The organism is Phyllobacterium chamaecytisi (genome assembly GCF_020164455.1).
Lineage (GTDB): Bacteria > Pseudomonadota > Alphaproteobacteria > Rhizobiales > Rhizobiaceae > Phyllobacterium > Phyllobacterium chamaecytisi.
Genome location: NZ_JAIQWW010000001.1, coordinates 286,028 through 342,882 on the forward strand (window position 1 = coordinate 286,028; position 56,855 = coordinate 342,882).

The 56,855-nt window shown below is 57.5% G+C and carries 52 protein-coding genes and 1 pseudogene (2 of these 53 running past the window's edge); 25 read left to right on the forward strand and 28 right to left on the reverse strand.

Annotated features, from left to right (window positions below; all coding sequences use genetic code 11):
* The 3 genes from LB462_RS01340 to LB462_RS01350 all read right to left on the reverse strand — a co-directional run.
* Nucleotides 1-688 carry the 5' portion of an ABC transporter substrate-binding protein gene (locus tag LB462_RS01340; RefSeq protein WP_224505620.1) on the reverse strand. 521 nt of this gene lie to the left of the window's left edge, so 688 of the gene's 1,209 nt are visible here — the first part of the coding sequence; the start codon lies at nt 686-688; the stop codon falls past the left edge of the window.
* A gap of 68 nt (nt 689-756) precedes the next feature.
* The gene (locus LB462_RS01345; protein WP_224505621.1) at nt 757-1,653 is read right to left on the reverse strand and encodes a sugar phosphate isomerase/epimerase family protein; all 897 of its coding nucleotides are present in this window, start codon (nt 1,651-1,653) and stop codon (nt 757-759) included.
* Nucleotides 1,654-1,664: 11 nt separating this feature from the next.
* On the reverse strand, nt 1,665-2,687 hold the full coding sequence (locus LB462_RS01350) for a Gfo/Idh/MocA family protein (RefSeq protein WP_224505622.1): 1,023 nt from the start codon (nt 2,685-2,687) through the stop codon (nt 1,665-1,667).
* Nucleotides 2,688-2,851: 164 nt separating this feature from the next.
* Between LB462_RS01350 and LB462_RS01355 the strand changes: the two genes are divergently transcribed.
* The 3 genes from LB462_RS01355 to LB462_RS01365 all read left to right on the forward strand — a co-directional run bounded on the left by LB462_RS01355 (nt 2,852) and on the right by LB462_RS01365 (nt 6,520).
* Nucleotides 2,852-3,886 (forward strand): LacI family DNA-binding transcriptional regulator, encoded by a 1,035-nt coding sequence (locus LB462_RS01355; RefSeq protein WP_224505623.1) that lies wholly within the window; start codon nt 2,852-2,854, stop codon nt 3,884-3,886.
* A gap of 493 nt (nt 3,887-4,379) precedes the next feature.
* Entirely contained in the window at nt 4,380-5,144 is a 765-nt protein-coding gene (locus tag LB462_RS01360) for an SDR family oxidoreductase (protein ID WP_224505624.1), read from the forward strand.
* A 437-nt stretch (nt 5,145-5,581) separates the two neighbouring features.
* Complete coding sequence (locus LB462_RS01365; RefSeq protein WP_224505625.1) at nt 5,582-6,520, forward strand: adenylate/guanylate cyclase domain-containing protein; 939 nt, start codon at nt 5,582-5,584, stop codon at nt 6,518-6,520.
* Between the two features lie 430 nt (nt 6,521-6,950).
* Here the strand turns inward: LB462_RS01365 and LB462_RS01370 are convergent, their stop codons facing one another.
* From LB462_RS01370 to LB462_RS01380, 3 genes are all read right to left on the reverse strand, one after another.
* The gene (locus tag LB462_RS01370; RefSeq protein WP_224505626.1) at nt 6,951-7,445 is read right to left on the reverse strand and encodes a DUF3237 domain-containing protein; all 495 of its coding nucleotides are present in this window, start codon (nt 7,443-7,445) and stop codon (nt 6,951-6,953) included.
* A 130-nt stretch (nt 7,446-7,575) separates the two neighbouring features.
* A complete protein-coding gene (locus LB462_RS01375; RefSeq protein WP_224505627.1) occupies nt 7,576-8,097 on the reverse strand; it encodes a hypothetical protein in 522 nt (173 codons plus the stop codon).
* A 94-nt stretch (nt 8,098-8,191) separates the two neighbouring features.
* Nucleotides 8,192-9,238, reverse strand: a complete 1,047-nt coding sequence (locus LB462_RS01380; RefSeq protein WP_224505628.1) for a DMT family transporter — start codon at nt 9,236-9,238, stop codon at nt 8,192-8,194.
* A gap of 205 nt (nt 9,239-9,443) precedes the next feature.
* Here LB462_RS01380 and LB462_RS01385 point away from each other — a divergent pair, with 205 nt between their 5' ends.
* Both LB462_RS01385 and chrA read left to right on the forward strand, forming a co-directional pair.
* Complete coding sequence (locus LB462_RS01385; protein ID WP_224505629.1) at nt 9,444-10,262, forward strand: chromate resistance protein ChrB domain-containing protein; 819 nt, start codon at nt 9,444-9,446, stop codon at nt 10,260-10,262.
* On the forward strand, nt 10,262-11,671 hold the full coding sequence (gene chrA, locus LB462_RS01390) for a chromate efflux transporter (RefSeq protein WP_224505630.1): 1,410 nt from the start codon (nt 10,262-10,264) through the stop codon (nt 11,669-11,671). The genes LB462_RS01385 and chrA overlap by 1 nt, the downstream gene beginning before the upstream one ends.
* Before the next feature lie 42 nt (nt 11,672-11,713).
* Here the strand turns inward: chrA and LB462_RS01395 are convergent, their stop codons facing one another.
* Entirely contained in the window at nt 11,714-12,484 is a 771-nt protein-coding gene (locus tag LB462_RS01395) for a pyrroline-5-carboxylate reductase (RefSeq protein WP_224505631.1), read from the reverse strand.
* Between the two features lie 206 nt (nt 12,485-12,690).
* Between LB462_RS01395 and LB462_RS01400 the strand changes: the two genes are divergently transcribed.
* Complete coding sequence (locus tag LB462_RS01400) at nt 12,691-13,065, forward strand: hypothetical protein (protein WP_224505632.1); 375 nt, start codon at nt 12,691-12,693, stop codon at nt 13,063-13,065.
* Nucleotides 13,066-13,077: 12 nt separating this feature from the next.
* On the opposite strand, the gene LB462_RS01405 is transcribed toward LB462_RS01400, so the two are convergent.
* Nucleotides 13,078-15,474 (reverse strand): right-handed parallel beta-helix repeat-containing protein, encoded by a 2,397-nt coding sequence (locus LB462_RS01405; protein WP_224505633.1) that lies wholly within the window; start codon nt 15,472-15,474, stop codon nt 13,078-13,080.
* A 156-nt stretch (nt 15,475-15,630) separates the two neighbouring features.
* Nucleotides 15,631-17,709 (reverse strand): transcriptional regulator, encoded by a 2,079-nt coding sequence (locus LB462_RS01410; RefSeq protein ID WP_370637020.1) that lies wholly within the window; start codon nt 17,707-17,709, stop codon nt 15,631-15,633.
* An 87-nt stretch (nt 17,710-17,796) separates the two neighbouring features.
* Between LB462_RS01410 and LB462_RS01415 the strand changes: the two genes are divergently transcribed.
* Nucleotides 17,797-18,885: a PLP-dependent cysteine synthase family protein gene (locus LB462_RS01415; RefSeq protein ID WP_224505634.1), complete on the forward strand. Its 1,089-nt coding sequence runs from the start codon at nt 17,797-17,799 to the stop codon at nt 18,883-18,885.
* A gap of 13 nt (nt 18,886-18,898) precedes the next feature.
* Complete coding sequence (locus LB462_RS01420; RefSeq protein WP_224505635.1) at nt 18,899-20,377, forward strand: pyridoxal phosphate-dependent decarboxylase family protein; 1,479 nt, start codon at nt 18,899-18,901, stop codon at nt 20,375-20,377.
* A gap of 16 nt (nt 20,378-20,393) precedes the next feature.
* On the opposite strand, the gene LB462_RS01425 is transcribed toward LB462_RS01420, so the two are convergent.
* Genes LB462_RS01425 through LB462_RS01435 form a run of 3 tightly spaced genes read right to left on the reverse strand, consistent with a single transcriptional unit; the run spans nt 20,394 to nt 23,674 of the window.
* Nucleotides 20,394-21,044 carry an Isoquinoline 1-oxidoreductase subunit gene (locus tag LB462_RS01425; RefSeq protein ID WP_112527710.1) on the reverse strand — a complete coding sequence of 217 codons (651 nt, stop codon included), beginning with the start codon at nt 21,042-21,044 and terminating at the stop codon, nt 20,394-20,396.
* A gap of 11 nt (nt 21,045-21,055) precedes the next feature.
* Entirely contained in the window at nt 21,056-23,212 is a 2,157-nt protein-coding gene (locus tag LB462_RS01430; RefSeq protein ID WP_224505636.1) for a xanthine dehydrogenase family protein molybdopterin-binding subunit, read from the reverse strand.
* A gap of 3 nt (nt 23,213-23,215) precedes the next feature.
* Complete coding sequence (locus tag LB462_RS01435) at nt 23,216-23,674, reverse strand: (2Fe-2S)-binding protein (RefSeq protein WP_210001910.1); 459 nt, start codon at nt 23,672-23,674, stop codon at nt 23,216-23,218.
* 242 nt (nt 23,675-23,916) lie between these two features.
* Between LB462_RS01435 and LB462_RS01440 the strand changes: the two genes are divergently transcribed.
* The 4 genes from LB462_RS01440 (at nt 23,917) to LB462_RS01455 (ending at nt 27,159) form a co-directional block, all read left to right on the forward strand.
* Entirely contained in the window at nt 23,917-24,828 is a 912-nt protein-coding gene (locus LB462_RS01440) for an alpha/beta fold hydrolase (protein WP_224505637.1), read from the forward strand.
* Between the two features lie 228 nt (nt 24,829-25,056).
* Nucleotides 25,057-25,446, forward strand: coding sequence for a nuclear transport factor 2 family protein (locus LB462_RS01445; RefSeq protein ID WP_224505638.1), 390 nt, complete (start codon nt 25,057-25,059; stop codon nt 25,444-25,446).
* A gap of 83 nt (nt 25,447-25,529) precedes the next feature.
* Nucleotides 25,530-26,396: a helix-turn-helix domain-containing protein gene (locus LB462_RS01450; RefSeq protein ID WP_224505639.1), complete on the forward strand. Its 867-nt coding sequence runs from the start codon at nt 25,530-25,532 to the stop codon at nt 26,394-26,396.
* Nucleotides 26,347-27,159: a class I SAM-dependent methyltransferase gene (locus LB462_RS01455; protein ID WP_224505640.1), complete on the forward strand. Its 813-nt coding sequence runs from the start codon at nt 26,347-26,349 to the stop codon at nt 27,157-27,159. Before LB462_RS01450 ends, LB462_RS01455 begins: the two co-directional genes overlap by 50 nt.
* A 78-nt stretch (nt 27,160-27,237) precedes the next feature.
* Here LB462_RS01455 and LB462_RS01460 read toward each other — a convergent pair whose 3' ends face one another.
* The gene (locus LB462_RS01460) at nt 27,238-27,390 is read right to left on the reverse strand and encodes a hypothetical protein (RefSeq protein WP_224505641.1); all 153 of its coding nucleotides are present in this window, start codon (nt 27,388-27,390) and stop codon (nt 27,238-27,240) included.
* Nucleotides 27,391-27,641: 251 nt separating this feature from the next.
* Between LB462_RS01460 and LB462_RS01465 the strand changes: the two genes are divergently transcribed.
* Nucleotides 27,642-28,874 (forward strand): flavin-containing monooxygenase, encoded by a 1,233-nt coding sequence (locus tag LB462_RS01465; RefSeq protein ID WP_224505642.1) that lies wholly within the window; start codon nt 27,642-27,644, stop codon nt 28,872-28,874.
* 301 nt (nt 28,875-29,175) lie between these two features.
* On the opposite strand, the gene LB462_RS01470 is transcribed toward LB462_RS01465, so the two are convergent.
* Nucleotides 29,176-31,572, reverse strand: coding sequence for an arylsulfatase (locus LB462_RS01470; protein ID WP_224505643.1), 2,397 nt, complete (start codon nt 31,570-31,572; stop codon nt 29,176-29,178).
* Nucleotides 31,573-32,354: 782 nt separating this feature from the next.
* On the opposite strand from LB462_RS01470, the gene LB462_RS01475 reads away from it, so the two are divergent.
* On the forward strand, nt 32,355-34,295 hold the full coding sequence (locus LB462_RS01475) for an adenylate/guanylate cyclase domain-containing protein (protein WP_224506024.1): 1,941 nt from the start codon (nt 32,355-32,357) through the stop codon (nt 34,293-34,295).
* A 147-nt stretch (nt 34,296-34,442) separates the two neighbouring features.
* Nucleotides 34,443-35,033 carry a sulfocyanin-like copper-binding protein gene (locus LB462_RS01480; RefSeq protein WP_224505644.1) on the forward strand — a complete coding sequence of 197 codons (591 nt, stop codon included), beginning with the start codon at nt 34,443-34,445 and terminating at the stop codon, nt 35,031-35,033.
* 195 nt (nt 35,034-35,228) lie between these two features.
* Here the strand turns inward: LB462_RS01480 and LB462_RS01485 are convergent, their stop codons facing one another.
* Together LB462_RS01485 and LB462_RS01490 are read right to left on the reverse strand one after the other, a co-directional pair.
* Complete coding sequence (locus LB462_RS01485; RefSeq protein ID WP_224505645.1) at nt 35,229-36,260, reverse strand: hypothetical protein; 1,032 nt, start codon at nt 36,258-36,260, stop codon at nt 35,229-35,231.
* Nucleotides 36,250-37,374: an HlyD family secretion protein gene (locus LB462_RS01490; protein WP_370637022.1), complete on the reverse strand. Its 1,125-nt coding sequence runs from the start codon at nt 37,372-37,374 to the stop codon at nt 36,250-36,252. Before LB462_RS01490 ends, LB462_RS01485 begins: the two co-directional genes overlap by 11 nt.
* Nucleotides 37,375-37,604: 230 nt before the next feature.
* On the opposite strand from LB462_RS01490, the gene LB462_RS01495 reads away from it, so the two are divergent.
* The 3 genes from LB462_RS01495 (at nt 37,605) to LB462_RS01505 (ending at nt 41,340) form a co-directional block, all read left to right on the forward strand.
* Nucleotides 37,605-38,711: an AI-2E family transporter gene (locus tag LB462_RS01495; RefSeq protein WP_224505646.1), complete on the forward strand. Its 1,107-nt coding sequence runs from the start codon at nt 37,605-37,607 to the stop codon at nt 38,709-38,711.
* Nucleotides 38,708-39,151, forward strand: a complete 444-nt coding sequence (locus tag LB462_RS01500; RefSeq protein ID WP_224505647.1) for a potassium channel family protein — start codon at nt 38,708-38,710, stop codon at nt 39,149-39,151. Before LB462_RS01495 ends, LB462_RS01500 begins: the two co-directional genes overlap by 4 nt.
* Nucleotides 39,152-39,576: 425 nt before the next feature.
* Nucleotides 39,577-41,340, forward strand: a complete 1,764-nt coding sequence (locus LB462_RS01505) for an adenylate/guanylate cyclase domain-containing protein (RefSeq protein ID WP_224505648.1) — start codon at nt 39,577-39,579, stop codon at nt 41,338-41,340.
* 351 nt (nt 41,341-41,691) lie between these two features.
* On the opposite strand, the gene LB462_RS01510 is transcribed toward LB462_RS01505, so the two are convergent.
* The gene (locus tag LB462_RS01510; RefSeq protein ID WP_224505649.1) at nt 41,692-42,015 is read right to left on the reverse strand and encodes a YnfA family protein; all 324 of its coding nucleotides are present in this window, start codon (nt 42,013-42,015) and stop codon (nt 41,692-41,694) included.
* A gap of 78 nt (nt 42,016-42,093) precedes the next feature.
* Nucleotides 42,094-42,519, reverse strand: a complete 426-nt coding sequence (locus tag LB462_RS01515; RefSeq protein ID WP_224505650.1) for a MerR family transcriptional regulator — start codon at nt 42,517-42,519, stop codon at nt 42,094-42,096.
* Nucleotides 42,520-42,585: 66 nt separating this feature from the next.
* Here LB462_RS01515 and LB462_RS01520 point away from each other — a divergent pair, with 66 nt between their 5' ends.
* Both LB462_RS01520 and LB462_RS01525 read left to right on the forward strand, forming a co-directional pair.
* A complete protein-coding gene (locus LB462_RS01520; protein ID WP_224505651.1) occupies nt 42,586-43,326 on the forward strand; it encodes a cation efflux transmembrane domain-containing protein in 741 nt (246 codons plus the stop codon).
* Nucleotides 43,327-44,030: 704 nt separating this feature from the next.
* Nucleotides 44,031-44,537, forward strand: coding sequence for a DUF2380 domain-containing protein (locus tag LB462_RS01525; RefSeq protein WP_224505652.1), 507 nt, complete (start codon nt 44,031-44,033; stop codon nt 44,535-44,537).
* 13 nt (nt 44,538-44,550) lie between these two features.
* On the opposite strand, the gene LB462_RS01530 is transcribed toward LB462_RS01525, so the two are convergent.
* The gene (locus LB462_RS01530) at nt 44,551-44,880 is read right to left on the reverse strand and encodes a hypothetical protein (protein WP_224505653.1); all 330 of its coding nucleotides are present in this window, start codon (nt 44,878-44,880) and stop codon (nt 44,551-44,553) included.
* Between the two features lie 600 nt (nt 44,881-45,480).
* Between LB462_RS01530 and LB462_RS01535 the strand changes: the two genes are divergently transcribed.
* Nucleotides 45,481-46,659, forward strand: coding sequence for a GAF domain-containing sensor histidine kinase (locus LB462_RS01535; RefSeq protein WP_224505654.1), 1,179 nt, complete (start codon nt 45,481-45,483; stop codon nt 46,657-46,659).
* A gap of 139 nt (nt 46,660-46,798) precedes the next feature.
* Here the strand turns inward: LB462_RS01535 and LB462_RS01540 are convergent.
* From LB462_RS01540 to LB462_RS01565, 6 genes and pseudogenes are all read right to left on the reverse strand, one after another.
* Nucleotides 46,799-47,602: pseudogene (locus LB462_RS01540) on the reverse strand (tyrosine-type recombinase/integrase); the annotation flags it as partial.
* 125 nt (nt 47,603-47,727) lie between these two features.
* Nucleotides 47,728-47,907, reverse strand: a complete 180-nt coding sequence (locus LB462_RS01545; protein WP_224505656.1) for a hypothetical protein — start codon at nt 47,905-47,907, stop codon at nt 47,728-47,730.
* Between the two features lie 156 nt (nt 47,908-48,063).
* Nucleotides 48,064-49,101 carry a porin gene (locus LB462_RS01550; protein WP_224505657.1) on the reverse strand — a complete coding sequence of 346 codons (1,038 nt, stop codon included), beginning with the start codon at nt 49,099-49,101 and terminating at the stop codon, nt 48,064-48,066.
* 171 nt (nt 49,102-49,272) lie between these two features.
* Nucleotides 49,273-50,295, reverse strand: a complete 1,023-nt coding sequence (locus LB462_RS01555; protein WP_224505658.1) for a porin — start codon at nt 50,293-50,295, stop codon at nt 49,273-49,275.
* An 81-nt stretch (nt 50,296-50,376) separates the two neighbouring features.
* A complete protein-coding gene (locus LB462_RS01560; RefSeq protein ID WP_112527730.1) occupies nt 50,377-50,706 on the reverse strand; it encodes a DMT family transporter in 330 nt (109 codons plus the stop codon).
* The gene (locus LB462_RS01565) at nt 50,703-51,116 is read right to left on the reverse strand and encodes a hypothetical protein (RefSeq protein WP_224505659.1); all 414 of its coding nucleotides are present in this window, start codon (nt 51,114-51,116) and stop codon (nt 50,703-50,705) included. Before LB462_RS01565 ends, LB462_RS01560 begins: the two co-directional genes overlap by 4 nt.
* Here LB462_RS01565 and LB462_RS01570 point away from each other — a divergent pair.
* Together LB462_RS01570 and LB462_RS01575 are read left to right on the forward strand one after the other, a co-directional pair.
* Nucleotides 51,109-52,239 (forward strand): porin, encoded by a 1,131-nt coding sequence (locus LB462_RS01570; protein WP_224505660.1) that lies wholly within the window; start codon nt 51,109-51,111, stop codon nt 52,237-52,239. The genes LB462_RS01565 and LB462_RS01570 overlap by 8 nt on opposite strands.
* A 314-nt stretch (nt 52,240-52,553) precedes the next feature.
* Nucleotides 52,554-53,219 (forward strand): BON domain-containing protein, encoded by a 666-nt coding sequence (locus tag LB462_RS01575; protein ID WP_224505661.1) that lies wholly within the window; start codon nt 52,554-52,556, stop codon nt 53,217-53,219.
* Here the strand turns inward: LB462_RS01575 and LB462_RS01580 are convergent.
* Complete coding sequence (locus tag LB462_RS01580; protein ID WP_224505662.1) at nt 53,216-53,416, reverse strand: hypothetical protein; 201 nt, start codon at nt 53,414-53,416, stop codon at nt 53,216-53,218. The two genes, LB462_RS01575 and LB462_RS01580, sit on opposite strands and share 4 nt — an antisense overlap.
* 231 nt (nt 53,417-53,647) lie before the next feature.
* On the opposite strand from LB462_RS01580, the gene LB462_RS31100 reads away from it, so the two are divergent.
* Together LB462_RS31100 and LB462_RS01585 are read left to right on the forward strand one after the other, a co-directional pair.
* Entirely contained in the window at nt 53,648-53,779 is a 132-nt protein-coding gene (locus LB462_RS31100; RefSeq protein WP_255626267.1) for a hypothetical protein, read from the forward strand.
* Nucleotides 53,780-53,808: 29 nt separating this feature from the next.
* Nucleotides 53,809-54,468, forward strand: coding sequence for a helix-hairpin-helix domain-containing protein (locus tag LB462_RS01585; RefSeq protein ID WP_224505663.1), 660 nt, complete (start codon nt 53,809-53,811; stop codon nt 54,466-54,468).
* Nucleotides 54,469-54,664: 196 nt separating this feature from the next.
* On the opposite strand, the gene LB462_RS01590 is transcribed toward LB462_RS01585, so the two are convergent.
* Together LB462_RS01590 and LB462_RS01595 are read right to left on the reverse strand one after the other, a co-directional pair.
* Nucleotides 54,665-55,549, reverse strand: coding sequence for an alpha/beta fold hydrolase (locus tag LB462_RS01590; protein ID WP_224505664.1), 885 nt, complete (start codon nt 55,547-55,549; stop codon nt 54,665-54,667).
* 4 nt (nt 55,550-55,553) lie between these two features.
* A protein-coding gene (locus LB462_RS01595) for a lytic transglycosylase domain-containing protein (RefSeq protein WP_224505665.1) crosses the window boundary here: on the reverse strand, nt 55,554-56,855 show its 3' portion. 819 nt of this gene lie beyond the right edge of the window; the window shows 1,302 of its 2,121 coding nt (coding positions 820-2,121); its start codon lies off the right edge, out of view — the gene reads right to left on this strand; its stop codon occupies nt 55,554-55,556.

Genomic DNA, 56,855 nt, shown 5'->3' on the forward strand with positions numbered 1-56,855 from the left:
GCTTCTCGTCCAGCAGCTTGCCCCAGAAATCCAGAACCTTGATGCCACCCTCGGTGTCGACCTTGTTGTAGTCGCCGCCGGCCATCTGCAGCCAGGGCAAAAACTGGAATGTACCTTCTTCCGTGGCTACCGCCGAAAACGCCAAGCCATAGATATTCTTGGCCGGATCGTTGAGTTTTTTCGCGGCGGCGTATAGCTCGTCCCAGGTTTTGGGCGGATTGTCCGGGTCAAGGCCCTTCGCCTTGAACATGTCCGCATTGTAGTAGAGCGCAATGGTATTCGCGCCGCGTGGAATGCCGTAAATCTTCCCGTCCCAAGTGACCGAGGAAAGCGGGCCGGGGAAAATGTCCTCCTTCTTGATGACCTTCGAGTCAGCCAGCATGGGGCTGAGATCCAGCAGCAAGCCACGCGAGGCGAAGAGTGCGACTTCGGGATTGTCGATATAGGTCACGTCAGGCGATTCACCGGTTGCGGTGGCGCGTGCCAGATCGTTGACCATGTCGCGAAATTGAACGGTCTTGATGTTCAGCTTGATGTCCGGATGTGACTGCTCGAACTCGTCCTTCAGCAGGTACATGTACTGATCCGGGCGATCGATCGTCCAGATATCCAGCGTTACCGGCTCGGCTTGAGCGGCACCGGATATCAGCAGCGATGCAGCCGCGATCCATTTCATAACTCGTTTCATGCTTTCCTCCTCTTGTTGCTGGTCCGGCCCGCTTGCTTCTTTGCGGCAAGATTGGCCGGTGTCGAGTTTCAGGGGTTAGGGACGTATGAGCCGCCGCGGCTCTGCTTGAGATAGTTGAGCGAATGCACTTGCCCGGTCATTTCCAGTTCATTGCGATAAACCGGATCGTGCCAACCTTCGATGTCGATCGAGCCCGACCACCCGGCAAGCCGCAGTTCGGAAATCACATCGACCCAGTTGGTGTCGCCGAAACCCGGCGAGCGCATGAATACGAATTTCTCCTTGCCGAAGATGCCGTGCTCGCGGATGACCTCCCAGCGGATCGTCGCGTCCTTGCCGTGAACATGGAAAATCTTCGGTGCCCACTTGCGAATTTGCGGCAGCGGGTCGATCAGATAGACCATCTGATGGCAGGGTTCCCATTCAAGTCCAATATTGTCGGCTGGAACCTCGTTGAAGATCATTTCCCAGGCGTCGGGATTATGCGCGATGTTCCAGTCGCCGCTCGCCCAATTGCCGTCCATGGCGCAGTTTTCGAATGCGAGTTTTACACCTTTGTCGGCAGCACGCTTGGCCAGTTCTGTCCAGACTTTCCGGTATTGGGGCAAGCTTTCCTCGATTGGCTTACCGCGAACACGTCCCGTAAATCCGGCAATTGTCGTCGCGCCGAAATGGTGCGCATTGTCGATGAGCGCCTCCCAACCTTTCAACGTTTCACGGTCGATTTCTGTATCCTCGAGCGGATTGCCGAACATGCCCAGTGTCGACATGGTGACATCCTCGTCGCCGATCGCTTCCTTCAGTTCCTCCGCAAGTCTTGGCAGGTCCTTGTTCATCACTTGCCAGAAGAACGGTTCGAAGCTTTCAAAACCGTGCGCCAATATGCTCTTGACATAGGCAGCAGGGTCGGGCGCATTACCCTTGATCATGGTACCGATACGGATGGCTTTTGCCGGGTTGCTCACTTCGAACTCCTTCAGATCGTAATTTCGATGCGTCGTCCGGATTCGGCGCTGTCGATCGCACCGAACACCATGGCGAGGCTCTTGATATTTTCCGTGCCGACGGTCTCCGGAGGCGGACCGCCGCGCGCAGCTGCAATGAAATCCTGCATGACTCCGAGGTGACCGCCGATACGATCAGACGCGTCGAGGGGAGGGATATCGACGGCGGTCACCTCGGAAAACAGGCCTTCTCTGCCGGAGGTGACGGCTTCGGCCCGTATGTCATCGTATCCGTCCCAGACAATCGATCCCTTGCTGCCGATGACACGCCATGCACTCTCCCAGCTTGTGCGCAAACCGTCGGCGCACCAACTGCCGCGATAAGTGAAAACCGCACCATTGGAGAATTCAAAGATGGCAGCCGCTGAAGATCCCTGGCTGTACCACGAGTTGCCGGGCTCCCACTCGCGGGCGTAGACGGCGTTGGCGTCGTCTCCTGCAAGAAAGCGGGCAGCATCGAATGTATGGATCGCCATGTCGAGAAACAGAACGTGGCGCATCTCTTCGCGGAACCCGCCGAAATGCGGAGCGAGAAAAAAATCGCAGTGGAGGCTCGTCACGTCGCCAATGGTGCCCGACTGGATAAGCCTGCGGATACGCCGGATTTGTGCCAGATATCGCCGGTTTTGAACGACGGCATGAATTCGGCCTGTCTCACTCGCACGGCGAACGAGATCGCGCGCTTCCTCCAGAGTTTCCGCCATTGGTTTTTCGGAAAGAACATGGCAGCCAGCCTCGAGAGCAGTGGCAACTGTTGCATGCCTGGCGGCTGGTATCACGATATCGAAAACGATGTCGGGAGAGGTTTGACCAAGAACATCAGATAGATTGCTACCGACGGCGGCCGTCTCCCAACCGAACTCCTTGGCGCGGTGTTCAGCGCGCCCAGTGTCGAGGTCGACGATGCCGACAATCTCGACATCGCCGATGGTGCGGGCGGCCTCGAACCATGCTTTGCTCATGGCTCCGCAGCCGACTAAAACGGCACGTTGCATTTTTTCTCCTCCCAACGAAAACCATCGAAAATCAACGAAATCGATTGCAAATGGCTTCCGTAAACGTTTACGATTTCATATCGGAGTTTTATTTTTGTCAATCCCTCATTTCGGTGTTTTATGAGGGGCGGCCCTCAGAACGAGCGCGCCAAGGAGAAAAAAGTGTGAGTATTCGGGACCTTGCCCGCCATCTAAATATTTCGATCGGAACTGTTTCGCGGGCGCTGAATGGCAAGTCCGATGTCAATCCCGAAACCCGCGAGCGTGTACTCCTCGCGGCGAAAGAGTTCGGCTATGTCCCGAACCAGTCCGGCCGCAGCCTGCGACAGGGTACCACCAACACGATCGGTTTCATGATCGAGTCGTCTATCGAAACGGCCGACAATGGCGGCAGCTTCTTCATGCCGGTGTTCGAAGGCGTGCAATCCGTATTCAGGCGGCATCAACTCGATCTCGTGGCTCTACTGTGTGGAACCGATGAGGATCCCGGTGCCTATCTCAATCGCATAGTCGGACGCCGGTTCGTCGACGGATTGATTATTTCAGCGACAATGCGCAATGACCCGCGAATAACATTCCTGCTCGAGCGGAAAATCCCCTTTGTCACGCTTGGGCGCAGCGCCACGGGCGGCCAATATCCCTGGATCGATCTTGACTTTGAAGGCGTGGCGGCAACCGCGGTGGCCCGGCTGCTCAAATTCGGTCATCAGCGAATTGCAATCGGCGTACCGGCCAGTGATATCAATCTTGGCTACGTTTTCGTAGAAGGTTACAGACGAGCGTTGAGCGCCAATGGCATCAGCTTCGATCCTGATCTTGTCTTTCCGGCGAACAGCAATGAAGAGGGCGGTTACCGGGTTGCTACCGCAATGCTGGCGCAGAAGCAGATGCCGACCGCGGTCATTCTGGTGAATGAAAACATGGCGATCGGTCTTTACCGGCGCTTCTACGAAGCGGGTATCCATCCCGGCCGGGACATTGCCGTCGTTGGTTTTCGCGAAAGCACGCAAAGTCGCTTCCTGTCGCCCACTCTCACATGTTTTCGGATTTCGCTCCGCGATCTCGGCATTAAGTTAGCCGAAGCATTGCTTTCAACCATGCCCGCTTTCACGAGCAATTATCCGCAGGACAGCATTGACTTGGTCTGGCCGATGGAATTGGTACCCGGCGAAAGCGATGGTCCTTGGCATGGAACCTGATTGGTTAGAGGTCGCTGGTTATCTCGATGGTGTCATCGGATGCCTACGCGGCCACCATCGCCTACCGCCGGCGAACTTGCTGCTGTCGATTCATAGCAATTAGACCCGTTCAGGTTATGAAGCTGTTTGTGACAGATCCAGGCCCCCGCCCGGGGAATTGCACGGCGATCATCCCGCGACCTGGAGATCTCTTCGATCCAGAGACACAGCTAAGGCTACAGTGTTGATTTTCATCAGTTTTCTATGGCGTTGGCGGTAGGTCTGGGGCTCGATCCATCAAAAGCTTGGAATTCGCCGCCCCCTAGCGGGCTCCGCCGCATAGCACGATCACGGACCAGGCATTCCGCTACTTGAGAATTGACCCAACCAAGGCAATCATCGTGGCTCCTGATAAGAGATTTGATGGACTGGTTCAAATGCCGTTGAGCTGCAAAGTTTTGCGTCCGGACTGGCAGAGACAATATTCGGCCAGCAACTATCGAGGGAGCGAAAAATGAAACTATTCGATCTGCATGGTGAAGTGGCCATCGTCACTGGCGCGGGCAGTGGCATTGGGCAAGCCATAGCAATTGGGATAGCTGAGGCTGGAGCTGATGTCGCCTGTTTTGGCCATCGCTCAAACGGTGGTTTGGACCAGACCGCAGAAAAGATTCGTGCTCTGGGCCGCAAGACCCTGACGTTCGAAGGTACTGTAGTCTCAGCGAAGGACCTTTCTGGGGCGATCGAACGAATTGAGAAACAGCTTGGCCCGTTGACCATTGCTGTTAACAACGCAGGCATCGGCGCTGGCGGCGAAGCCGAGACACTGGAGCTGAAGAACTGGCAGCGGGTCTATGACGTTAACGTTACGGGCGTTTTCCTGTCTTGCCAGGCTCAAGCACGCGTAATGCTGCCCCGTAGGAAGGGGTCAATTATCAACGTCGCTTCCATATCTGGCTCGATCGTCAACCGCGACCTGAAGCAGGCAGATTATAATTCGTCCAAGGCCGCTGTCATTCATCTCTCCAAGAGTCTGGCGATGGAGTGGATTGGCCGTGGTGTTAGGGTCAACTCGATTAGTCCTGGATACACACTAACACCCATGAATCGTCGGCCTGAAGTTGCCGACCAGGTGGAGATATTCGCACGGGACACGCCGATGGGTCGCTTGGCGACGCCTGAGGAAATGATCGGTCCCGCCGTATTCCTTTCGAGCCGCGCTTCGTCGTTCGTCACGGGCATCGACCTTGTCGTCGATGGTGGATTCACTTGCTGGTAGCGGTTGGTAGGATGAGGGATTTGCCAATCCCTCGGCCTGACACCACAGTCTACCGCAATATAGACTTGATCCGCGATCTGCGCACCGTAGTCGGCGACCATGGTCGGTTTCTCCATCACGCTGGATGTGCATTGTTCTGAGAAACTCGCCCAGGACAGGACCCGACTGATCAAGGCGGTGGTGAGACTCTGATCCAGCGCCTACTGTTGCATCCAGAGAATAATGTGGCTTAAAATTGTGGGTGTGTCCCATCGCCTCAGAGGCTCGACACGACGGCGAGTCCTGCGCACGGGCCATCGATGGCCTCATACCATTTCCATCAGATTTATGGGTTCACGACCTAACTCTTCCCACATCCGGCTCGAGCCGTTAATGTCCGTAAGACTACGGGTGTCTTTGCGGCCCCTGCAGGTATCGAGCTGGGAGAGTACAACGCCATGACCGGAACGCGCCGCAAGCTGACGACGATCTTCTCGGCAGATGTTCAGGACTATACACGCTTGATGCGCGCCGATGAGGAAGGAACCCTCGACACCCTGAAAAAATACCGCGATACAATGTCCCGGTTGATCGAAATCCATGGCGGCAGGGTCGTCAACACCTGGGGCGATGGACTGATCGCTGAATTCGCCAGCGTGGTCGAGGCGGTGCGCGCAGCGCTCGATGTGCAGAACGAGCTTGCAGGCTACAACGCCGACCGCCCCGACGACACGCGCATGTTGTTTCGTATCGGTATCAACCTTGGCGATGTGATCGCCGAAGGTGACGACATTTACGGCGATGGTGTGAATGTGGCTGCACGCCTGCAAGCATCTGCATCGGCTGGCGGCATCGTCATATCCAACACGGTGTACGACCACGTGCGCAACAAGGTTGCGGTGGGTTTCGAATGCTTGGGACAGCTACCCGTCAAGAACATTGAAGGTGGCGTGCTCAGCTATGCCGTCAGGATCGGGGAAGATAGTCCCCGTTCTGCACAACAGGAGCCCTTACCGGCCAAGGGCGCGTCCGATGAAAAGACCGTTGAACTCACCAACACCCGCAACACTGGTTCCGGCGTGGCACCAAAGTGGCGCAACTACGGAGTATTGGGCGCAGTCTCAGCCGGTATCCTCGCCATCAACCTGCTGTCGTGGGACGGTGAGTTCTGGGCGCCGTGGCCAATCCTCGCTTTAGCAATCGTGGCCGCACTTTCATGGATGCGCACCGCCCGACAGGTTGATCACGTTCTGGCCGCCCTCGCGATAATTGGCTTTGCCCTCATCTGCATCAATCTGCTTTCCTGGCAGGGCACTTTCTGGGCCGCCTGGCCATTGCTTGCGATGGCTGTCCTCGGCAGCATCCGATGGTTTACGCGCCGCCGCGCGGAACCTTAAGGCCAGTGTGCGGAGGCTCGGAACCTCCGATGATTTGCAGCAGGGTTTACTATTTCTCCGCCCATGGTGGATGATACGGTTCAAATGGCTTGCCATCATTGTGCAGGCAACCAGCGAGCAATAACCCAAAGATAGCCAAGGCAAGTAGGGATTTGAGAGACATCGCATTGCTCCTTCCTGCAGTGTGCTTAAGATAAGCATTGTAGTCCGGGCAAAAAAGAGCCGGACTACATAAGCCCGGCTGAGTTCTTCTTCTAGGGGAAAAGCCGAAACGGAGGGGGGGAGAACCGCCTCGGCAACACCCAAGTTAGGCAAGTCTCGTTACAGCAGCATTGCCATCGGGCCTAGATTTGTTTCTAAAATCACAAAGTTGAACCCGGCCCACTGGAACGGTTCGCGTGTGTCGCCATCCTTTACAGGCTAAGTCGAACTACAACACTTCAAAGACGTTGTAGATTGGTCCATTGGCCTGTCTGTGGCCAGTCCCGATAGCAAGGGTTCGATTGATCCAATCGTATTTTGCCGACGCGGTCTCAAACACCGGATTGATGCGGAAATAGTAACTTGCCGGGTCGACGACTTCACCTTTCTCGATCCGGTCCATGACATCAGTCGGACCGTGACGTACGCCTTGATACGTCATGCCAATCAGTGCGTCGTCCGTCGTTCTGAGAACGAGACGGACATTCAACGTTGTGCTGCCATCGCTTCGCACCGTTTGCCAGTCGCTGCCGCCTTCCAGCACTTCTCCGGATAGTCGGTCTCCTTCGAACGATCCTCCAAGAATCACACCAATACGGCGAAACGCACCTGGTGTGTCCCCAATAACCTGAAGCTTCTGCACTTGCAGACGCATGGCGAACAAAGATCGCGTTCGAATGGCCCTAAGCGGCTCAGGCAGACTATCGGTCAGGAAAGTGGTCACAAAATGCACCTTTCACATCGCTCTTACCAAGTCACTGACGAATACCTGACAATCAAGCCTATTAGCCGGGCACTGTGAGCGAACGGCAGAAGGCGATGTCTGTCCATCTGATGCATGGTGATGCACGCTGTTAGCGTGCGTCGCGCTTGGCCTGTGCTACCTGTGCGGCCGCGCGCTGCCGACCGCGTTCCATTGGCCGGATAAGACTGTCTACCTTGGTGTTAGGATTCGCACGCATGCCTTGATGTGCATACCGCGTGTTGAATTCATTGCCTCTTGTCGGCGCCTGCTGTTTTAACGCCAGCACATTGCGTGCGTTTTCGATCAGTGTGATGCTGGCTGCCAGGCGGCGACGTCGCTCCACTTCAGTGTTCAGCCGGCGCATTGTCATCGCGAGAACGGCGACTTTCAGCTGAGATCCATCATCCCGGGCCGAAACTGCGCTGCCCTTCGGGGCGGCCTTGCCGCGCATTTCGCGTCGGCGTCGGTTAGCCTCCGTTTGCGCCTTGTCACGCTGTTGACGTGCAAGCTTTACGAGGTTGGACAGGTCAGCATCATTCATCTCCTGCAACGCTGGATGGTGAGACTTCTCCACCAGAATACGCTCTTCTGCGTTCAGTGCGCGCAGCTCTTCCTTGCGTGAGATGGCCATGCTGTGTCCTCTCCGTAGAAGTTGTCGCCCGACTTTCTTATGAATCACGCATGCGGTCAAGGTTGGCGCCGACACCTGCCCAAATCCAACTGCCTCACGACTTGTGCCGATGTTGATGGTGCGCATCCGGGAAATGCGAGTGCGTGTGTCGCAAGGCAGGATGTCTGTGGAGATGGCTATGGCTGACACCTGCGGCGACTGGGTACGGGTGATCATGCTGATGGTGCAGATCGTGAACGTGCTCATGCTCGTGCTCGAGTTCGGCATGGACGTGATCATGATGGTGTTGTTCCGTGAGATGAAGCCAGATGCCTATTGCCATCAGGGTACCAGCAAAAATGAGCGAAGGTGTCAGTGGCTCGCCCATCGCCAGTGCAAGCACTGCACCAATAAAAGGAGCAACTGAGAAATACGCACCTGTTCGAGCAGTCCCCAAGTGCCGTAGCGCCACCACAAACAGGGCCAGACTGATTCCGTAGGCGACGAACCCAAGTATGAGCGCACCGATCAGATTGGGCAGAGGCGGCAGATGAGAACCCAACAACAAGGCTAGTCCGAGGTTGACCGAACCCGCGACAAGGCCCTTCACCGATGCGATCCACGACGCGTCAGACAAGGACACTTTACGGGTCAAGTTGTTGTCGATGCCCCAAGCAAGACACGCTGCCAAGATCGCACAGGCCGACCAGAACCCCTCGAAATGGGCTTCGCTTGGCCAGCTCAAGATCAGCGCTCCGGCCATAATTGCGATCATACCAAGCGCAATACGCCGGTCGAAATTCTCTTTGAAGACGAACCAGGCGAGGAGGGCTGTGAAGACAGCTTCGGCATTCAACAGCAGTGAAGCACCCGATGCGGGTATCCCGACCAATCCAACCATGAGCAGAACTGGTCCAACAACGCCACCGGCAGTGATTGCGCCAATGAACCATACCAACTCGTGACGAGGTAGATGGACAACTGGAGACTTCGTGAGCCGACGATATAGCGTCAGACCCAAGCCAGAGCCGAGATACAAGAGTCCGGCAAGCATCCAGGGACTGACTGATGACAGCAGCAGTTTCGCCAAAGGTGTCCCAATGCCGAACAAGGTTGCGGCCATCAGTGCCGCTGGTACTCCTTGAACAAGTCCTATGCGCATTATGTCTCCATTTAGTCGACCGTCCCGGCAGCCGCGCCGTCCGGTTTGGGAACAACTTTAAGCGCCGCAGTCGACCACTGCTAGAGCCTCGTCGTACTTGACACGTGCCGGCAAGGTGACATTATATTGTGATGGGGTTGCGATCACCCCACAAGGCGTCAGCTGAAGTATCGCGTCCAGGTAACCGAACAACGGAGGACGCGTGATGACTTCGCTTCTCGAAATTTCTTCTGAAAAACTCTATCGCTTGGTTGGCACGCCAAGCTGCCCTATCCTTGTCGACGTCCGCACCAATGAGGACTTTGACGCTGATCCACGCCTGATCCCCGCCTCGATAAGGCGCTTCCATGGCAACGTTCAAGAATGGCTCAGCCATGTGGCAGGTCATGCGGTTATCGTGATTTGCCAACGGGGACGAAAGCTAAGTCACGGAGTGGCGGCATGGCTTCGCCAGGCGGGGGTCGACGCCAACGTTCTTGAGGGCGGGATCGAAGCATGGCTGGCATCTGGCTTCCCGGTTATCCCGGTTTCGAAATTACCCGCTCGCGATAGCGCGGGCCGTACGGTCTGGGTGACACGAGCGCGACCGAAGATCGATCGCATCGCTTGTCCATGGCTGATCAAGCGCTTCGTTGATCGGGATGCTGTTTTTCTGTTCGTCCCGCCGGCAGATGTCGTGGAGGTTGCCGACCGCTTCAATGCAGCCCCATACGACATCGAAGGCGTTTTCTGGAGCCACCGCGATGAACGGTGCACCTTCGATGTGATGGTCGAAGAATTAGGCTTGTCGTCAGAGCCCTTGCTGCGATTGGCGACCATCGTCAGAGGGGCCGATACAGCGCGACTTGATCTCGCCCCTGAAGCTCCTGGGCTACTGGCAGCATCCCTTGGACTGTCGCGGATGTTCGCGGATGACCACGAGCAGCTGAATGCTGGTCTCGGGCTCTACGACGCCTTCTATCGCTGGAGCCGAGATGCGACCGACGAGAAACACAATTGGCCGTCCACGAAGCGGACAGTGTGATGACAGACATTATCGGCAAGTCCAGCGCAATCTCAGATGAGCAAGAACATGAGCACGGCATCTCCTTCTCGGATGCCGTGAAGGTCTGGGCAAGGGTCGCCGCTCTGAGTTTTGGCGGTCCTGCCGGTCAGATCGCGGTTATGCATCGGATCATCGTCGACGAGAAGCGGTGGATCGGAGAGCATCGGTTTCTACATGCGTTGAATTACTGCATGCTTTTGCCAGGGCCGGAAGCACAACAGCTTGCCATCTACATCGGATGGCTTTTGCACAGGACGGCCGGAGGCCTTGTCGCCGGTATCCTGTTCGTCTTACCCGGCTTCCTCGCAATCCTTGGCCTCAGCTACATCTATGTCGCCTTCGGCAGCGTCGATGTTATTGAAGGATTGTTCTTCGGGCTAAAGGCTGCAGTGCTAGCAGTGGTTTTTCAAGCAGTGTTTCGGATCGGCGGGAGGGCTCTGAAGAACAAAGCTATGGTCGCAATTGCGGCATGCGCCTTTGTGGGGATCTTCTTCCTTCATGTCCCGTTTCCAATGATTATCTTGATGGCGGGTGCGATCGGCTACATGGGCGGCCGGATCGGATCACCGCTGTTTCAGATCGGTGGGGGCCATAAGTCCGGAGCAAGTGCAGTGCTGGAAGACAGACATTCGGCGCTTGGCGAAATCACCCCTCGTCACGCGCGGCCCAACCTTGTTTGGTCGCTGAAGGTCTCAGGTATCTTGCTTGCACTTTGGCTAATACCTGTCGCACTTATTGTCGCCTTTCTCGGCTTCGACAGCGTCTTTTCCAAGATTGCGATCTTCTTCAGTCAGATGGCATTGGTAACGTTCGGCGGAGCCTATGCCGTGCTTGCATACGTCGCGCAAGAAGCGGTCCAGCACTATGGTTGGCTCAAGCCAGGCGAGATGCTCGATGGCTTGGGGATGGCCGAGACGACACCGGGACCGCTGATCATGGTTGTCCAGTTCGTTGGCTTCATGGGTGCCTTTCGCGCTCCGGGTTCCCTAAATCCAATGGTTGCAGCAACCTTCGGAGCGGTGCTGACGACATGGGTGACGTTCATCCCATGCTTTCTGTGGATATTCCTTGGCGCACCGTTCGTCGAGAGCTTGCGCGGCAACCAAGCGCTGACAGGTGCGATGTCCGCAATCACTGCTGCAGTTGTCGGCGTCATTTTAAACCTGGCAATCTGGTTCGGTCTGCACGTGCTGTTTGCAAACGTTGAAACCTTCAGTGTTGGATGGTTCTCGCTCGATATTCCAATCTTTCGGTCGATAAATGTTGCGTCGCTGCTTTTGACTGCCGCCGCTGTACTCGCATTGTTTCGATTTCGAGTATCCGTCATCTTTACGCTCATCGGCTGCGCTGTGGCCGGGGTGGCTTGGACGCTCATGACACGTTTCTGATGACAACACGGCAAGCGAAAATCGCATTGCCGTGCCGCGAGATCACTTCTGTTCGATACGCTTGAGCACGGAGTCGAGGGCAAGCGTCAAAGCCCTTGTTCCGCCATTTTCCTTGAACTCTGCGAAGACCTGCTCATTCAGACCACCCTTTGTCGAAAACTCGGAAGCCATTGCCTCGAATGATTGTTCATTTGATGCGTCCGTTACGTGGGACAGACCTCCGAACAGCCCTTTTAAATAGATACTCGCCTGATCATAGGGCATGCCCTCGGCTTCGAGCCAACGGGCGCTTGTTTCCAGCAGGCCGAAATATGTGGCCATCAGCGCGCTCGCGGCGCCAAAAAGGTCGTATTGCTTGAGGTCTTTTGCCTGCACTGCAGTCCCGAGCGATGAGAACAAGTCAGCAATCTCGTCGTTGGGCGGATAGATTGCCGTTGCTCCGCGTAATTCAGCGACAAATGGCAGGGGAATCGTCCTGGTAATGGTTACGGGCACGCCAATCCAACTGGTAAGCGACTCGATCGGGACAGCGGCAATAAAGCTCACCACCTGTTGGTCTTCGTGGAATTTGAGCTCTTTTACCACGTCCTCGGCGATTTGCGGCCTCACCGCAAGAAACACGATGGCGGCGCTGTCTACGACATCCTGATTGTCACGACCCACGCGCACCCTCGGAAACATTTCTGCCAATCGCGCCGCAACCTCCTGACTGCGAGGCGAGACGACGATAGCCTCGATATCGGACCTTGATTTCGTCAAGCCCGTGACGACGGCCTCGGTTATGGCACCCGTTCCTACAAAACCTAGTTTCATTGTTCCCCGCAAAGTTTGACGTGTCCGTGTATCATATCTCAATCAAGTCGCCGAGCCATGCAAAGTGGATCGGGACTGTGCATCTCCCTCAACAATATGATCAGCTTGCAAGCGGTCGAATATGGGCGCTTCCTGTTGTGCGCTGCGGCCTTGATCGTTTGACGTTGTCAGGCACAGCTAAAATTCGAGCTAACGAGGGGGACCCGATGAAGCTTTCAGGATTTCGAGGACACGCGCCGATGACGCTTGCGGTGCTGATGATGGTGACCGGCCCGATGATGGTATCGTCTGCCGACGCCGCCCGGCGAACGGTTGCTGGCTGCGGTCCACGTGGCTGTGCCGCCGTGTCGACAGTTCGCAGAGGCGCCGTCGTCCGTCCGCCGGTACGGCGCGGGGTCGTCGTCGTCAATCCGCGTCGTTACTGGCGGCCGGGCGGAGCGATTGCGGCAGGCGCCGCGATCGGCTTCGTTGCAGGTGCCTCAGCTGTGGCCATCGCAGGCTCGCCGCTCCGTTCCGGCTATTGCTGGTATTATACCAACGCCGCCAGGACGACTGGTTTCTGGGACGTCTGCCCGAGCTGATCCTCGCCTGATTTACTTGCTGGCCGGGCCCTTGTTGCCCGACTCGAAGCCCGTCCATGTCGAACCGATGTTCAACCATGTGTTCTTCGGTTGCAGTGTTTTGAATCCAACGCTGCCCGGGCCCAATGCCGATCCTCGCTCGAAGACGTTCTTGTAGAGGATCGTGTTGTATTTGCGTGAACTGTAGAGCGGCGGCGCTTTGAAGCTTCCGGTGTAGGTCCACATGAGTTGAAAAGCGTCAATGAAGCCGAATTTCAGATTGGTGAACCGGTTTCCTTCAAAAACCGTTCCGTTGTAATCTGCCCCGTTATACCCCCAGGATTCAAATTCGACGCCGATATGCGCGAGCCTGTTGAAGGTGTTCTTGCGGTAGACGTTGCCAAGACCGCCCCAGACACCCGCAACGCCTGAATCGGTAAAGGTCGTGCCGACATAAAGCCCGCTATTGCTGTCGCTGACCGTGTTATTGGAGTATTGCAGGAAATACGGGCTCAAGCCGTTGTCCGAGCTCAAGGCGACAGTCATCATGCCATGGCGCATTTGCGAGATGTTGTTCCGGTCGACAACGGCATCATAGACATTGCCGTAGAGCAGGACGGCGGTGGAGTCGGAATCGTGCTTGAAATAGCTTGGGCGGCCCTGGAAAGTGTTGTTGTAGATGGCCACCTGCGAAGCCGCTGCTGCAAGGGCGAACCGGCTCGTGTCATCTGGTACGACATTCCAGGCTTTGTCCAGGGTCGCCGTGTTGTCGTTTACCGAAACGATACGCCGATGCTGGCCCGCACCTCTGCCGCCGACGATAACCAGATCCTGGCCCCCGGCCTTGTCGGAGGCCAGGAGTGACGAGAAGCTGACCGTGTTCGCGGTGGCTGCCTTGAATCCGTCCTTCAGGTCGCTGCCGACCATCTCGAAACATATCTGTTCACCCTTGTTGCAGTCGACCTTGTTGCAATTATGCGGGGCGGCCTGGTGCGAGACATTGTCGCCCCAATACATGTTTTCCATGCTGCCGGCGTGGCCTTGGGCAACAAAGAACCGGCCGATGCCGTGTCCGTCGTCGCGGTTCTCGTCAGCATTGGCGAGATCGTTACCCACCATCGAAAACTCGCGTCCGCCCCAAAGCGCAACCACAGACTCGCCATATCCCGTCATGCGAAAGCGATTGTTGGTCATGAATATCTGGCGGCTGTTGCCGTAGAACGATCCATTCTCGATCAACTCTGAGCTGTCGATATAAAGGCCCGATGCGTCGTGCGCTTCAAGAGCCGGTGCGCCCCAGGCTTTCAGCCGCATGGCTTGCAGGCGCAGGTTCTCGACACCAGGGATCCATAGCAGCGGGGTAGTGCCGGTATTGCCATTGGCGTTGAGCGTCAGTTTTTCGAACTGCGCATTGCGGTTCGCATCGACAACCATGCTGCCGGAAACCTTTTTGCCGAGTCTGATCTCGGTCGCATCCATACCGTCGCCAAGCCAGTGCACGTTATCCGGCGCTCTGAGCACCGAATCGATAAGATAGGTTCCGGCCGGAAAGTGTATTGTGGCGGGGGCAACGCTTGCCGCCGCTGTCAATGCCGCCTCGATAGCGGCGGTATCGTCGGTCACACCATCGCCCTTTGCGCCAAAACTCCTTACGTCGATCATCTTCTGGTCTTGCCGGGCCCATGGCGATTGATCGGCGATGGCCAGGTTCAACGGACCGCTCCAGCCGAAACGACCGCCATGGCCGTTGTGGACCCAAACTTCGTAACTTCCCGCCGCAAGGTTCGGTACCTTGAAATCCACCTTGAAGGGATTGATGAGAACCGGCGTCACATACTTCCCGGCACCGTTGGCGGGCTTGATGTAAATAAACGATGCTGATGTGCCATTGGACCTCGCCAGATTGCGCCCATAGACTGAAATCGTTGCTCCTAGAACAGCATTGTCGGGCCCGAGCCACCAGCTTTCCGTTCGGTTGATCGCGAAAGCCTTGCCGCCCGCGGCATCGCGCTTCGGCCGGATCAAATACATTGACCAGGCGGGGAGGGAGTCGGGCAACAGGACAGTCGCAGCGGTGTCATCGGCACGCAGCGGCGAGGTCGAAATGACTGATCCTTCCGGGCTGGACGGCGGTTGTGAAAAGACGTCGAAGCTGGTCGCTCCATCCAGGTCGACGCCGGTCATCGAGACGATTTCGTCGTGGTCTGCAGTTCTGGACATTTCGGCGATAGCGGGCGCGGACGGACTTACAGCGAAGGCAGGTGGATCGAAGGCGTCCACTTCTTGTGGCAACTCTGGCTCGGGGCTAGGTACGGGAAAGCCGAAATCACTTGGCCGGGCTTTCTCATCTGCTCTCGATGCCTCCGGCAGAAGCGCCGTGCCGACCCACGCTACTACAATCAGGGCGAGACATTTCGTAAATCGGCTCATGTCCTACCCTGAAGGAGGGCATATTGAGATTCAAGTCATGGCGAGGCGAAAATGGTGGGTTTCGAGAACCGGAGCGCAGCGTACTTAAGGTACGTGAGCACCGGAAGCGCAGAAAACCATCATTTGCAGCTCGTCAGGACTTGAATAACGATGTGTCTAGCCTAAGCCGATACGTTTTGCGCCTTGCCTGAACACAGCCTCGGTGTCGGGTGTGAACTGGAACGTCGCAAGAAAATCATCGACGCAATACTGGGGTAGTGTCTTGCGTATGGAAGCGGCAAAGGCCTTCGCTTCGTCGATCCGCCCTGCCAGTGCCAGGCAATGCGCGGCTATTGAGAGAATGATGGCATGGGCATTGGGCCGCGCTGCTGCTCTCAGTGCCCATTCCGCCGCTTCTTCGAACTGGCCGAGGCGAACATGGGCCATGGCGCGCGCACCCAGCATACCGAACAACAGCGGATCGACTGGGCTCAAATGACGTGAATGGTCGGACGATCCAATCGCCGCTGTCGGATCGCCTGACTGGGACTGGACGAACGACAGCGCGTAATGGCCGAGTGCGAAATTCGGGCTGAGCTCCACAGCTCTTTCAAGCTCGACAAGCGATTCATCCTGCCGATGCCGTAGCCAAAGCGCCCGGCCCATGGCCCAGTGCGCTGCCGGATTGTTATCGTCGACGATAAGGCTTTGGCCAGCCGCAGCGTATGCCTGGTCACTTTCTTTCGCGTAGTCGCCCCACCGTTGAAAGGCATTCTGCCAGTGGGTGAACGACAGGCCCGCATGCGCTCTGGCAAAGGTTGGATCGAGTTTTACCGCCACACCGAAAAAGTGTTGCGCAAGCTCGTTCTCCTGCCGCGTAAACCTGTACATGTGCCAGAGGCCGCGATGATAGGCCTCCCAGGCATTCAATGAGCTTGGCGACTTGAGGATCGCGCGGTTGCGCTCGACCAGCTCAATTTCGCTGGAGATTGACGAAACGATCCTGTTGCCGATTTCGTCAAGAACAAGAAATGTGTCGTCAACCTTATGATCGAAGACCTCCGCCCAGACAATGCGTGCGGTTCGCACTTCGACAAGCTCGGCCCGCACCAGAATGCGATTTTGCAGATACCGCACGCTGCCGCTGGCGACGTAATCCACGTTCAGGTGACGGCCCGCGTCCTCCGGGCCAATATTTCGCTCCGCCAGGGCAAAAACCGAACCGCGTGCGATCACAAAAAAGCTTTTCAGCCGGGCAAGGCGGGTGATGATGTCGTGGGTCAGGCCGTCTGCAAGCCCGCCCCGTATCAGCTCGCTGCTTGTCTCCAGCACGAAGGGCATGACGGCAAGCGACGCGTGATGGTCCGCACCGGCAATCGGGGTCGTTGGTGAAATCAAATCGATGCGCGGCGCGGCGGGAATGTAGATGTGTCCTGCAGTTGTGGCCTGTCGCCCGTTTTTGATCGCGGGCCATGCTTCCCGTACCGGCGTGAAGTCCAGTCCCTCCGCTTCGAACAGCCTCGCCGCGGTTGCAAGGTGTTCTTCGCATTCCACGATCTGCCCGCGCTCCGCAAGCGTTGCCAGCAACGCCAGATGCGCGCGCTTGTCGAATGGCGCGAGCCCGACCCATGCGTTCAGGATGGATGAAATCTCGTCCGAATCTGCCGGCAGTTTCTTGGCCAGATGTTCAAGAACGGCAGCGTGGCAGGAGCGGAACCGGCGCCGTTGGGCGATCAACCAATGATTGAAATGCGGGCTGCGATCGATCTCCAGCCCTTCAAGAAAATCACCGGCGAAGTGCCGTGAAAGCTCGCGCAACCGTGGTAGACCGAGCGTTTCGATACGTTCCTCCGCAGCCGAGGCGATATGAAGTACGTCGACGAAACAGCCACCGAGATCGAGCCGGATCGTGTCGTCGGTGGTTTCAATTCTTTGGTGGCCCGGTTCGTTGAGGACACCGCGTAGCTTGCTGAGACACCAGCGCAGTTCGCCCCGCGGATCGTTGGGCACGTCCCACAACAGATCGCAGAGGCGGCTGCGTCCGACCGCGTGCGGCGTCAGCGCCAGATAGGCGAAAAGAGCGCGCACCTTGCGTGACGCGGGAAGTTCCAGCGGGACACCGTTCTGGGCGATTGTCAGGGGACCAAGCATCCGCACGCAAACGCCGGCAGCATGGCCGGTCAACGCTACCAATGCAGATTCCACGTGCGTTTCCACGCTTGTTCCCACGATGCCCCCACGTTTTTCTTCTATCATGGAAATCGAAAAGTTGCATCCGCGCCGGACGTGCAGGGTTCGGCTGGCGCAATTTGCGCAAAAAAACAACCATAGGGGAAAAGGATCATGACAACGCAAGCGACAATCAGAACGACGAATGGGCGAGGGCGCCTTTTCGACAGCATTCTCGACACGGTCGGCGATACGCCGGTGATCAGGATCAATAATCTCGCTCCAGATCATGCCAAAATCTATGTGAAGGCCGAGTTCTTCAATCCGGCTTCGTCGGTCAAGGACAGGCTGGCGCTCAACATCATCGAAGAGGCTGAGCGCAACGGCACGCTGAAGCCGGGTCAGACCGTCGTCGAGGCCACAAGCGGCAATACCGGGATCGGGCTTGCCATGGTCTGCGCGCAGAAAGGCTACCCGCTGGTCGTGACCATGGCCGACAGTTTTTCCATCGAGCGGCGCAAGCTCATGCGTATGCTGGGAGCCAAGGTCGTGCTGACGCCCCGCGCACAAAAGGGGTTTGGCATGTACCAGAAGGCGGTGGAACTTGCCGAGATGAACGGCTGGTTCCTCGCCCGTCAATTCGAAACCGAAGCCAATGCCGATATCCATGAAGCGACGACTGCCCGCGAGATCATCAATGATTTTGCCGGATCGCGGCTCGATTATTTCGTGACCGGCTACGGAACCGGCGGCACTGTCGCTGGCGTTGGCCGTGTCTTGCGCCGGGAACGGCCAGAAACGCGGATCGTTCTCAGCGAACCGGCCAATGCTCAGCTGCTCGGTAGCGGCAAGGCACAGGAGCGCGGCCCTGGTGGCGCGCCGGCTGCCAGTCATCCGGCCTTCGAACCACATCCTATCCAGGGCTGGACGCCGGATTTCATTCCATACGTGCTGCAAGAAGCCATCGACGACAGCTTCTATGATCAGGTCGTGCCGATTCCCGGGCCGGAAGGCATCAAATGGGCACGGGCGCTTGCGCAAAAAGAGGGCATTTTCACCGGCATTTCCGGCGGCGCGACCTTTGCCGTCGCCCATAGCATCGCCGAAACGGCGCCTGCTGGTTCGGTGATCCTGTGCATGCTTCCCGATACGGGCGAACGATACATGACGACGCCGCTCTTCGAAGGGATCGAAGCCGAAATGGATGAAGAGGAAACGGCGCTCTCGCGCTCGACCCCCGGCTACCAGTTCGCTGCCGAATGACCGGAGGTCTGAAATGGACACATCGCTCAAGCCGGTAGCAAGGAACGCCGAAGAAACGCTCGATCCGGAGGACTGGGCGGGCGTCCAGACGCTGTCGCATCAGGTCATCGACGATGCTGTCGGTTACCTGCGCAATATTCGCGAGCGCCCGGTCTGGCAGGACATGCCAGATCAGGTCAGGGCTTCCTTCGACGCCCCGTTGCCGCAATCACCAGCGCCGCTTGCCGACGTCTACCGCGAGGTGGCCGATACGGTCATGTCCTATCCCATGGGCAACATTCATCCACGTTTCTGGTCGTGGTACATGGGCACGAGCAACTTTACCGGCGCTTTGGGCGATTTTCTGGCGGCCATTCAGGGCTCTAACCTTGGCGGCGGCAATCACGCCGCCGCTTTGATGGATCAACAGGTCGTCAACTGGTGCAAAGAGATGCTGGGCTTGCCGGCCTCGGCCAGTGGCACGCTGGTCAGTGGCGGCTCGATGGCCAATATCATCGGCCTGACCGTAGCGCGGAACGCCAAGGCTGGTATCGACGTGCGCGAGCAGGGCGTCGCTGCGATCGAAAAGCCCTTGCATTTCTATGGTTCCGATCAGCTCCACAGCTGCCACCGCAAGGCAATGGAGGCGCTGGGCCTCGGGAACCGCGCGCTCCAGCGTATCGGCACCGACGATGAGTTGCGCATTGACCTTTCCGCGTTGCGCGCGGCAATCGCGGAGGATCGTGCGGCGGGACTTCAGCCCGCCTGCGTGATCGGAACGGCAGGCACCGTCAACACCGGCGCCTTCGACGATCTGCAAGGCCTCGCGACTTTGGCAGCGGAGGAGGGCCTCTGGTTCCACGTCGATGGTTGCATTGGAGCGCTCATCGCCATCGCGCCCGAAAACAGGTGGCGCGTTGCCGGCATAGAGCGCGCGGACTCCGTTGCGCTCGATCCCCATAAGTGGCTGCATGCACCGTTCGAAGTCGGCTGTGCGCTGGTCCGCGATGCGGCTGCGCATCGTGAGACATTTGCCGTGACGCCGGAATATCTGGAGATGACCTCGCGCGGCCTCGCATCCGCAAATTGGCTTCACGAATACGGGCTGCAAACCTCGCGCGGGTTCCGCGCGTTGAAAGTCTGGATGTCGCTGAAGGAACATGGTGTTCAAAAATTCGGGCGACTTATCGACCAGAACATCCGCCAGGGCCACTACCTCAATAGTCTGGTCGAAGCCGAACCGCTTCTCGAACTGGTCGCAACGACCAACATCAACATCGTCTGCTATCGCTATCGTCCTGAAGGGTTTTCCGGCGAACGGCTCAAGGCACTCAATACCGAGATCATGCTGAGATTGCAGGAAGAAGGGACGGCTTCCATTTCAGACACGACCGTTCATGGCGAGCATTGCCTGCGTGTCGCAATCAACAATCACCGCACCCGCCAGGGTGATCTCGACCTGTTGATACGCGAAACATTGCGCCTGGGAGCCGAGATCGCCAGTAAATACTGACGATCCCGTTATTTCCTTATGAAGGGCAGGCGGCGCCGGTCGCGACCCAGGCCTTGATCAGCTCTCCAAATGCTTCCTGCGTTCCGGGTACAGGCTCCCTGCCGTCGCCCGGGTGCCAGCCCCAGCCCACGAGATCGTCATGCGCCATGTGCTCGACGATCTCGTCCAGGTTCTTGCCGCCATTGCGCTGCGGATCCTTGATCTGGTTGCAGATGGCGCCGAGGGACTTGCCCTCCCAGGCCATTTCGATAGGCGCCAGATGCCAGTTCGGATTGCCCGGAATGCTCTTGATCGTCTCGGCTTGCCCGATGACTTTTACATTCTCCGGCCCGTGGCAGGTGTTGCACTGCATTCCGGGCATGCCCATGCCGCCTTCACCGCGCGACACCGGGGGCTGGTGCGGATGCATGGAAATATCCTGCAGCGGCCTGTCACTTGCCGGATGGCAGTTGACACAGCGCGGATGCTCGATGACCTTGCCGGCCTCCTCGAAAAGCGCAACGGAACGCTGCTTTTCATCGGTGATCGATTGGAACGACGATGCGGGCTTGAGTTCCTCTTTTGCGACGACCGGCTTGTCCTGGGCGCGCGAAATACTCGACACGGCAAGCCCGCCATTGACCGCAAGACACACTGCGAGCGAGATGTAAGCGATATTGCGTTTCATCCTGCGTCCCCTCAAGCCGAAAGCACATTAACGATCGGCAGCTGCCGGACGGGATTATTGGTCAGTCGCCGCCATGCGTTGGCGACCGCGGGGCCGACCGGGGGTACACCCGGTTCGCCGACACCGGTCGGTTTTTCGGTAGAAGGGATGATCGCGACTTCGATTGCCGGCATCTCGTTAATGCGCAATGACCGGTAGTCGTGGAAGTTGGATTGGACGATCTTGCCGCCATCTCCAAGCGTGATCGCATCGAACAGCACCGCGCCGAGACCGTAGCCAATGCCGCCTTCCATCTGCGCCGCGATGACATTGGGATTGACCGCGACGCCGCAATCGACGGCACACCATACCTTGTGCACGCGGGGTGCGCCGTCCTCGCCGAGCGAAATCTCAACGATCTGCGCGACATAAGTGTCGAAGCTCTTGACGATCGCAACGCCGCGCTGGCGTCCATCAGGCACCGGCGAACCCCAATTGGCCATTTCGGCGACCTTCTTGAGCGTTCCCATATGCCGGGGCTCTTTGCTCAAGAGCGCCAGTCGGCCCTCGACCGGATCCTTGCCGACCTTCTGCAGCAATTCATCGACGAAGGTTTCGACCGCGAAGCCCGTATGCGTGTGCCCGACCGAGCGCCACCAGAGTGGCGGCACCTCCAGCTTGGTATTGTGCGCAATGACGCGCAGGTTCGGGATCGTGTACGGCAGGTCTGAAGCGCCTTCGACCGACGTGGAGTCGAGGTCGGCCTTGCCCATGATCGACTGGCCGACGATTGTCTGGTCCCAGCCGACGATCTGGCCATCGGCATCCATGGCGCCGCGCATCTTGTGCACATACATCGGACGATAATAGCCGCCGCGAATGTCGTCCTCGCGCGTCCACATGTGCTTCAGCGGGCGTCTACCATCGGTCGCTGCAAAAACACCCGCGGCTTCCTGAATATAGGGCGAGCCGAACTGCGCCTTGCGGCCGAAGCTGCCGCCGGTGATCTGGGTGTTGACGCGAACCTGCGCAGGATCGAGGTTCAAGATCTTTGCTGTCGTATTCTTGTCCATCCCGGGGAACTGTGCGCCGTTATAGACATCGACCGATCCATCGGCTCGCTTGATGAACACCGCATCGAGCGGCTCCATGGGGGCATGCGCGAGGAACGGAAAAACGATCGTTGCTTCGAGCGATTGCACGCCCTGTCCGCCGAATGCCTTGTCGACATCGCCATTATGCGTTGCCTGAATGCCCGTTTCTGCGAACATCTTGGTGTAATCCGCCGTCAACTGGTCACTCGACCGGGTTTCGGCCTTCGAGAGATCCCATTCGACCTTCAAGGCGGCGCGGCCCTTCAATGCGGCAAAGGTGTTGTCGGCGTAAACCGCGACACCTTGCGGTACCTGTTTGACATCGACGACGCCGGGCACCTTGCGTGCCTCGCTGTCGTCAAAGGATTTGACCGTCGCACCGAAATGCGCGGGATGCTCGACGACCGCATAGAGCATGTTGTCGGCGGTCACATCCAGCGTATAAACCGCCGTGCCATTGGTCTTGCTGAGCGTATCGAGCTTTGGAAGCTCCTGCCCGATGAGCACGAAATCTTTCGGGTCCTTCAGCGTGGGTTCGGCAGGCGGGGTCTGCGTCGCGGCCTTGGCAGCCAGCGCGCCGAAGCCGCTTTCTTTGCCGGAGGCCGCATGCTTGATACGGCCTTTGGAAACCGTGATCTCGCTTGCCGGAACATTCCATTCCGCTGCCGCAGCGGAGACCAGCATGGCCCGAGCTGTCGCGCCCGCCTTGCGAAGCTGCTCGTAGGAATTGGCAATGGAGGTGGAGCCGCCTGTCCCCTGCAAGCCATAGATCAGGTTGGCGTATATCTTGTCATCGGCTGGCGAATGCACGGCGCGCATCTGGCTCCAGTCCGCATCGAGCTCTTCGGCGACAAGGGTTGCCAGTCCGGTGAACGGCCCCTGGCCAAATTCGATATGCTTCGACAGGACGGTGACTGTGTCGTCAGCGCCGATCTTGACGAAGGCGTTCATCGGCGAAAGCGTCTCGCCGCCGCCGGCCGGGACACCTTCGAGTGCCTGTGCGGAAAACACTTTTGGCGCCAGCGTGAAGCCGATGACGAGCCCGGCGCCTGCGAGGAACGACCGGCGCGTAGCCGTGATGTTGTGAATGGTCATGGCTCAACCCTCCATCGTGTCGGCGGCGTTATGGATCGCCTGCCGGATACGGTGATAGGTGGCGCATCGACAGATATTGCCCGCCATCGCGCCGTCGATATCATCGTCGGTGGGCTTCGGCGTCGTTTGCAGAAGCGCCACCGCGGACATGATCTGTCCGGATTGACAGTACCCGCATTGCGGTACATCGATCGCAACCCAGGCTTTGTGGATGGCGTCGGCTTCCTTGCCTTCGATGCCTTCGATCGTGATGATGTCCGATCCTTCGACTGTTGATATCGGCGTGATGCAACTGCGGCGCGTCGTGCCGTCCATGTGGACGGTGCAGGCGCCACACTGGGCAATGCCGCAGCCGTATTTCGTGCCCGTGAGTTTCTCGAAATCGCGAATGACCCAAAGCAACGGGGTCTCGGGATCCCCGTCGAAAGTCCGTTCTTGTCCATTGAGTTTGAAGGTGATCATGTTCGTGTCCCGCATCTGGCTGCGCACGTGGGGCGTGCTGGCTTGAGTTGGTCTGTCCTGAGCGTCCAGGCTGCATCGAACATGGAAGGCGTCCGGCGAGGGGTCAAGACACGTTTCTGCTACCAGAACCAGAAACCACCGCGCCAGCTTGAAATAATTTTCGGAAGGCTGTCGGGTGCTCTGGTTGCTGTTCGTCTTAACTGCATTGGCCCACATAAGTTCCCATTGTCGAGGAGACGAACATGAAAATTCTTTCAAGCCTTATTGCTGTTGCGGCGGTTGCATTGACCGTCACGTCGGCTCACGCCGCAGCCGCGGTAAAAAGCGGGCACGTCGAAGCTGACGGCATCAACTACTATTATGAAATACAGGGAGAAGGTGCCGGTACACCGCTGCTCCTGCTGCATGGTGGGCTTGGCTCCACTGGGATGTTCCAGCCGATCATGCCGCGCCTCATCGAAGGTAGGCAGGTTATCGCCGTCGACCTGCAGGGCCATGGCCGCACCGAGCTCGGCAATCGCCCGATGAGCCTTGAAGCAATGGGTGACGACATGGCGACGATCCTGAAGTCGCTCGGCTACGACAAGGCCGACGTTCTCGGTTATTCGTTCGGCGGCGGCGTGGCGTTCCGGCTGGCCGTACAGCACCCCGAAATGGTCGACCGCGTGGCGCTGGTGTCCGCAGGCTATGCGCAGGACGGGTTCTATCCCGAAATGATCAAGATGCAGGCGGCGGTGAGTCCGGGCATGGCCGACATGATGAAGGAAACGCCCATGTACAAATCCTATGTCGCCGTCGCTCCGAAGTCCGAAGACTTTCCTCGGCTCCTTGGCGCGATGGGTGATTTCATGCGCAAGCCCTACGATTATTCCGCCGACGTCGCGAAACTGAAGATGCCGGTGATGTTAGTCTTCGCCGACAGCGACATGTACCGCCCCGAACATGAAATCAAGTTCTACCAGCTGCTTGGCGGCGGCCTCAGAGATGCGGGCTGGATGCGCGAGACCATGTCGCAGAACCGCCTCGCCATAATCCCCAACCGCACGCACTACGACATTTTCTTTGCGCCGGAGCTGGCAGAGGCCGTCATGCCGTTTCTGGACGGGCAGGACAAGGTGAAGAGCTGGGACGATCTGGTGAATGCGGCCAATTGAGGCAAGGTTAGTGGCACTTGGCCGGATAGGGATCGTCGTCTCTGTCCGGCCAATTTTTTTGCCGTCAGTTCATCCAAACCGGCGCGTTTTCGTTAAAACTATTACATCCGATGTAATTGATGACCCCATGCATCCCGCGTTATCAATAACATGCTTCTTGCAAGAAGAGTTTTCCCAACCTGCGCCGGCGTAATCGCTGGCCGCGATTTTCACCGCATGGAGAAACTCATGGATACGATGAGCTTTACGAAAAAAGACCCTCCAAAATGGCTTCTGCACTTTTGGAAGGAAATTGATGACAAGACCTTTGGCGACGGCTTTGATTGCTTCGTTGAAGATGCGACGTGCAACCTGGGCATTGCCGACTGGAAGGGCCGCGAGACCATCCGAGAGAACCTGCGTGCCTTTATCGATACAGGATTTACCGCGCTTCATGACGTGACCGAATATTGGGATGGTGGGTCTCTCAAAGTGTTTCGCGGCACTGTAACGATGACGCCGGATGACCGCGCCCATCCAGTTGTCAAACCGGTCATGACCCATTTTTTCTACATGGATGAAGCCGAGCCTAAGAAGGTCCGTCATTGGTATGGATCCGTGGGTCCCGTCGCCTTCTAGTGCTGGCTAGTGAGCATGTCGCTGGCGGGATATCGGTTATTGTCCCGTCAGCACGTTGATGATCACATGGAAAGGTCCTGAAGATGAGCCTCACTTCCAGTTCGAACACGGCGAATGTTCTTGGACCGCAATTACGCGCATGGCGGGGTAGCCGCGGCAAAAGTCAGCTCGCTCTTTCGCTCGATACCGGCATCTCCCAGCGTCAGATAAGTTTCATCGAAAGCGGAAGAAGCACCCCGGGCCGTCACAATCTATTGCATATAGCAGATGCTCTGGACGTTCCCTTCCGGGAGCGAAATGCGCTTTTACTCGCCGCGGGTTACGCGCCAATCTATTTCGAGGCAAGCCTTGATGACAGCGAGATGAAAGGCGTAACCGAGGCGCTCACGCGGATGCTCCGTCAACATGAACCCTTTCCGGCGATTGTGATGGATCGTTACTGGAATGTCGTGATGACAAACGAGGCAACCCGGCGATTTTTCAACTGCTTCATCGACTTGTCAAAGCGCCCGGAACCAAGAAATCTTTTGCACCTGATGTTCGATCCGGCAGGCATGCGACCGTTTATTACGGATTGGGTGGAAACGGCAAAGAGCCTGTTGGCCAGAGTCGTTCGGGAATCCGTTGGCAGGGTTATGGATCCCCAGACCAAGGAACTTATAGGAAGCCTGCTTGCCTATCCCGATGTGGACACCGACTGGCATGTTTCTTCGACGGGAGCCCACCTCCCGGTTATTCCTTTGTCATTTGCCAAGGACGCACATTGTTTGAGATTTTTTTCGCTGGTTACCACCGTCGGCACCGCGCAAACAATTGCGACGCAAGAACTGCGCGTTGAGTGTATGTTTCCCTTGGATGATGTTTCGGAGAAGCACTACGCTGACCTGATGGAGACAGCCTATGGTAGCGACGGACAAAGTCTTCGCGGGGGCAATTCCGGAAATATATGACCGGCTTATTGTGCCGATGATCTTTGAGCCCTATGCGCAGGATCTTGCCGACCGTGTGGCCAGGTTCAAACCGGAAAACGTGCTGGAGATCGCAGCCGGCACCGGTGTCCTGACGCGGGCCATGGCTTCCCGGCTCAACGCGGAAACGCGGATCGTTGCATCGGACCTCAACCAACCGATGCTTGATCGTGCAAGCGCGCGGCAGCCCGAAGACAGTCGCATCGTCTGGCAGCAAGCGGACGCTCTCGCGCTTCCCTTCGAGCCGCAAATGTTCGACGTCGTAGCGTGTCAATTCGGGGTCATGTTCTACCCGGACAAGGTCCAGGGGCATAAGGAGGCCTACCGCGTCCTGAAGCCGGGTGGACATTATTTTTTCAATGTCTGGGACAGGCTGGCCACCAGTGATTTCACCCAAGTGGTGACAAGCGCGCTGGAAGAGATGTTTCCGGACGACCCGCCCCGGTTCATGGCAAGAACACCACATGGGTATTGGGATCAGAAGGCGATCCGCGATGAATTGTCGGCCGCGGGTTTCAGGTCGATCGCCATAGAAACGCTTGAGAAGTCCAGCCGTGCAAATTCCGCGCGCGATGCCGCGATCGCGTTCTGCCAGGGAACGCCGCTGCGAAACGAGATCGAAGCACGGTCGCCAACCGGCCTTGAGGCCACTACAGAACATGTAGCACAGGCCTTGATGCAACGGTTTGGAAGCGGCGTCATCGAGGGTAGGATAAACGCCCACATTGTCGCCGCTGTGCGCTAGCCGGAAAGGGCGTGTCGAGATTCAGTCAGGGCGAACGCAGTGAACAAATGCCATTTGCAGGCCGTCATGGCGTGAATATCAGCGCGCAACGACCGGCTGAACCTCGAAATTGTGCCGGGTATTGCCGATCGTCAGAACTGTTCCCCACAACACAAACAAGACGGCTGCCAATAACACAGCCATGATCAGGAAGTCTCGAAGTTCCAAAGGTTCAATGTCGCGATTCCGCATATCACTGGTCCCCGATTCGTTTCTCTGTATTGTGCGGAAACCACTATTTCTCCTCAATAAACCGTCGCCTCACTAAAATTAATTAGGGCGTGTACTCATAAATCCAGACGCCACGAACTTGGCGACGTCCGTTTTACATCGTGCGATTTCAGAGTCCGGCCGCTTATGATATGCTTCAACTAGGGGCCCGCGAGCATAGCGGCTTGGTTGCTGGAGGCATCCCAGACGACATGACTTGGCGGGGGGAACCCATGCGAGAGGTTCTTGATACGGTCGTTATTGGCGCGGGTTCGGCGGGACTCGGTATCAGCTATTTTCTGCAACAGCATGGCTGTGCGCATCGCGTTCTCGAGCGAGGTAGCGTCGGCGAGACATGGCGGACCCAACGCTGGGATTCTTTTCGCCTGAACTCGACAAACATACGCACAATAATGCCGGGTGATACCTACGACGGGCCCGACCCTTGGGGAGCTCTAACGCACCACGAATTCATCGCCTATCTGGAAGGCTATGTCGACCGGCACCGCTTGCCAGTGAGCACCGGAGTAACGGTTGAGCAGCTTGATCAGCAGAACGGAGCCTATCGCGTCACGACAAACCGCGGCGCACTGGTGGCTCGTACGATTGTCGTTGCGACCGGCAACCAGAGCCGCCAGGTTCGGCCGTCGTGGTCGACGACACTGCCGGCGGCAATTCGGCAAGTGGATTCTTCGGCCTATCGCAATCCAGCCGAACTCCCCGAGGGCCCGGTGCTGCTGGTCGGAAGTGGCCAGACGGGCGGCCAGATCGCCGAAGATTTGGTACAGGCCGGACGGCGTGTGTTTCTGGCGACGAGCCTGAACGGCCGCTTGGTCCGTCGCTATCGCAGCGGCGACACGTTCAATTGGCTCACCATTTGCGGCTTCGCGGATGTCTCCCGCCGCGAACTCATTGTGGAATATGGCAGACTACCTCCGCGTCCTCTTCTCGGCGCGACGCACACCATCAGTCTGCAGTCGTTGAGCGCGCAGGGCGTGGTGCTACTTGGTCGCTTCAACGGAATCGTCAATGGCAGCCTCGCCTTTGGAGACGAGCTTGCCGACAACATGCGCTTCGCCGACGAGGCATCCGCGGCCACAAAGCGCGTGATCGACGCCTATATCGACCGCGCCGGGCTGGACGCACCGCCAGCTGAGGATGATCCAGCGGAAACGATAAATCCGCGCCTGCCCACCCCGTCGATCCGTTCGATGGACCCGGCCTCAAGCGGCATTTCCTCGATCATTTGGTGCACAGGCTTTACGGGCGATTTCTCATGGGTGAAACTTCCCGGCGTCCTCGACGAGGTCAGCCAGCCTATTCACGAGGATGGAACCAGCAATCTGCCAGGCCTGTTTTTCGCCGGGCTCGACTACGCGGTCACACGGAAATCGGGCACAATACCCGCCGTGGATGAAGAGGCGCGCAACATGGCGGATCACTTAATCAAGCAGTTATCGGCATAGTGCCCACGCCATTGTCCGCTTCGGGCCATTTGCGGACACTGAGCATCGTCCGCTAAGCGCCATTTTCGGACCTTCGGCCGCAATGTCGCAAAGGCCGCGTCTTGCTCCTTTACGGAAGCCGTTTGATCCGGCCAAACTCTCACTTAGAGACCGGAGCGGCACCGGCAGCACCAACCGGCTTGGAGGCACGGCGGCCAGCTCCAAAGCGGGTTTGCGCCTCGGTCATGCCTTCCCTTCCGGACGTCAGTGCCCCGTTGCGAGGGACACTGAAGATGTCCCGAACACCAGTTGAGTGAGCTGCCTAGATCTGCGGCGGCCCAAGCTTGACCGTCAGCTTGTTGAGCGTGCCGGTGAAACGGAAAGGCACCTGATAGTCCTTGTCGTCCACCGGGCTGCGGGTGTCGATACCCACGTCGAAGGATTCGTCGATCGTCGCCACGAACGGGATGGTGTGCGGGATCGTCTGCTTGGCGACCTCGGCGCCATCGACGCTGAGGACGCCGGTGCCGCCCTTGGCGAAACCGGGCCCGTCATAAGTGAAATCGAAGACGACGCTGTGCTTGCCGGGCGTCAGGGCGTCCGTGCCTTCCCAGCGAAACCGCTCCAACCCCAGCAGGTTGTAGGTGAAGACCGGCTTTCCCTTCAGCAGGTAGAGGCCGTAGCCGCCGAAACGACCACCGAGTGTGTTGATCACGCCTTCCCCGCCACCTTCGGGAACCTCAACGTCAGCTGTGATTGTGTAAGATCGAGTTAAGGGGCTGGGCGCAGCAGAGGGCGACAGGCCCGAGAGTACGCCGGTGTAGGTGAACGTGTCCCGACCAGCGGTGGCGCTCGGCTGTTGACCGAAGCGCGTGGCAACCCTGTTGTCGAGCGGGAACACTTGGTATTTCGCGGCCTCCACAAGGAACAGGTCTTGCAACTCCTTGAGCTTGGCGGGCTCCTTGCTGGCGAGATCGTCGAACTGCGAGAAGTCCTTGGTCAGATCGTAGAGCTCCCAATTGTAGCCATCGAGTACATCGGGAAGTTTACCCAACCCGAGAAGCCACGGCCCAGCAGCCGGCGTGGTAGAGGCGATCCAGCCGTCATGGTAGACCGCGCGATTGCCAAACATCTCGAAATACTGGGTCTCGCGAGCTGATGGAACGTCCTTAGCTCCCTTTGACCATGTATAAGCCATGCTGACGCCTTCTATGGGCTTCTGGGCGATGCCGTTCACCGTTTGTGGCGCTTTGATGCCTGTCGCCTCAAGTATCGTCGGCACGATGTCAATCACGTGGTGGAATTGGCTGCGAATACCGCCCTTGTCGGTAATGTGGCCCGGCCACGACATCGCCATACCTTGGCGGGTGCCGCCAAAATGCGAGGCAATCTGTTTGGTCCACTTGAAGGGTGTGTCAAAGGCCCAGGACCAAGCAACTGACATATGCGGTGTCGTCCTATCAGACCCCCAAGCGTCATAATACTTCAACTGATCCGCCACCGGCATGTTGATCCCTTGGATCGCCGCTAGGTCGAAGGCCGTCCCGATGGTCGAGCCCTCGGCGCTGGTGCCGTTATCGCCTTCGATGTATATGACTAACGTGTTGTCGAGCTTGCCCTGATCACGAACCTCATCGATCACCCGACCGATCTCATAGTCGGCATAGGCGACATAAGCGGCGTAGACCTCTGCCTGACGGGCAAACATCTTCTTATCGTCAGCTGATAGTGTATCCCATTTGGGAAGGTCATCTGGCCACGGAGTCAGCTGGGTATTCTCCGGAATCACTCCGAGCCGCTTCTGGTTGGCGAAAATCTCGTCGCGCATGGCGTTCCAACCCATGTCGAACTTGCCTTTAAACTTGTCGATCCATTCCTGCGTGGGGTGGTGCGGGGCATGGGTGGCACCCGGCGCGTAGTAGAGGAGAAATGGTTTCTCAGGCGCCGCCGCGTCGACCTCGCGCAGGTAATTGATGGCGTCGTCGGCCATACCGGTGATCAGGTTGAAGCCGGGCTGATCTTTCCATGGGAAGATCTGGGTATGGTCACGGAAGAGCCAAGGGATCCACTGATTGGATTCACCGCCCATGAAGCCATAGAAATAGTCGAACCCCATACCCGACGGCCACTGATCAAATGGGCCCGAGGTCGAATATGCGTTGGTGGGAGTGTTGTGGTTCTTGCCGAACCACGAGGTCGCGTAGCCGTGACTTTTAAGGATATTCCCGATAGTGGCGTTGTCCGGCCTTATGATCGAATCATAGCCGGGAAACCCAGTGGCTTGCTCTGAAATGACTCCGAAGCCCGAAGAATGGTGGTTACGCCCGGTGATCAGCGCGGCGCGGGTGGGCGAGCATAACGCGGTGGAGCAGAACTGCGTGAAGCGCAACCCGTCCGCAGCGACCCGATCGAACGTCGGTGTCGGGATGACACCGCCGAAGGTTCCCGAGACGCCGTAACCCGCGTCGTCGGTCATGATCAGCAGCACGTTCGGTGCGCCCTTTGGCGGGACCACGGTGGGCGGCCACCAAGGGGTTGAGTCCTTGGCGTCCAGATTGATGGTCCCGCCGAATACCGGCGGCGCAGCCGGCAGTGACTGGCCGTCAATCGTTGACGTGGCGCTGGGTGAGCCCGGTGCCCCTGTGACTTGCTGCGCGGCAGCGGGAAAGACATAAAAGCAACTGGCGGCGAGGACTGCGAGGTAGGAGCACAATTTCATCGTTCAATCCTCCCTGTTGGTTTTAAGCCAAAAACGGGAAGCGAGCGACACCTCCCGATCTCAAATGTTCGCTCGTGCGCGGATGAGAGTCCGTAACGGTACGGCCGACGTATGCATCAACTTTAACGATGCGATTACAGAGTTTCAGACTGCTGGCCAGCAGTGAAGTACGTTACTGTAACATACCGAACCGCTGAGAGCGGATATCGATGCAAATGGTAATGATTCAATTGACGCGAAACTTGTTGGGGAATCAAATCAGTAACCGCCAGTGGCGCAGATGAGCCATCTCAGAAGGCTTCGGCTGCGGCCGCTTTCCGCTAAATGGTGATAACCTCGTGCATGCCGAGGGAGATCCGCCAAGGGCCACCTGCGGACATTCAATAATGTCCGCTCCGCGCCAATTGCGGACTCCCATCTGGTCTCCAAAGCTCCAGGTCAAGATACGGGTCGGGACCGTGATCCCTCCCAGGCCCTCTCGAGGACAAGGGACGGGTGACGCGATCCGCTTGCGACATTCAATAGTAACCGCAGAAACCGCCAATACGTGATTTTGGTGCGCCGGTTCACCTCATCGGGGCAATTTCGGTTGCTTGGATCGATCATGACAGTTGATCCATTGTATCAAGCGTTTGGCTTCACTTTGCTTGCGCGACGGATGGGTGGTCGGGCGATGTTCTTTTTCGGCCGGCAATGGTATTTACCTTCTCGCCCGGCTCTCGCCCCACTTGCTGATTGATACCGCAGAGGCGTTCCGTGCTCAGGCCGGGGGGCGTTACGTGATGCAGATTAGGGGTAACAAGAAGAAGGGTGCCCTTTCGGCGTGGGATGTGCCGTTACGGCTGCATCTGAGTGTCGTAATCCTGGGGCTGTTGGCCTGCATTTCACTACCGCTCATATGGATGACTTACGCGCAGGGCAAGTTTACGGCGTTGTCCGCTGGCAAAGCCGAGATGGGCCAACTCGGGCTTCGCGCGATCGAGGATTACCGCAATGTCTTCAACAGCGGTTATGCTGGAGTGGTGACGGCCTCTGTCGTTCCGGAGATGCTTACCGCACCGCCACAAGATCTGAAGGCAAAGCACGACTTCCTGCTCAAAGTCCTGCAGTCGACTTTCCGTATCGACAGCGTCTATGCAGGCTATCCCGACGGTAGCTTCGTGCAGGCTGTCGACGTGACCGCAAATCCGGAATGGCGCACCAACCTGGACACCTCCGGGGAGACTGCATTTGCCGTCCGCGTGATCACACAGGTTGGCGGAGCGCCCAATACGACCTGGACGTTTTACGACAAGGATGCGCGCCCGCTCTATCGACGCGCGGATCGCGATGACATGTTCGACCCGCGTATTCGGCCATGGTATGTCACAGCTGTCGATAACGGCAAGGCAGTCTCGGTCGGACCCTATGTCTCGGCGGCCACCAACTCCATGACGATAACGCTCGCGATGCCCACGGGGGAAGGCAATCGCGTCGTGATCGGAGCGGACGTGCTGCTGCTTACCCTCGGCGAGATCGTCGATGTCAGCGCACTCTCGAATGAGGCACGTGGCTATGTTTTTGACCGGAAAGGTCGCGTGCTCGTCCACTCCGACAAGACTGTCATGAATGAAATCCGCGGGCAGCTTCGCCGGGGACGGGAGCTTTCGGTTGCCGACCTTGCAAAAGCCGATCCTGCCATTCCGGCAATCGCAACTTTACTCGCCTCGGACGGGGGTCCCGCGACTGGCGATGTGGTCCAGTTTCCCGTCATGGGGCGCGAATACCTGGCGCAGTTCTTCAGCGAGGACATCTCCGGGCTGGTCGGCGGTTATACGGTGGTGATATCGGCACCACTCGATGAACTTGTGGCGTCCGTCGAGCGCACGCTGAAGCGCAACCTGGCGATCGCCGCGGCTTTCCTTGCCACAGGCGTGTTGGCGGCGCTCATCATATCCCGGCTGATCAGTAGATCACTCTATGCGCTCGCCGACGAAGCAAGGCACATAGGTGAACTCGAATTCGGTGAAAGCCGTACCGCACATTCCTTCATATCCGAGGTCAATGCGCTGGCAAAAGCACTGAGTTCGGCACGCACGGCCATCAAGACGTTCTCGCTTTACGTGCCGCGGGAGCTTGTGCGCAGGATCGTCATTGCAGGTCAATCGGCTGTCGGCTCGGCAGCACGGCAAGACATCACGGTCCTCTTCACCGACATACAAGACTTCACCACCATTTCCGAGCAGCGCTCACCGGAAGAAGTCGTCGCTCTGCTCTCAAGCTATTTTGAAGCACTCAACGAGATTATCGAACGTCACGGCGGGACGATCGTGCAGTATATAGGCGACTCCGTTCTGGCGATGTGGAACGCTCCCGTTCTCGATGATCGGCATGTCGAACATGCTTGTCACTGCGCCTTGGCGATGAAGGCTGCGATCGATGCGATGAATGCCGCCAATTGTGCGGACGGTCGGCCCGAGCTCATCACGCGCTTTGGCCTGCACACCGGACCGGCTGTGGTAGGCAGCGTGGGTGCAGAGACACGTCGGCAATACACGCCCATTGGAGACACTGTGAACATCGCCTCGCGTCTCGAGGGGCTCAACCGGCAGTATGGAACGTCGATCCTCGTCAGCGGCGCAGTCCGCGATGCGGTTGGCAAAATGTTTAATCTCGTCCCGATCGAGGTTGTCAGCGTCAAGGGACGAACCGGACAGACGGAACTCTTTGAACTTAGGGCGTAAGGCCAATCCGAGGACGGCTGGCTTCTAACTCTGCGTTAGAATCTTCCGACGTGTTACCCATCATGCGTTTGCTGGTGTGACGCTTCATTTGGGAGTATTTTCGTTCATCAAGGATTGGCCTACACAGCGCTCGGGAGGAGCTCTGCAATGGAGTGCCGTGCCCATATTGCCTTTCTTGCCTTCATCGTTTTGGGACTGTTGCCTGGAATTGCACTGGCGGCGGAGCCTTTCGTCCCGAGCTGGATCAAGAACGTACCCGCAGCCAAAACCGTGGCGATAGAGATCGTTGCCGATTGGAATCAGGTCGAACGGTATCGCAGGGACAACATCCGGACCGACATTATAGACTTCAACGGATACTGGGGCGGCAATCTTACGATTATCGTCCCGGTGGATTGGTCGGTAGAGATCACGTTCATCAATGGCTCCTTGTCTTTCCCACATAGCCTGATGGTGACCAGGGTCTATGCTCAGTCAGAAATGCCGGTGAAGCTGACGGCCAAGGATGCGATCTGGGGTGCGCATACCGATCCGCCAGAGGGAATCAAATACAATGAGCGAAGACAACTCAACTTTGTTGCTCTGCAGGCCGGAAAATATTTCCTTGCCTGTGCCAGGCAAACACATCTGATGGACGGTCACTGGATCGGTTTCGAGGTGAGAAACAACCTCGACCAAGCCGTAGCGGTCGTCCATGACGACAAGTTTCCGCGGGATCAACCCCCGGGACGTCCGTAGATCTGCGCTACCCTTCCTTCCGGATTGTGAGGGCATGTCCGCTTCGCGCCACGAGCGGTCATTCGCGTTGACTCGGGGTTAGTTAGTTCGCGCGAGACGCTGCACTCTAACGCTGATCGCGATGATGTCCGCCGGGTGGTCAGCCTCTGCGATTCGCCAAGGTGGTGATCGATCGGGGCGTCAGCCGACAAGCGTTCAATCAAGACTGCGCTCCTGCCGAGGCCAAAGCAACGTTGTCATGAAGATCGCATAGGCTATGGCCACCAGTATGTAGGTCACCCGGGTGGAAAAGGACTCGGCGGCGGACCCCGGAAGCGGTGACACACCTGTTCCGAAAACGAGGAGGAAGATCGTTAAAGCACCCGCGTAAAGTTTGGCGGACGGCGCATGCATGGCAGCACGACCGCCAAATACCAACCCGGCCAGCAGTACCAATAGAAAGAGGAAAATGAGGGACGGCCGTAACTGAAGCAGCCCGAATGCGACGGACGCAGCTACGCCTCCGGTTATATTGGTTATCACGAGCCCCAAGGCGGCGCGTGTGCTGGCTGCAACGTCGAATTGTGAAAGCAGTGACACCACTGTTATCGGAATGACGATCGCCGTGGCCAGTCCTTCGCGGGTCAGACAGGCAACCACCGCGATCAGCAGTATGGCGGTGTTGGCTGCAGCGTAGCGTGCCGCACGCGGATACGTCGTTTTCGTCGCGGCCTGAAGAGCCGGGCCACCTCTGTCTGGTATAAAAACGTAGGCCGCCCACATCAAAAGCATTCCGGTTACCACACCCTGAACCAGGATCATAAGAATGGTGTCGCCGAGGTCTTCGTTCAGAATTGTGAGGAGTGGCACCATAACCGCAATGACCAGCACAAGAAAGATTGTGGGGCCGCCCTTGCCATTGGCCTGCTGGTAGAAACATCCGAAATAAATCAGTCCGAGCAACAGCAACAAAACAGGCGGCCTGTCGCCGGTCAGAACCGTCAGGAATTGCAGAAACGCTCCGGTGACAAGGATCAGCACTGTGACCGCCAACGCCTTTTGCAACGGCATGGGGCGGGAACTGGAGATCAGAAACTGTGCCGCAAACAATGGCCCAAGGAAGGGGATGATAGCCCCCGAATAAACCGACCAGGAAAAGCCGACTGCAACGGCAAGCGCTATGCGCAGACCCTTGCGCTTTACATTAACGTGGTCCGCCTCGTGCAAAAGAAGCGTATCAGCTGACATAGGTCAGGACCGAAAGGATCCGGATCCAGATGCTGCCGAGGGCATTGGTGATTGGATGGTCTCCGGTATAGATCACCACATTCGCCTGCGAACCGTAGCGTACGCCCTTGGGCCGCCCTTCGTCGAGAACCAGGCGGATGGGAAAGCTCTGCGGTGTTCTCACCCATCCAGTGTCTGTGGAAATCTTCGGCAGGCCTGTCGCCGGGTCGACACTCCCTTGAGCCACCCCCATCCCGATGCCTTCAACTGCGGCGGCGAAAATCTGACCCGGGAGAACATCGAAAAGCACCTCCGCACGGTCGCCCGCGGCAACCATCTCGAGGCTGTTTTCCTTGAATGCGGCCGTGATCCAGATCGTGCCGGTATCGATGAAGGTCATCGCACTCTCGCCAGCGCTGAGCATACCTCCGACGGAAAGCTGGAGATTGGTGACGACGCCTTCCGCCGGCGCCAAGACCGTCGTACGCAGCAGATCAAGTTGGGCTTTTTCAAGCGCCGCGAGCGCCTCCTGCAATTGCGGATTGTCCTTTCCTGCGGGCCCAAGCTCCTCCCGAGCCCGCGCCAGGTCGGCTTCGGCTGCATCCACGCCGGCATCTGCCTGATCCAGCGCCGCCGCGGCCTCATCATGTTTCGCCTGGGCGTAGATACCACGCTTGACAAGTTCCACGGCGCGGGTGGCTTGATCCTGGACATTGACCCGGACTGCCTTCGACTCCACCACCTTGGCCTGGGCGACATCGACTGCCGCCGTCGAAGCGCCGATCGTCTGACCTACCCCTGCCAGGCGTGCTTCCGCCTCTGCCACGGCAATCCGGTACTGTTCCGGATCCAGCCGAAACAGCATCTGGCCGGGCGTCACGGCACTATTGTCAGTCACGCCAACTTCAATAACCCGCCCGGTAACCTCGGGCGCTACGCCAACGACATAGGCACTGACGGTCGCCTGCGAGGAAGAAGGCGTGCGCCGCTCCATGAAAACTGTCACGACGAACAGAAGCGAAGCCACCAGAAGCACGGTAATTGCGACCGTGCGCTGCGGGTTTTTCTCTTTCAGAGGCGCGCCCATAGTATTTGGAGCATCATCACGAGGGGCCCCAGTTGCATCCGACGCCATGACGTTTCCCCCTAGGATCACGCGGCCGTCGCGTTGGAAGGCAATTTAGTCCTAAGCGGCCGCCATCGCAAGCAAGCCGATGCGACATCGCGCTTGTCGAATGGCCGGAGAGGCGCGCACCCATCGAACACTTTTGCATCTGTCTTGCGGGAAGACCAAAACAGGTAAATAATTACACAAAGTACCAAGCTACCTGGGAAATCCAGATTGGCTGGGAAGGGGGCAGCAAAATGCAGCCGAACGTCACAATCCCTGAGCGCGCGCCGTCGCTCTTGAGAATGCTCGATTCAGTGCTTCAGATCGGACTCGTGGGCTTACTGATCTTTGCCTGTAGCCGCATCATATTGCCGTTTACCGGCATCCTGCTCTGGTCGGTGATCCTCGCGGTCATGCTCTATCCGCTACACCAACGCCTGGTCGCCCGGGTCGGCAATCGCTGGTCGGCGACGTTGATCGGGCTCGTCAGCGTTGCGCTGATGCTGGTCCCACTGGTCATGGTAGTGACGTCGCTCGGGTCTTCCACCCTGGAGTTCGTCTCAGGCTTGCAGGACAGCAGCCTGACGGTGCCGCCGCCGCCGCTATGGCTTGCCGACCTGCCGGTTGTTGGCCAGAAACTGACGGAGACATGGGTGCTCGTCGAGACAAACATGCCTGCGGCGCTCGCCAAGTACGGCAAAATGCTCGGTGGAGTTGCATCATGGCTGGCGTCGTTCGCGGGCGGTTTGGCCGCCGGTCAGCTGTCGTTCGTACTATCGTTCGCAGTCGCTGCCGTACTCATCGCCTATGGTGAAGGCGCCACCGAATTCGCCAGTCGCCTGTTGGAACGCATCACCGGCAGCAAGGCGCAGGGCCCCCGGCTGGTTGCGATGACCGCCGCTACGATCCGGGGTGTGGCAGTCGGCGTCGTTGGCGTAGCTGTCATCCAGTCGCTGCTGATCGGCATAGGCTTTTTCGCCATAGGTCTTTCGTCAGCTGGCATCTTGACGCTCGTGGTGCTGTTGTTTGCAATCGTGCAGGTGCCGGCGTTGCTGGTAACACTACCTGTCATCGCCTATGTTCTTGCGACGGAAGCGACCACGCCGGCGATCATCTTTTCAATCTGGACCGTTATTGCCGGCCTCAGCGACAACCTCCTCAAGCCACTGATGCTCGGCCGCGGACTTGAAGTTCCGATGCCGATCATTCTCATTGGTGTGATTGGCGGCATGATCGCCGACGGGCTTCTTGGCCTGTTTGTGGGCCCAGTTCTCCTGGCCGTTGGATACGTCCTGCTTATGGAGTGGTTGAGGTACGACCCCGTTGAGGGCGGGCCGCCGATTGAAGATGCGCCGCCATGATCGCGGTTATTGCTCTCGGCTTGCTCGCCATGTTGGCGTGCCTTGCGCTCCAGGTGCTGGCATCGGTGTTCGCCGCCCGCTACTTCGCCAAGGCCTCCCGGCAACCACTGGGCCCAAAGCCGCTGCGCGGGATTTTCCTTCAATTCTCGATTCTGATGCTACTGCTAATGATCGGCAACATCATCCAGGTTGCGTTTTGGGCATCGCTGTACAGACTGCTCGGCGCATTTGCGGACTTTGAAACGGCGATGTATTTCTCGGGCGTGACCTTCACTTCGCTCGGTTATGGTGACGTTTTGCTGCAAGGCCGAATGCGGCTGCTTGGGCCGCTTCAGGCTGCCAACGGTCTGATGATGTTCGGGATCACCACGGCGCTCTTCATCTCCGCTATCCAGCAGGTCATCGCCAAATGGATCGCCGCGCAGTCAGCCCGCACGTAGAATGCCGATGGGACGACGGGGGTTAAGCCGGCCTCTGTGACCACTAGCGCAGGATGGAAAGGCCTCGCTTGCTTGATGTCGATATCAAGCAAGCGTCGAGGATCCAGAATGACCGCTTTGCGCCAAAAGACTGGACCTTTAATAATTGTCCGCCGTACGCCTACGCCAGACTTTCGTTCCACGGAAAATGGTGCGCTCATGCCGCGATGGTCGGAACGATCTATTTCGCCGAAATTGATTCAGATCGGTGCTGAATTGTGGGCGTACTCGATCGCCGAAAATTGCGCGTCTGTTCTACTCGACGGTGCGGTACCTGGCTTCTTTCAGAAGAGGACGCGCTAAAATCGATAGGCGATTTCATGTGGGTGCTATAAAATCCATATGATGGAAGGAGGCACAACTGTTATCAATATGTTGGTAAAACAATGGAACAGAGACTAGCCGCAGTCCTGGCAGCCGATATGGCAGGCTATAGCCGGCTAATGGAGGCCGACGAGGCAGGCACGATCGCCCGCCTCAAAACGCACCGGATAGAATTGATCGATCCTGCCATCGCGAAGAACAAGGGCCGGATCATCAAGACAACGGGCGACGGCATGCTCGTGGAGTTCCAGAGCGTGACGGATGCAGTGAAGTGCGCCGTGGAAATCCAGCAGCGCATGCAGCGGCGCAATTCGGACGTGCCGCAGGATCGGCGGATCGAATTTAGGATCGGCATCAATCTTGGCGATATCATTTTCGAAGACGGCGACATTTTCGGCGACGGTGTGAATATTGCTTCTCGAATTGAACAACTTGCCGATGTAGGCGGTATTTGCGTCACCGGCGCCGTGGCAACACAAATCGCCGATCGTCTCGAAGTCTCCATCGAGGATCTGGGTGAGAAGACGCTTAAAAATATAAGCCGTCCCGTTCGTCTGTTTCGTATCGGACTTGAGAATTCTGCCTTGCCCGCTCAGCCGGGGGACTTCGATGCGAAGCGGTCTATCTCCAAACCCTCGATAGTGGTCCTGCCCTTCAACAATATGAGCGGTGACCCCGATCAAGAGTTTTTCGCGGACGGTCTTACCGAAGACATCCTTACGGAATTGTCGCGCCGCCACGAACTATTCGTCATCTCACGCAACTCCAGTTTCGTTTACAAGAACCGAGCCGTGAATGTGCGCGAAGTCGCAGAGAAACTCGGGGCTCAATACGTGGTGGAGGGAAGCGTCCGGAAGATCGGCGATAGGGTGCGCGTAACGGTCCAGCTCATCGACGCAGCCAATGCTGCCCATATCTGGGCGGATAAATACGACCGTAGGCTGGACGATATATTTGCGATCCAGGATGAAATAACAGCTGCGATAGCAGCAACCTTGCCCGGGCGCGTTGAAGCCGCCCAGCGCGACCAGCTAGGGCGGACGAAACCTGCAAACATGGCCGCATACGAGTGCGCGCTCGCCGCCAAGGTGCTGCATCACAGGGGCACAGTTGCCGACAATACGCAGGCTCAGTCCCTGATAGACCGGGCAGTTGAGCTCGACCCGGGTTATGCCCATGCCCATGCTTGGCGGGCGTGTATTCTCGGCCAGGCCTGGGTCCACAGCTGGTGCGAAGACAAGGATGCTGTCTGGGGCGAAATCGTTGCTGCGCTGGATCGGGCTTTGGCGCTGGATGACAACGATGCCGACGTGCATCGCATACTGGCCGCGGTGAGTGTGAACAATAACGCTCTGACCACGGCCCGTTATCACCAGGAGCGTGCCCTTTCCCTCAATCCCAACTACGACCTTGTGGTGGTTCAGCAAGGGGAACTGTTGACGTGGCTGGGACGGCCTGAAGAGGGAATCGAATGGATCCGCAAGGCAATGCGGCTGAATCCACATCACCCCGAAAGATTTTGGAGTCATCTTGGAAAAGCACACTTCGCTGCGCATCAGTATGGCGAAGCTATCGAAGCATTCATGCACCTGTCCGTCCTGGATGAGATCCAGCACGCATTCGTCGCGGCATGTTACGGCTGGCTCGGCGATGAGATCGCGGCTACGGCTCATATGAAGGAGGTCAGAACGCTCCTCCCCGAATTCGCCGTCGAATCCTTCCTCGCCACATTGCACTATGCTCAGCAATCCGACGTGGATCACCTCCGCGAGGGACTTGTCAAAGCAAGAGGGGACGACGGTTTTCCTGCAGCGAACGATTTTTGAAAGGGTACCATTTGAGCCTCCAGTCTTGACGGGAGAGTCATTATCCTCGAGGAGCTTGACCTTCGAAGCACAGAGCGAAGACAACTCAACTTTGTTTCTCTGCAGGCCGGAAAATATTTCCTTGCCTGTGCGAGGCAAACACATCTGATGGACGGTCACTGGATCGGTTTCGAGGTGAGAAACAACCTCGACCAAGCCGTAGCAGTCGTCCATGACGACAAGTTTCCGCGGGATCAACCCCCGGGACGTCCGTAGATCTGCGCCACCCTTCGCTGCCTTCTGCATCGTGGAGGCGCCAATGTCCGCTTCGCGCCACAAGCGGTCGGGCAGCTCCTCGATGCGCCTTACGGGCTAGGCTCTCGTCGGAAGCAGAATAACGGCGGCACCCACGAGGCAGATGACTGCCCCTGTCACGTCCCATCGATCAGGCTTGCTGTTTTCGACGAGCCACAGCCACAAGATCGACGCGACGATGTAAACCCCGCCATAAGCCGCATAAGCGCGTCCCGCCGCGGTGGTATCAACGAAAGTAAGCAGGTACGCAAATAGCGCCAGTGAGGCCATGCCGGGTATGATCCAAAGCGCCGACTTGTCGAGCCTGAGCCACGCCCAGAAGGAGAAGCAACCGGCGATTTCCGCGACGGTGGCGCCAGCATAAACGAGAATCGTCAACATGGCTCACCTCTATAGATGTTTCCGTAGCACGGGCTAGAGGTCTTGCTCCGTCTGTCATTGCGGATAATCGCCATGCGATCAGTTCTCAGCCAAGCGGCCATGCCGATGGGTGCTATCCGCCAAAGTCTCGATCACGCGGCATTCAGCCACCCGGCCACAGGCGCATTCCTTGAGCATCCGTTGCAATTCCGTTCGCAGGGCGCTGAGGCTGGCAATGCGTTCCTCGACTTCAGCGAGGCGCGCCGATGCGATCCTGTCGGCAACGCTGCAAGATTGATCCGGATTGTCCTGCAGCGAGAGAAGCGCACGGATTGCCTCGATGTTGAAGCCGAGCTCACGCGCATGCCTGATGAAGGCAAGTCGCGCTATACTCTTCTTGTCGTAGCGCCTTTGCTGCCCTTCCGTGCGAGGTGGGGGTGCCAAAAGGCCAATCTGTTCATAGTAACGTATGGTTGGCACCTTTACCTGTGTGCGCCGCGCGAGTTCGCCAATCGAAAAATCCATGAAAAAAACCTCTTGAACCTCTAGTCACTATAGGGACTAGGGTGCCAACATTAAAGGAGGCACTGCATGGCTGAACATTGCTGTAACCACGAAACGAGCACTTCTTGCGCACCAGCGACGTTGGTCTTTCCAGCGGACAAGGCAGCCGCTCTCCACAAGGTTGAAGACACTTGCTGTTCCGGTGGAGTGCCAATCTTTGACGGCGTAGACCCGCGCTACAAACGGATACTCTGGACTGTGATCGCCATCAACGGAGCGATGTTCCTGACGGAGATGGTAGCTGGTCAGCTGGCGGGTTCGCAGGCGTTGAAGGCGGATGCTTTGGACTTCCTGGCGGACACCGTCACCTACGGATTGAGCCTCGCCGTGATCGGGGCAAGCCTGCGCACCCGAGCGACAGCCGCCCTGTTCAAGGGTCTCTCGCTTTCTGTCATGGCTGTCTGGGTCTTTGGTTCGACCGTCTATCAAGTCTTTGTCCTCGGACTACCGAGCGCCGAGGTGATGGGTGTGATCGGTTTCTTGGCGCTGGCTGCTAACCTTGGCTCCGTTCTCCTGCTGCGGCCTTACAAAGATGGCGACGCGAATGTTCGATCTGTCTGGCTCTGCTCTCGCAATGACGCGATCGGCAACGTTGTGGTTATGGCTGCGGCTTTTGGAGTGTGGGGCACATCGACCGCATGGCCTGACCTGGCGGTTGCAGCACTCATGGCAGGTATCTTCCTTACATCTTCGGTGCAAATCCTCCGACAGGCGTGGAGCGAGTATCACGAGGGAAAACGCCACGCTTCTCCGGTTGCTGTGGGGTAACAGGTAAATCTGCTATTTCGCCAGCAAGAACACAGGTCCCTTTATAAGATTTTGATATTTCCGGACCAAAGCTCCAATCGATTTCATATGTCGTTCCGGCTATTCTGCGATCGTCTCCGCAAGGGGGCTCGTTGCTGGCTGGACTTCAGTTGAACCGGCCGGAAATGATCATCGGACAAAATGGCCTGCGCGGGTTCGACGCGCGGTCCATTCGCATTTGGAGGTTACGGTTATGCGTGATCTTTCTATTCTGCTCGCCGTCGCTGTCGTCCTGATCCTGGCGTTTCAGACACAGCGCAAACATCGCTAGACGACTTTAAGACTTTACAGTTTCAGCCGTGCCCTTGCGGGCGTCGAGGCCCGGCTCAGCCTTGTCCCCTCAAGTTTTATGAGGGCCGGGGCTCGTTCATTTACCCGCTGGCAGAACGTTATGAGCAGAGTTGGCAGATACCGACGGCGATCGAGACAGCAAAGCCGAAGATGAGCAAATGGCACCACATTGGCGTGGTGTAATGCATGATGTTGTCGTCTTCTTCATCGTCGTGCATGAATGCTCCTCTTGACGCTGAGCCGTCCCCTATCAATTCAATGTGAACGTGGGATGTCAAGGGGCAAGGGAAGTTGTCGGCAGTCATGTGCCGTCAGATTGGACATCGTTACAGTTTCAACTATCCTTTGCTCTGGGCACCAAAAAGGATGATGAAATGACAGTCCATGCCTCATTTGCGGCAATGGTGTTCGGTGCCATGGTCGTCGCTATTGCGCCGGCGCGAGCCGAATCCACAGTGCCGGTTGCAGTGGCAAATTTTGACTTTCTCGACACTTCCGGTGAACCGGTCGATCAGAGCGACACGCACAAGCGCAGGCTGAAGGCGCTCTCTGATTTTCTGCGCGATCAGTTGGCTGCCAGCGGCAAACTCAAACTCGTGACGCTGCCTTGCGAGGCGTCGCAATGTACGGCAGCGGATCCTGGTTTCGAACCGCTTACACGGCAGGCCAAGCAGGCGGGCGCACGTTTTGTCGTTATCGGTGCCGTCGAAAAGACCAGCACATTGATTGGTTGGGTCAAATATTCTGTGCTCAATGTCGACGACCAGCGCGCGATTTGCGGGGAATTGATCACCTACCGCGGTGATACAGACGAATCCTGGCGCCGCGCAGCGAAGTTTTCGGCGGGGCAGATCGTCAACCGCTGCCAATTCGGCGGGTAACTACCGGCGCAAATCAGTTATACGCGAGTTTCGGGGCGTGCGGCGCCTTGGCGTGCACTTCCTTCTGGCGAAGCTCCGCAACCTTGAGCTCGGCCGCGGCAGCAAGGTCCGAGAATATCCTGTCGAGCGCATCGGCAGCTTCATGCAGCGCATCGACAAGGTCGACCGCACCGATCTCCCTTGCCAACCTGCGCATTTCTTCCGCGTGATTTTCCAGAAAAAAGTGCAGCCGTGTTGCCTGATCCAGCGTCAGACCTTCATAGGCGAGGAACCTCGGTATCTTTTCGCTCAGCTGCCCCGCAAGTTCGTTTTTCTCGCGAAGTATATCCAACCATAGTGCCATGCAAGGTCTCCGGTGTGCCGAGTGAAATCCTTACAGATGAGCGACGCAACGTCAATTAATCGTCGAGGTTAGATATCTATAATGCAGATGTATTATGTGACTAAATCAGAAAGAAGTTGATATCGCCGCAGTTTTTCTTGGAAAGGGGCCCCATGTCACGAAAGTACTTTGCCTATTAACAATCCTGACCCTGCGAGTCCGAACCATGCGGCTCGGCGCTGATATCGCTTTTTCCCATGCAAAAAAACGGATATGCCTTGGACTCTGACACATACATTGGCGTTATCGTCTGGAGGCTCTATATTTGGATGCGACTAGGGTCAGGACCTATTAATATGATCGAAATGGCGCCTGAAACGGCAAGAAGATGCGAGGAGAAGCGTGAAGGGCGGGGCCTTCCCCCCGGCCGAGCGGTTCGACACTGCAGCTTGCAGCCGTTTCGGCGTCCGGTGGATATGGTCTTTTCGCCCGGCTACTTTGTCGCAAAGGCTTGAAAATGAACCACATTTCCATCGCCTTTGCTCCGCGTATCCGAACGAAAAGCCTCATGCCATTTTGACCAGATTAACAGGTCCTGACCCTAAAATATCGGAAGCTTTGATGAACAATGACTTTCAGGCCGACATCGATGCGATCGGCCGGATTGATGCCGTACCAATGATCCTCGATGTCGTTTGCCGCAGCACCGGCATGGGCTTTGCCGCCGTTGCGCGGGTAACCGACGATCGCTGGATCGCCTGCGAGGTTCTCGACGCGATCGGTTTTGGCTTGAAGCCGGGCGGTGAACTGGCCGTGAAGACCACGATCTGTGATCAAATCCGCGATAGCCGCGAAGCGGTGGTTATTGATGAAGTCGCGAAAGATCCAGTCTATTCCACTCATCACACGCCGGCCATCTATGGTTTTCAAAGCTATATTTCCATGCCTATCATCCTCCCGGACGGCTCGTTGTTCGGTACGCTATGCGCCATCGATCCAAGGCCGGCGCGTCTCAACAATCCCGAAACCATCGGCATGTTCAAACTGTTTGCAGAATTGATCGCCTTTCATTTGCATGCAAACGAGCGTCTGGCGAGAACGGAGGCGGCGCTGCTCGACGAGCGCAAGATTTCCGAATTTCGAGAACAATTCGTCGCCGTGCTTGGCCATGATCTGCGCAATCCGGTCGCGTCGATTGATTCTGGAACACGCATGCTGCTTCGCTCGCCGTTGGACGAGAAAGCGACGAACATCGTCAAATTGATCCGTGGCAGCGTCGTTCGCATGTCGGGCCTGATCGACAACGTGCTGGATCTGGCGCGCGCAAGACTTGGCGGCGGCGTGGTGCTGGAACTCGACGATGAGGAACCGTTGAAGCCGACACTAGTTCAGGTCATCGATGAATTGGCTTCCGTTCGGACCGGCTATATCGTCGAGGCGCATCTCGACTTCGAAGATCCGGTGAAATGCGACCGGGTCAGGATTGGCCAGCTCCTGTCGAATCTTCTCGGCAATGCCCTGATGCACGGTTCTGAGGATGGTCCCATTCGCGTCAACGCATCGATCGATAATGGCGTCTTTGAGTTGTGGGTCTCCAACACAGGAGAACCTATCCCGCCGGAAGCAATGGCGCAATTATTCCTGCCGTTCTTCCGGCGTGAAGCGCGGGCCGGCCAGCAGGGACTGGGGCTCGGGCTTTATATTGCCTCGGAAATTGCGCGAGTGCATGGCGGGACCCTGGACGTTTCCTCGACCTCTGAAGAAACGCGGTTCACCTTCCGCATGCCGCTGGTGCAATAGGTCTGTCGAGGTTCATGTCAGGGCGAGTCGAAAATGGTGGTTTTCGAGCACCGGAGCGCAGCGTACATTGTCGTACGTGAGCACCGGAGCACAGAAAAACGCCGTTTGCAGGCTGCCATGGCATGAATCTCGACAGACCCTAATGGCGTTCGAGCACGGCCACACAACTGTCGAGATCATTGGTCGCGAGATGGGCGTAGCGCATCGTCATCGACAGGGTCTGATGGCCGAGCCAGATCTGGACGCGCCTGATATCGATGCCGCCGCGCACCAGTCGCGAAGCGCAGGTATGGCGCAGAATATGCGGGACCACCTGATCGTCCGCCCCAAGTCCGACTTCCGCCTTGGCTTCGTTCCAGATCGCGCGAAAACGCACTTGCGTGTGCATGGCGAAGGGACCCTTCAACCGGCCATGCGGGATCTGGACGGCCTCCTTCACCCGGGTGGTCAAAGGAACCGTGCGGCTGCGGCCAGACTTCGTCAGCCAGAAAGTCGAGCGCGAGTCCTGCAGGTCGTTCCAGTTGAGGCCGATCGCTTCGCCAAGCCGGCAACCCGTATCCACCAGAAAGACGCTCAACCTGAAGCTGTCTTCACAACGCATGCGGATCGCCGAGAAAAGCCGCTGTTCTTCTTCCGCTTCAAGGAAGCGGATACGTCCCTGCCGCTCTTTTTGGCGCCGGAACTCCGGCAAATTGTAGATGTCGCCCATTTTGCACGCCTTCCGCAGCAGCTTGCTCAAGGCAGCCATCTTTCGATTGATGGTTGCATTGCTATTGCCGCGCTCGCGTAGCGTGCCGATCACAGAATCGAGCATTTCCTGCGTGAAAACGCTGAAACGCTCGCCGCCCAATATTTCGCAGATTTCTCCAAGGAAAGACCGGACATTGGTTTTGTGCGAACCTTCATCCCAGAGAATACTGATATATTGCGCCGTCAGATTGTTGAGAGAATGCTCCTTGACCAATCGTTTGATCCCATGATCCGCCGAAGCATAGCTGAGATCGTACTGGAACCGGACCGGAAACGCCGTTTCGGGCGGGGAGGGGGCGACACCCAAGGCAGAGATCGTCATAATGATTGCGCTCTAATCGATAAAACAAACATCGGAAAAATATCTGACGAGTTGTACCCGTCTTTTCCGAAAGCACAATCCAGAAGCCCATGCCACTTTAGGCCAATAGACCTTCGTTTGATAAAACCATCACCGGCTTCATCAACGCCCAACCTTGCTGGTTGCTGTCCAAACATGTCACCATCTCCTCGGTCCACGACCGGTTTAAAAATCCTCTCTCGCTAAATGTCTGTGCGTTGCTCTACGAACGCTGAAAATTGAATGGTGAATATGGTTTGAGGGGAAGGCCAACGCCGGAAAAAGCCCGGCGTTGGTTGTTAGTTGACCAATGATCAGAAGTTGCGCTGGAAGCGGACGATGCCCTGGAAGGCATCATCCTTGGCGCCGCGCGTGCGGGCCTGGCGAGCATCATCAAACTTGGTGTAGTTGACTTCCGGCGTGATAACGAAACCTGGAACCAGCGTGTAAGCCACGTTCAAAGCAGCAGCGATTGTGCCTTCGTCTTCGTAGCCAACCTGTGCATTGACAGTTGCCTTGGCGGAAACTTTGGCAGCAATACCGCCCCAGACGGCGTAATCGCCATTCCATGTACCGTAGAAGTCTTTGACATCATTAGACTTGTATCCGCCCATGACCCAAGCCGAGATAGCCTCTGTGACCGTTACGTCCAGACGAGCTTTGCCGGCCCATTCTTCAGCCTTGGAGTCGTAACCGACAACACCGGTAACCGAACCCCAGCCCTGCTTGAACTTCGCGCCACCAAGAATATGCGGAAGATAGTCATCGACCAGGTAGTCGCCTTTACCCTGTTCCGCACCAGCGAATGCCGAGAAACCGTTGTCGGCGGAATAGGTGTAGCTGATCTGGTTGGTGACGTAGTTGCCTTCGGCGATGACGTCGTCGGAGATGATTCCGGAGCCAAGGTAACCGGTCCAGGATGTGAACTGCGAGTCGGCAGCACCAACACGGAAACCGCCAAGCTCGATGGTTGCCTGATTCAGGTCAACCGTTTCGGCATCTGCACCATTCTTGAAGTTGTAGCGAAGTTCAGCATAGGAGCGCAACGTGCCGAGCTCGGTTTCCGAACGGGCATCGAAACGGGTAACGGCACGGGCACGCCAGTCGTAGGTGTCGCGTTCGATGCCCTTGTAAACGTCGTCACCGCCACGGATTTCCGCACGGACATAGCCGCTGACCTTCAGGCAGGTTTCGGTCCCGGGGATATAGAAGAAGCCGGCGCCATATGCGTCGCAGATGCGAACATATTCAACCGGTTCTGGTTCAGCGACGACAACTGCGTCTGCGGCACGCGCGCCGGATACTGCAACGAGGGCTGCAGCGGAGCCAAAAAGCAGGCTCTTGATGTTCATTTCTAATCTCCAATCAAATAAAAAATGGCTTGGGTGTTTCAAATTTGGTGAGGGAACAGGTCCTCTCGACCGGTACCTGCAATTCAACCAACGAACGTCGAATTGGTTTGTTGAGGACGAAAAACCAATGCCGGAACGCCCGGCATTGGTTTGTGTCAGCCAATCAAAGGATCAGAAGTTGCGCTGGAAACGGAGGATGCCGCCAAAGGCGTCGTCGGTATCGGTCGCGCGAGCACCGTCGAACTTGGTGTAGTTGATTTCCGGCGTGATCGTGAAGCCAGGAACCAGCTCGTAAGCCACGTTCAAAGCTGCAGCGATTGTGCCATCATCTTCATAGCCGACCTGTGCATTGACAGCTGCAGTGTCCGTAACCTTGGCGGCAATACCGCCCCAGACAGCAAAATCACCATTCCAGGTACCGTAGAAATCAGTTCCGTCGTTAGATTTGTATCCGCCCAGAACCCAGGCTGAAATTGTGTCGCTGAATTTGGCATCGACGCGGAGCTTACCAGCCCATTCTTCCGCATTGGAGTCGTAGCCAACGACGCCCGAGACCGTGCCCCAAGCTTGTTCGAATTTCGCACCGCCAACGATGTGCGGAAGATAGTCATCGATCAGGTTGTCGCCATTACCCTGTTCTGCACCGATAAACGCCGAGAAACCATTGCCGCCAGTGAACGTATAGCTGATCTGGTTGGTGACATAGCTGCCTTCAGCGACCACGTCGTCATTGATGATGTCGCCGAGATAACCGGTCCAGCTCGTGAATTGCGAGTCGGCTGCACCGACCCGGAAACCACCGAGCTCGATGGTTGCCTGGTTCAGATCGACAGTTGGAGCATCCGCACCATTCTTGAAGTTGTAGCGAAGCTCGGCGAAAGACTTCAACGTACCGAGTTCGGTTTCCGAACGGGCGTCAAAACGGAGAAGCGCACGTGCACGCCAGTCATAGGTGTCGCGCTCGGCGCCGGAATAAACGTCGTCACCGCCCTGAATGTCGGCCCGCACATAGCCGCTGATCTTCAGGCAGGTTTCGGTCCCCGGAATATAGAAGAAGCCCGCGCCATAAGCATCGCACACTTTGACGTATTCGACGGGTTCGGGTTCAGCGACAACGACTGCATCTGCAGCGCGTGCCCCTGATACTGCAACGAGAGCTGCAGCGGAGCCGAGAAGTAGGCTCTTGATGTTCATTTCTGACCTCCAGTCAAGATTCGACGGGAGGCTCCTGGAAAATGGATAGCTGGCGCACCAATTGGCCAGCAAATACTGACCCTAATGCCCGACCGAGCTCGAGAAGAGATTGACGATGAGCACGCCGGCAACGATCAGGACCAACCCGACGATCGCAGCAATATCCAGCGATTGCTTGAACCAGAACCAGCCAACGGCGGCGATCAGCACGATTCCCGCACCCGACCAGATCGCATAGACAACGCCGACGGGCATGGTTTTGAGCAGTATCGAAAGCAGGTAGAACGCCGCTCCGTAGCCGGCAATGCAAACCAGCGATGGCCAAAGCCTGGTGAATCCATCGGCCTGTTTGAGGGCGGAAGTGGCCACGACTTCGCAGACTATGGCGATAAGGAGGTAGAGATATGTCATGTCAAATCACCATTCAGGGAGAGCGGAAAATCGTTGATTCGATTCAGCGATTGGCCAGCAACACCGCTGTAATGGCCGATTCTTCGGGTGTTTGCAGTTCCAATCCCGCCACGTTCCGGCAAGATTTTATTAAAAACCGGGTTACCAATATTAATGAGGGGTAAAGATATTGCAGGAGCCGAGGCGATTTCGTGGCTTTTGTGCAACAGCGCTCTGGCATAGAGCCCTAACAGGGTGCCGATCCGGACATTCATGGTTGAAACCCCGGCGCTGGCGAGTATGGTCTGTCGGGAGGAAGGGCGTTCATCGCATTTCTTCTTGGACTTAGGGGATGGGGACAGGTTGTCCTTCAGCCAAATTGGAATGCCCAGACCCATTTTTAACTTTGACTGGAGGTCAGAAATGAACATCAAGAGCCTTCTTATCGGCTCCGCTGCAGCCCTCGTTGCAGTATCAGGGGCACGCGCTGCAGATGCAGTCGTCGTCGCTGAACCAGAGCCCGTCGAATACGTTCGCGTTTGCGACGCATACGGCGCTGGCTTCTTTTATATTCCGGGGACCGAAACCTGCCTGAAGATCAGCGGTTATGTCCGTTATGATGCTGCTGGCGGCGACAATGTCTACGATGGTTCCAACGTAGGTGCCAAGGACAACGAAACCTGGTACAAGCGTACACGTGCAGAAGTTCGTTTCGACGCTCGTTCGGAAACCGAACTCGGCACCCTGCGTTCGTACATCCAGGGCCGTTTCCAGTATACCAATGGCATCGATGATGGCGGTTCGCTGCCACAGGCATGGATCGAACTCGGTGGTTTCCGCATCGGTACTGCTGACGAACTCTTCGGTTCGTGGACAGATTATGCCGGCGCGATCATCAACGACGACGTGATCAACTACCAGTCCGGCCAGAGCAACCAGGTCAGCTACACTTTCGTTGGTGGCAATGGTTTCTCCGCAATGATCGGTGCTGAACAGGGTCAGGATGATGTTACCGGCCTCGGCGGCGACTATGTCATCGAAGACTACATGCCACACGTTCTCGCTGGTGCGAAGTTCGAGCAGGGTTGGGGCAAGGTCTCCGGCGTTGTTGGCTATGACTCCAACGTTGAAGAATTCGCTGGCAAACTGCGTTTGGACGTGAAGTTCAACGAAATGTTCTCTGCTTGGATCATGGGTGGTTATCAGTCCGGTTATTCTGATCCAGTCCTCGCAGTTAACGGCGATGGCAATCTGGCGCTCGTAAATACTGACGAACGCAACTGGTTCGGCACTTGGGAAGGCGATTGGGCAGCTTGGGGCGGTATCTCCGTCAAGGCTACCGATAAGGCAACCATCAACGCACAGGGTGCTTGGGAAGACGAAGGCACCTATGCTCTCGCTCTTAACGTAGCTTACGAGCTGGTTCCTGGCTTCACGATCACGCCAGAAATCAACTACACCAAGTTCGACGGTGCACGTAAGGACGTAGCTGAATTCGAAAGCGGCAGCGACGATGCATTCGGCGGTATCATCCGCTTCCAGCGCAACTTCTAATCCTTCACGGATTGGTTGATTTGGACCCGGCAGCGCAAGCTGCCGGGTTTTCTTTTGCCGGAAATCTGGTGCTCTACAATGTTTATGGCACGCGGACACACCCCTGTGTTGAAATGGCCATAAATAGCGGGCAGACATGATTGCGGGTAAGAGCCCGTTTGGAAAGTCGCTGTGGCGAGACATATGGCGTGGTTTTCGAGAACCGGAGCGCAGCGTACTCAAGTACGTGAGCAGCGGAAGCACAGAAAATCGCGTCAGATGACCGCCGCCGCAGAGTTTCAAAATGGGCTCCAAGATAAGAAAGTATTGACTATATGCAGACGATCAAAAGCTGGTTCTGGCCGGGCGTCATCACCATTGCGCTGCTGACGGCCTTGGCTGTGTGGTTTTTGACAGATCCGATCGACCGTGAGCTCACAGAGACCGCCAACAATGCGCTTGAGACCGGCAATCCATGGGCGAGCGCCGAAATCGATGGCCGCGATCTGGTCCTCAAGGGAATTGCACCATCCGAGGAAGCGCTCGCGGAGGCGTTGAAAATTGTGAGCGAGACGAGGGGCATTCGCGTCGTCGACAATCAGGCGACACTTTTGCCTTTGGCTGTTCCGTTTTCCTTCGCGGTCACCAAGTCCGATGAAGGGATCCTGCTTTCGGGCAACGTTCCCTATGGCGATGCCCGCGCCAAGATCCTCGCCGCCGCGGAAAGTGCCATGCCAGGTATCGAAATTCTCGATGAAATGGCTGTGGCGCGGGGCGCACCGCCGGGTTTCTTCGATCTTGTCGATTTCGCGCTGGCGCAAGCGGCGCAATTGACCAATGGCGAAGTGGAAATTTCAGGTGAAACCTACAACATCAGGGGTACCGCTGCCAATTCGAATGGTTATGATAGCCTGAATGCTGCTCTGCACATGGCGCTTCCGGGCAATGGAAAGCCGGGCGAGGTGAAATTGGAAGTGCCGGCCAGCGCCAGCAACAACTAGGTCGTAAACTCATAAATCTGGTAGAAATGGCGCCTGAAACGGCAAGAAGATGCGAGGAGAAGCGTGAAGGGCGGGGTCTTTCCCCCGGCCGAACGGTTCGACACTGCAGCTTGCAGCCGTTTCGGCGTCCGGAGGATATGGTCCATCTTCCCGGCAACATCGTCGCAAAGGACTTGAAAATGGATAAACATTTCCATCGCCTTTGCTCCTTGTATCCGAAAAGATGGCCTCATACCATTTCCATCAGATTTATGAGTTTACGACCTAGAGTAATTCCACGAAAAGTGGGAACCGCTGCTCCAGGGTCTGTTGAGATTCGCGATCATGGCGAGGCGAAAACGGTGTTTTTCGAGCAACGGAGCGCAGCGTACATTCTGGTACGTGAGCACCGGAAGCGCAGAAAATCGCCGTTTGCAGGCCGCCATGGCGTGAACATCGACAGACCCTGCAGCAGCCATTGGGAGGACGACGGCATGTGGTATTTGATCAGCGAGCTCTGGCTCTTTCTTCTGATTGCTGTTCTTGTCGGTTTCTATGTCGGCTGGTCGACCCAGGCCTGACTTCGATAGCGAAGGTGGGATAACGAATCATGGTGATGTTCATTTTATCGTCGCTGTTCCTCATTGCCGCCGCCTTTATCATCGGCGCGATTTTAGGCAATGTTTCCAAGAGGTTCTCGGCAAAAAGAGATTCTGTTTCTGAAAGCTCGACGAGGGCGGCCGATGCGCGGCTTGCGTCCCTGTCGCTGCTCGGTACCCCTGCGAATGACGATGTGAAGAAATCTGCCAGAGAAGCCGCCGCCATGATTCCGCCGGCGGAACCGGTTCCCGCGCCAGACCCTGCGGGTGCGGGCCGCAGCAGATCAGGACGCAAGACGGCCGCGCCAAAGAAAAGCCAGGCAAAGGCCGAGGCGAAGATCGTGCGAAGCCCAAGGCAGGATGACAAGAACCGCCCGGCGTTGCTCAAGACTGCACGCCGCGGCAAGCCCGACAAGCTGACTGACATCGATGGCATTGGTGCCGTGATTGAATCGAAACTCTTTGCGGCCGGCATTTTCCACTACGACCAGATTGCTGGCTGGACTTCCGACGAAGCCGCCTGGGTCAGCGAGGAAATCGGCTTTCCCGGTCGCGCCCATCGCGAGGGCTGGATCAGCCAGGCGTCAGGCTTGGTGAAGCCTGTGGCGAAGGCAAAACCGAAGGCGGCGCCGAAAAAAGCTGCACCGGCGAAAACTGGCAAAAGCGGCTGAACATTTTCCGTTTGGCAATGCTGCTGTGCGTGGTTCGACAAGCTCACCATGAGGGAGTGGGTTGATTGCATGGAGTGGGTTGATTGCAGGGTTGAATTTCTGCAACGTCGGTGATTGTCGTTGCAATTCTCTATCGCCCTCATGGTGAGCTTGTCGAACCACGCACAGCAGCATTGCCATCCGGCAAATCAGCAACCTAAACCGCCCTCAGATCCACCCCGGCGGCAAATGCTGCGATCAGCTCGGGCAGGCGCCCGGTTTCCAGCATTGGCGCGTGGCCTTGGCCCGCCACGTTGATCACCTGCAGCGCCGGATGTCTGCGTGTCATTTCCTCCACCGTTTCCGGTGCCAGTAGCGGCGTGTTTTCTCCACGGATGAGCAGCAGCGGCAGTTCGGCCAACAAATCGAACTGCGCCCACAGATCCGGCAATTTCTGCGTGAAATCGATGCCTGCCAGCGTTTTCACGAGGTGCGGGTCGTAATCCGGGCGGATAGCTCCATCGATCTCGCGGTAAATCGCGTGGGCGAAGCGCTCCCAGTCCGCATCCCTCAGCGCCGGGAATGCGGCCCCATGCACGGCGCGCTGGATCTCCGCTGCTTCCGTCCAGCTCTTCGGCAGCCGCGGATTGTCCAAATACTGACTGATCTGCAGCAATCCCGCCGGCGCGATCTCCGGGCCGATATCGTTGAGGATCACGCCGGCCAGGAGCTGCGGCGCAATCGCTGCGAGGATGTGGATGATCAGCCCGCCGCGCGACGTGCCGAGAAACACCGCGCGATCGATCCCGAGCACTCCGAGCCCGGCAATCACATCGCCGGCTTCAGTGCCTATATTATAATGCGTGAAATCGGGATCGTAGGCCGACAGCCCACGTCCGCGATAGTCGAAGCTGACCACGCGCCGCGGCGTTTCCGGATGCTCCGAAAGCACCAGCGCCAGCTCATGGAAATCCCTGGCGTTGCGCGTCAGGCCGGGCAGGCACACGAGCGGCAGGCTATCCACGTCGCGCGCCGGTTCATACACCCGCGCGTAGAGCTTCAACCCATCCGGCGCATCGTAAGTAATCTCGCGAAAAGCCAAGCGATCAGCCGCGCCGCCCGGCGGTCAGATCGCTTTCGATCTGCGCCTTGCCGGTAAGCCGCGCCTTATAGACCTCGTAGTTTTCCATCACCCGCTGCACGTAGTTGCGTGTCTCGGTATAGGGAATGCGCTCGATCCAGTCGACCACCTCGTCGAGCGGCTTGCCGCGCGGATCGCCATATTTCGCCACCCACTCATTGGCGCGGGTCGGGCCGGCATTGTAGCCGGCAAAGGTAAGCACATACGAACCATCGAACTTCGAGATCTGCTCGCCGAGGAATTTCGCGCCGAGTGTCGCGTTATAGGCCGCATCGGTTGTCAACCGGTCCTTCGAATAACTCATGCCGGCGCGGGTGGCGACGCCCTTGGCTGTTCCCGGCAAAAGCTGCAGCAGGCCGCGTGCCCCGGCGCTTGATACGGCGGTCGGGTTGAACTCGCTTTCCTGCCGGGCGATGGCATAGGCAAGCGCCGTGCCCGATCCGGAGATATTGGCATTGCCCGGAATGGCGCCGATCGGATGCGACAGGGCGCCCACATCGATGCCGCGCTGCGCCGCAGCCTTGCCGACACGCAGGGCGACGTAGTGATTGCCCTTGCGCTCGGCCATCACCGCCAGCAGCGCGAGTTCGCCGGGGCTGTCGAGCTCCTGCGCAAGGCTCGTATAAAGCATCGCCGCGCGTGAATCGTAACCCGTGTCCTCGAGCCGCTGGATCGCCCGCACAGCCTCGCGCTGTGCAAAGCGCGTACGGTCGGCGTCGCTCGGCTTGGGGTAGGGCAGTTGCAACCCGGATTGCCCGAGCTTCGCCGCCGCAAGCTGCCCGTAGAACGTGGTGCCGTAGCGGGAAGCCCGCGTATAATATTCGCTGGCGTTCCCCGCACTGCCGGCTTCCGCCGCACGTCCGAGCCAGTAATAGGCGCGCGAGGCCGACATCGGCCGCGACGATATCTCGGCGATCCGGGCAAAATGCTTCTGCGCCGTTTTCGCGTCGTTCAGCGCCCTGAGCGCCACCCAGCCTGCGTGAAACTCCGCGTCCGCCGCAACGGCCGGTGTCTCGGCGCTGTGCGAGGCGGCAACGCGGTAGGCGCGCTTGGCATCGCCAATGTCCAGCAATTCGCGCGACAGCACCCGGCGCTCGGTCCACCACGCATCCGGATCGACCAGCGAAGCCGCATCGCGCGGCGCCGCAGCCATCGTGTCCGCCGCTTCCTTGTATTTCTCCTGCCGCCGCAAATATTGCGCCTTGGCGAAGATATAGGCGGCGTTCTGCGCCCAGGATCCATCGACCTGCGCCAGCTTCTTGCCGGC

Excerpts from the sequence above, each read along its gene's own strand:
- LB462_RS01480 (WP_224505644.1), top strand. The coding sequence starts at position 34,443 with ATGGAGTGCCGTGCCCATATTGCCTTTCTTGCCTTCATCGTTTTGGGA.
- LB462_RS01360 (WP_224505624.1), top strand. The coding sequence starts at position 4,380 with ATGAAACTATTCGATCTGCATGGTGAAGTGGCCATCGTCACTGGCGCG.
- LB462_RS01470 (WP_224505643.1), bottom strand. The coding sequence starts at position 31,572 with ATGAAATTGTGCTCCTACCTCGCAGTCCTCGCCGCCAGTTGCTTTTAT.
- LB462_RS01510 (WP_224505649.1), bottom strand. The coding sequence starts at position 42,015 with ATGTTGACGATTCTCGTTTATGCTGGCGCCACCGTCGCGGAAATCGCC.
- LB462_RS01415 (WP_224505634.1), top strand. The coding sequence starts at position 17,797 with ATGACAACGCAAGCGACAATCAGAACGACGAATGGGCGAGGGCGCCTT.
- LB462_RS01530 (WP_224505653.1), bottom strand. The coding sequence starts at position 44,880 with ATGGCACTATGGTTGGATATACTTCGCGAGAAAAACGAACTTGCGGGG.
- LB462_RS01455 (WP_224505640.1), top strand. The coding sequence starts at position 26,347 with ATGGTAGCGACGGACAAAGTCTTCGCGGGGGCAATTCCGGAAATATAT.
- LB462_RS01465 (WP_224505642.1), top strand. The coding sequence starts at position 27,642 with ATGCGAGAGGTTCTTGATACGGTCGTTATTGGCGCGGGTTCGGCGGGA.
- LB462_RS01575 (WP_224505661.1), top strand. The coding sequence starts at position 52,554 with ATGCAGACGATCAAAAGCTGGTTCTGGCCGGGCGTCATCACCATTGCG.
- LB462_RS01435 (WP_210001910.1), bottom strand. The coding sequence starts at position 23,674 with ATGATCACCTTCAAACTCAATGGACAAGAACGGACTTTCGACGGGGAT.
- LB462_RS01365 (WP_224505625.1), top strand. The coding sequence starts at position 5,582 with ATGACCGGAACGCGCCGCAAGCTGACGACGATCTTCTCGGCAGATGTT.
- LB462_RS01350 (WP_224505622.1), bottom strand. The coding sequence starts at position 2,687 with ATGCAACGTGCCGTTTTAGTCGGCTGCGGAGCCATGAGCAAAGCATGG.
- LB462_RS01545 (WP_224505656.1), bottom strand. The coding sequence starts at position 47,907 with ATGTTTGGACAGCAACCAGCAAGGTTGGGCGTTGATGAAGCCGGTGAT.
- LB462_RS01535 (WP_224505654.1), top strand. The coding sequence starts at position 45,481 with ATGAACAATGACTTTCAGGCCGACATCGATGCGATCGGCCGGATTGAT.
- LB462_RS01405 (WP_224505633.1), bottom strand. The coding sequence starts at position 15,474 with ATGAGCCGATTTACGAAATGTCTCGCCCTGATTGTAGTAGCGTGGGTC.
- LB462_RS01380 (WP_224505628.1), bottom strand. The coding sequence starts at position 9,238 with ATGCGCATAGGACTTGTTCAAGGAGTACCAGCGGCACTGATGGCCGCA.
- LB462_RS01560 (WP_112527730.1), bottom strand. The coding sequence starts at position 50,706 with ATGACATATCTCTACCTCCTTATCGCCATAGTCTGCGAAGTCGTGGCC.
- LB462_RS01585 (WP_224505663.1), top strand. The coding sequence starts at position 53,809 with ATGGTGATGTTCATTTTATCGTCGCTGTTCCTCATTGCCGCCGCCTTT.
- LB462_RS01520 (WP_224505651.1), top strand. The coding sequence starts at position 42,586 with ATGGCTGAACATTGCTGTAACCACGAAACGAGCACTTCTTGCGCACCA.
- LB462_RS01430 (WP_224505636.1), bottom strand. The coding sequence starts at position 23,212 with ATGACCATTCACAACATCACGGCTACGCGCCGGTCGTTCCTCGCAGGC.
- LB462_RS01475 (WP_224506024.1), top strand. The coding sequence starts at position 32,355 with ATGCAGATTAGGGGTAACAAGAAGAAGGGTGCCCTTTCGGCGTGGGAT.
- LB462_RS01400 (WP_224505632.1), top strand. The coding sequence starts at position 12,691 with ATGAAGCTTTCAGGATTTCGAGGACACGCGCCGATGACGCTTGCGGTG.
- LB462_RS01420 (WP_224505635.1), top strand. The coding sequence starts at position 18,899 with ATGGACACATCGCTCAAGCCGGTAGCAAGGAACGCCGAAGAAACGCTC.
- LB462_RS01555 (WP_224505658.1), bottom strand. The coding sequence starts at position 50,295 with ATGAACATCAAGAGCCTACTTCTCGGCTCCGCTGCAGCTCTCGTTGCA.
- LB462_RS01410 (WP_370637020.1), bottom strand. The coding sequence starts at position 17,709 with ATGATAGAAGAAAAACGTGGGGGCATCGTGGGAACAAGCGTGGAAACG.
- LB462_RS01425 (WP_112527710.1), bottom strand. The coding sequence starts at position 21,044 with ATGAAACGCAATATCGCTTACATCTCGCTCGCAGTGTGTCTTGCGGTC.
- chrA (WP_224505630.1), top strand. The coding sequence starts at position 10,262 with ATGACAGACATTATCGGCAAGTCCAGCGCAATCTCAGATGAGCAAGAA.
- LB462_RS01550 (WP_224505657.1), bottom strand. The coding sequence starts at position 49,101 with ATGAACATCAAGAGCCTGCTTTTTGGCTCCGCTGCAGCCCTCGTTGCA.
- LB462_RS01580 (WP_224505662.1), bottom strand. The coding sequence starts at position 53,416 with ATGGAAATGTTTATCCATTTTCAAGTCCTTTGCGACGATGTTGCCGGG.
- LB462_RS01565 (WP_224505659.1), bottom strand. The coding sequence starts at position 51,116 with ATGTTCATTTCTGACCTCCAGTCAAAGTTAAAAATGGGTCTGGGCATT.
- LB462_RS01450 (WP_224505639.1), top strand. The coding sequence starts at position 25,530 with ATGAGCCTCACTTCCAGTTCGAACACGGCGAATGTTCTTGGACCGCAA.
- LB462_RS01375 (WP_224505627.1), bottom strand. The coding sequence starts at position 8,097 with ATGGCCATCTCACGCAAGGAAGAGCTGCGCGCACTGAACGCAGAAGAG.
- LB462_RS01500 (WP_224505647.1), top strand. The coding sequence starts at position 38,708 with ATGATCGCGGTTATTGCTCTCGGCTTGCTCGCCATGTTGGCGTGCCTT.
- LB462_RS01385 (WP_224505629.1), top strand. The coding sequence starts at position 9,444 with ATGACTTCGCTTCTCGAAATTTCTTCTGAAAAACTCTATCGCTTGGTT.
- LB462_RS01485 (WP_224505645.1), bottom strand. The coding sequence starts at position 36,260 with ATGTCAGCTGATACGCTTCTTTTGCACGAGGCGGACCACGTTAATGTA.
- LB462_RS01460 (WP_224505641.1), bottom strand. The coding sequence starts at position 27,390 with ATGCGGAATCGCGACATTGAACCTTTGGAACTTCGAGACTTCCTGATC.
- LB462_RS01525 (WP_224505652.1), top strand. The coding sequence starts at position 44,031 with ATGACAGTCCATGCCTCATTTGCGGCAATGGTGTTCGGTGCCATGGTC.
- LB462_RS01490 (WP_370637022.1), bottom strand. The coding sequence starts at position 37,374 with ATGGCGTCGGATGCAACTGGGGCCCCTCGTGATGATGCTCCAAATACT.
- LB462_RS01505 (WP_224505648.1), top strand. The coding sequence starts at position 39,577 with ATGGAACAGAGACTAGCCGCAGTCCTGGCAGCCGATATGGCAGGCTAT.
- LB462_RS01445 (WP_224505638.1), top strand. The coding sequence starts at position 25,057 with ATGGATACGATGAGCTTTACGAAAAAAGACCCTCCAAAATGGCTTCTG.
- LB462_RS01440 (WP_224505637.1), top strand. The coding sequence starts at position 23,917 with ATGAAAATTCTTTCAAGCCTTATTGCTGTTGCGGCGGTTGCATTGACC.
- LB462_RS01395 (WP_224505631.1), bottom strand. The coding sequence starts at position 12,484 with ATGAAACTAGGTTTTGTAGGAACGGGTGCCATAACCGAGGCCGTCGTC.
- LB462_RS01495 (WP_224505646.1), top strand. The coding sequence starts at position 37,605 with ATGCAGCCGAACGTCACAATCCCTGAGCGCGCGCCGTCGCTCTTGAGA.
- LB462_RS01570 (WP_224505660.1), top strand. The coding sequence starts at position 51,109 with ATGAACATCAAGAGCCTTCTTATCGGCTCCGCTGCAGCCCTCGTTGCA.
- LB462_RS01515 (WP_224505650.1), bottom strand. The coding sequence starts at position 42,519 with ATGGATTTTTCGATTGGCGAACTCGCGCGGCGCACACAGGTAAAGGTG.